Genomic DNA, 57,671 nt, shown 5'->3' with positions numbered 1-57,671 from the left:
AAATCGAGCTGACGCGCAACGTGGCCGACCGCGTGTGGGCGACGGTGTCCCGGCTCAAGGCGCTGTCGGAGCTGAAGCAGGCCAACGAGACGCTGGAGCAGCGCGTGGCGCAGCGCACGCGGGAGCGGGACCGCGTGTGGAACGTGTCCCAGGACCTGCTGGTGGTGGGGAGCCTGGACGAGGGGAAGCTCCTCAGCGTCAACCCGGCCTGGACGCGGATGCTGGGGTGGACGGAGGAGGAGCTGCTGGGCCGCACGTCGCAGTGGCTGGAGCGCCCGGAGGACTACGCGCGGACGCGCGACGAGGTGTCCCGCCTGGCGGGAGGAAATCCCACGCTGAACTTCGAGAGCGCCTACCGGTGCAAGCACGGCGGTTACCGGCGCATCTCCTGGACGGCGGTGCCGGTGCCCGAGGACGGCGTGCTGTACGCCAGCGGGCGCGACGTCACCGAGCAGCGGCAGGCGGAGGACCAGCTCCGGCAGGCGCAGAAGATGGAGGCGGTGGGGAAGCTCACGGGCGGCGTGGCGCACGACTTCAACAACCTGCTCCAGGTGGTGGGCGGAAATCTCCAGCTGCTCCAGCGCGACGTGGCGGGCAACGAGCGGGGCCTGCAGCGGGTGCGCTCGGCGCTGGGCGCGGTGGAGCGTGGGGCGCGGCTGTCGGGGCAGTTGCTGGCGTTCTCGCGGCGGCAGCCGCTGGAGCCGCGCTCGCTGAGCCTGGGCCGGCTGATGCAGGGCATGGACGACCTCCTGCGCCGCGCGCTGGGCGAGGACGTGGAGGTGGAGACGGTCATCAGCGGCGGGCTGTGGAACACGCTGGCGGATCCGCATCAGCTGGAGAACGTCATCCTCAACCTGGCCATCAACGCGCGCGACGCGATGCGGGGCAGCGGGAAGCTGACGCTGGAGCTGAGCAACGCGTCGCTGGACGACCACTACGCGCAGGCGCACCCGGACGTGCTGGCGGGGCCGTACGTGCTGCTGGCGGTGTCGGACACGGGCGGCGGCATGACGCCGGAGGTGCTGGAGCGCGCGTTCGAGCCCTTCTTCACGACGAAGCAGGAGGGCCGGGGCACGGGGCTGGGGCTGAGCATGGTGTACGGCTTCGTGAAGCAGTCCGGCGGGCACGTGAAGCTCTACAGCGAGCTGGGGCACGGCACGACGGTGAAGGTGTACCTGCCGCGCGCCTTCCAGCCGGAGGCGCCGGTGACGGAGGTGGTGACGGGGCCGGTGGAGGGCGGGCGGGAGACCCTCCTCGCGGTGGAGGACGACGCGGACGTGCGCGCGACGGTGGTGGAGCTCCTGACGGAGCTGGGCTACCGGGTGCTGCGCGCGGTGGACGGGCAGAGCGCGCTGTCCATCCTCCAGAGCGGCGTGGCCGTGGACCTGCTCTTCACGGACGTGGTGATGCCGGGGCCGGTGCGCAGCCCGGAGCTGGCGCGGCAGGCGAAGGCGCTGCAGCCGGACATCGAGGTGCTCTTCACGTCCGGCTACACGGAGAACGCCATCGTGCACGGCGGCCGGTTGGACCCCGGCGTGAACCTCCTGTCCAAGCCGTACCGGCGCGAGGACCTGGCGCGCAAGGTGCGGGCGCTGCTGGACCAACGGCAGCAGCGGCTGCTGACGCCGAAGCTCCAGTGGCCGGAGCGCGCGGTGGAGGCTCCGGCGGCGACGCAGGAGGCCGCGCGGCGGATGCACGTGCTGCTGGTGGAGGACGACGAGGACATCCGCGCGTCCGCCAGCGAGCTGCTGGGCCTGCTGGGGCACGCGGTGATGCCGGTGGCGAGCGCGGAGGAGGCGCGGGTGGCGCTGGCGGCGGAGCCGTTCGACGTGCTCTTCACGGACGTGACGCTGCCGGGCATGTCGGGCGTGGAGCTGGCGCGCGAGGTGGCGCTGCGCAAGCCCGCCATGCGCATCATCATCGCGTCCGGCCACGGCCGCGCGGCGCTGGACGGAGACCCTCGGCAGTGGCTGGGCGTGGTGGTGCTGCCCAAGCCCTACGCGCTGCCGCAGATTCAACAGGCCCTGGCCCAGGTGGCCGCGACGGCCCGCTGAGAGGTCAGCGGCGCTGGCGCTCCAGGAAGGCCAGCAGGCCTTCCGTGTGGCGGCGCTCGTGGTCGTCAAGGGACGGCAGGTACTCGCGGACCTCCGCGAGCATGGCCTCCGCCGCGGGCAGGTCCGCGGGGGAGACCTTGTAGGCCCACTGCCAGTACTCCGCGGCCGTGTACGAGTACATCCGTGTGTCCAGTGGATGCTTCAGATAGGCGCGCAGCGCGCCCCGGACGACCCGAGGGGTCTGCCCCCAATGCGCGGCGCGGAAGAACACCGATTCAGCGAGGTAGCGACGCAGCGAGGCTGCTGGGACCCGCCCCGCATGACGCCGCTCCACCTGCTTGATGCCCGCGCGAAACCGGGGCCAGTCCCTTGGCGCGAGGCCACTCACTTCCGATACCTCTTCACAGAAGGCACTCCAGGCCGGATCCCGATAAGACGGATCCGGGAACGCCTTTTTCATTTTCGTGGGCATGGCAGCGCTTTCCCGCTTTGGGAATGGAACTGTCGCGGGCTGCCTGCACAGCCCGCGAGTCCGCCACACAGCACCAGCACGAGGCCTAATCGCATACCTGTTCGTTGGCGTGCGTGCTGGCCCGGGGGCTCCAGCCCTCGTTGCCGTCCTTCTCGAAGTAGAACTTCGCGCGCGTGCGCTGCCGCGTGCCCACTTCGTTCAGCGTGTTCGCGTCGTACAGGCGCCCGTTCACCATCGTGTAGCGCACCGTGCGGCTGTTGGAGATGTCCTCCAGCGGGTTCCTGTCCAGCACCACCAGGTCCGCCAGCTTCCCCACCTCCAGCGAGCCCAGGTCCTTGTCCATGCCCAGGTGCCGCGCGCCGTTCAGCGTGCCCGCGCGCAAGGCCTGCATCGGCGACATGCCACCCTGCACGAACATCGCCAGCTCCCAGTGCGCCGCCAGGCCTTCACGCTGGCCGTGCGCGCCCAGCTGCACGCTCACGCCCAGGTCGTTCAGCTCCCTGGCCACCCGCGCGACGTTCTGGTGGTTGAACTCCTCGTCCGGGATCATCACGCGGCGCCGGGAACGCCCGTCCACCACGCGCCGGGGCACGAACGACAACAGGCGCGTGTCCTCCCAGACGTTCGTCTTCTGGTACCAGTAGTTCTCCCCCATGAGCCCGCCGTAGGCCACGCCCAGCGTCGGCGTGTAGTCCACCTTCGTGCCCTTCCAGAGCTGGCGCACGTCGTCGTAGATGCGCGCCACCGGCAGCGAGTGCTCCAGCCCCGTGTGCCCGTCCACCACCATGGTCAGGTTGTGCTGGAGCAGCGAGCCGCCCTCGGGCACCACCAGCATGTCCAGCTCGCGCGCCGCCTGGAGCACCTTCTGCCGCTGGTCGCGCCGGGGCTGGTTGTAGCTCTTCACGCTGAACGCCCCCAGCGCCTTCATCCGCCGCAGGTGCCGGCGCGCGTCGTCCAGCGTGTCGATCTCGACGTGCGCGTCCGCGCTCGCCGCGCCGTACAGGATGGTGCCCGTGGAGAAGATGCGCGGCGACGTCAGCATCCCCGCCTTGCCCAGCTCGCTCGCGGCGAAGATGGTCTCCGAGTGGTTCGACGGGTCGTGCAGCGTCGTCACCCCGAACGCCAGCGACGCCGCCTGCACCCAGCTCTGCTCCGGCATCAGCCCGTCCACGCCCATGGCCCCGTGCCAGTGCACGTCCACCAGGCCCGGCATCAGCGTCTTGCCCTTCACGTCGACAATCTTCGCGGACGCGGGCACGTCCACCTTCCCCACCGGGCCCAGCGCCACGATGCGGTTGCCCTTCACCACCACCACGCCCTCCTCCACCACCTGCTCGCCCTTCATCGTGACGAGCCGCCCGCCCACCAACGCCAGCGTCCCCTCCGGCACGTCCGACTTCGCGGAGAACGCCACGTCCACCCCGTCCGCCTCCGGCGGCGGCAGCGTCTTCGGCGCCCCCTCCACGAACGTGAACGCGTCCTTCAGCGCCCGCGTGTAGAGCTTGGGCCCCAGCGCCCAGTGCAGGGACAGCCGCCCGCCCGGACTGGACCAGTGTAGGTATTCGCCCGCGTCACGGCTCAGCTGCGTCACCGGCATCGCCTTCGAGCCCGGCCCCACCCGGGCCTCCTTCGCGCCGCGCACGAACGGCGTCACGTACGCGTTGAAGTCCTCGCGGAAGGCCACCCACCGGTCGTCCGGCGACACGCGCATCTCCAGCGCGCCCCCGCTGGTCAGGTGCGTGCGCGGCTCACCGCCGTCCAGCCCGATGCTCTTGAGCGTGCGCACGTCCTCCACGTCCTTGGACTCCACGTGCAGGAAGTACACGCGGTCCGACTTCGCGCCGAAGTGCGGCTGCTCCCCGTCCCGCGTCAGCTTGCGCGCCGCGACTCCACCCGTGGACGGCACCACGAACAGCCCCGTCTCCCGGCTCCACGTGCCCGGCATCAGGTAGCCGTCGCCCGTCGTCCGGTACACCACCCACTTGCCGTCGGGGCTGAGCGCGGGCTCCACGTAGAAGCCCGGCTGCGCCGTCACCACGCGGCCCTCGCCGCCCGTCGCGGACACCACGCGCACCGCGCCCAGCGCGTCGTCGTCCCACGTCGTGTAGACGATGGAGCGCCCGTCCCGGGAGAACGACGGGTAGAACTCCAGGTGCTCGTTCTGCCGCGTCAGCCGGCGCGGCGTCCCCGACGGCAGGTCCTTCACGTAGAGCTTGCCCAGCGCCTGGTACACCAGCCTCTTGCCATCCGGTGACACCTGCACCCAGCGCAGCATCTTCACGTCGAAGCGGTCCGGCGCCACCGGCCGGGTGCCCTTCACCGCCGCGAACACCGTGCGCGTGCCCTTCACGTGGAAGGGAATGGGCGTCACCTGCTTCGTCGCCACGGCGATGCGGTGCAGCGTCCCGCCCGCCCAGAACACCAGGGACTTGTTGTCCGGCGTCCACGCCATCACCGGCGACACGCCGTGGATGGCCCACGTCTCCTGCATGTCCCGGTCGAGCCCGTCATACAGCGGCCGCTCCGCCCCGGACTTCACGTCCGCCACGTACAGCACGCTCTTGCCGCGCACGCGCCGCACGAACGCCAGCTGCTTGCCGTCCGGTGACGGCGTGGGCCGGATGGAACCCCCGGGGCCGGTGACGAAGGGCTCCACCTCCTTCGTCTCCAGGTCCAGCCGCTGGATGGCGTAGAGCTCCTTGTTGGGGTCCTTGTCGTACTCGAAGGACTTCCCGGGCGTGACGTCCTGGCTGAAGTAGACGTAGCGGCCGTCGGGGGAGAACGCGGGCTCGCCCAGGTCCTTCTGGTCGTTGGCGCGCTCGGTGAGCTTCACGCCCTCGCCGCCCGCGCGGTGGAACATCCACACCTCGCCCGCGCCCAGCGAGCGCCGGCCGGTGAAGTGCTTGCGCGCCACCAGGAACTGGCCGTCCGGGCTCCACGCGGGGCTGTTGAGCAGCCGGAACTTCTCCTGCGTCACCGCGCGGGGATTGCCGCCGTCGCGGTCCATCACCCAGACGTTGTCCCCGCCGCCCCGGTCGCTGGTGAACGCGATGGACTTCCCGTCCGGGCTGTAGCGCGGCTGCATGTCCCACGCCGCGCCGGACGTCAGCGCGCGCGCCTCGCCGCCCGCGATGGGCAGCGCGTAGATGTCCCCCAGCAGGTCGAAGAGGAGCTCGTCCCCGCGCGGGCTCACGTCCACGTTCATCCACGTGCCCTCGCGCACGTCGATGGGCACCTGCGTGCTGGCCACGCCCGGGGGCGCGTCCACCTTCCAGTCATCCTTCTTCGCGTCCGGCTGGTCCGCCGCGGCGACGGGGGCCAGGGTGCCGCCGTCACCCTCGCTCGCCCGGGCGGCCTCGCGCGCGGTCTCCCTGGGCGCGGGCGGCGGGGGCGGTTCCTTCGGGGGCGCTTCGCCCTGCCCCTGGGGGGCGGGAGCGGGCGCGCTCGCGGGCTTGGGCAGGGGCTGCGCCGCCAGGAGCAGGCCTGGGACGAGCAGCGCGAAGCAGAGGGAGGAGAAGAGTCGGTTCACCGGAAGTGTCCTCGGGGAAGACGCGGGGCGCGGCATCCTGCCAGGATGCGCGGGTCCGCAGGTCGCCCGTGAACTCGCGGACAGGCAGGCGTGTTCCTGGGCGCGGCGTGCCGCACCGCGTTCCCCCGGCGCGGCCCGAATCTGCTACTGCATCCGCCCTATGTCGGACTTCAGTCTTCCCGCGGACCCAGCGGGGCGGCGTGAAAAGCTCGCCGTGCTGTTCACCGAAGCGGTGCCCCACAACCACGCGCTCGCGCTGCGGCTGGAGGAGGTGGGCGCCACGGACGCGACGGTGGTGATGCCCTACGCGGACGTGCTCGTCGGCAACCCGGAGACGGGGGTGGTGGCGGGCGGCGCGGTGACGACGCTCATCGACGCGGCGAGCGGCACGGCGGTGATGGCGGCGCTGGACGCGTTCGCGGCCATCGTCACGCTGGACCTGCGAATCGACTACCTGCGCCCCGCGCGTCCGGGCCTGCCGCTGACCGCTCGCGCCGAGTGCTACAAGGTCACCCGCCTGGTCGCCTTCGTGCGCGCGCTGGTGCACCAGGGCGACCCGGCGATGCCGGTGGCGTCGTCGCAGGGCACCTTCATGCGGGTGGAGGACTGATGAGCACGCCTTCCCTTCCCCTCGCGGACCTGGTGCGCCAGGTGCGCCAGTCGCGCGAGTACCCGCGCCTCACCGACGCCATCCCCTACACGCGCTTCATGGGCATTGGCGTGGAGAACCTGGCCGGCGAGATGCTCTGCCGCATGCGCTACGCGCCGCACCTCATCGGCAACAGCCTCCTGCCCGCGCTGCACGGCGGCACGCTGGGGGCGCTGCTGGAGTCGAGCGCCATCTTCGAATTGCTGCTCAAGACAGACACCGAGCGCGTGCCCAAGGTCATCTCCACCACCGTGGACTTCCTGCGCTCGGGCAAGGCGCAGGACACGTTCGCGCGCGCGTTCATCACGCGGCAGGGGCGGCGCGTGGCCAACGTGCGCGTGGAGGCCTGGCAGGACGACCGGACCCGGCCCATCGCCAGCTCGCACGCGCTGTTCCTGCTGTCGGAGCCGTGAGGAGTTCGGGGGGACGCTAGCCGTCCACCACGATGCGGTACGTGCGGCGCTTGCCGCCGTTGCCCCAGACGACGAGGGTGGTCTTCCCCGCCGCCAGCGCGGAGATCTCCACCCCGTCCTTCCCGGTCGTCTTCACGTCCGCGACGGACGGGTCGCCCAGCGCCACGCGGCTCAGGCCGGGGACGGTCAGCACCTGCTTCGCGCCCTTCTTCAGGGTGAGCGTCTCGTCCGCGGCCGGCGCCTCTTCCGCGTCCGCGGTCCGGGCAGCGGGCTCCTTCGCCCATACAGGCCCGGCGCCCAGCAGCAGGGTTCCCAACGTCAGGGCCACGAAGCGTGAAGTCATGGGTGCGACCTCCAGGTGTCTCCGGGGGAATCCGGAACCGCCCCAGTGTCCCATGCGTGCGCATCCGACGTCTCCGGAGAGTTCAGGGATTGCCGCACTGTCTTTGTTACAGCGTGGTTCCCATTTCTACAGGGTTCCTGCCGTGTCCTGCGGTGGACAGCGTGCACGGGTGCACGGTGAGCTGCCTTTGAATCCGCCGGGTGGAAGACAGGGATTGCGGTCCGGGGTCGCGGTGGGGGCGCGGCAGTGAACGCGAGCGCGCGTCACGGGAGCGCGGCACGTCGCCTGCTAGCTCTGGGGAGCGACAACCGACGCGGAGACCCCCATGAGCGAGCGCGAGTCGATGAAGCTGCGGGAGTTGAAGGAAGCCGCACATGCGCTGTACCAGCGGGGGAGGTATGCGCAGTGCGTGGAAACGTACGCGCAGCTCGCGAGACGGCTGCCACGAGACGCGAATGTGCGCATCCGGCTGGCGGAGGCCTGCCGCCGAGCGGGGCAGCGGGAGCAGGCCATCGCCGCGTACCGTGAAGCCGCGCAGGTGCTGTTGTCACTGGGTTGCGAATCCCGAGCGAGGGGTGCGCTGAAGGCCGCGCTGGAGCTGGATCCTCGGGACCCGACGCTGCAGCTGGAGGTGGTGCGGCTGGGCCAGGGCGCGGTGACGCCGACGGAGCTGGAGGACGAGCAGCTCTACCGCTTCGACCGGCTGCCGCCGCCGACGCCGCCGCCCGGGCGGATGCGCAGCGTGCCGCCGCCTCCGCCGCCGCCCTTCGTGCTCAACGCCGCGCAGGAGCCGACCTCTCCCGTGGGCCTGCCGGTGGCGCCGTCCATCGCGCCGCTGAACGCCCCGGGCGTGCGGAGCCCGGTGCCGGGGAGGATGCCAGGGTCCCACTCGGGTCCGGGGCGCGAGGCGGTGCTGCCCCATCCGCGTCCTGTCGCGCCGGCCGTGACGCCCGCGAGGGACGCGTCGACGGAGACGATGTCGCGGTCGATGGCGAAGGCGGCGGGTGCGTCGCGTCCGCCGGAGGGGACGCCGCTTCCGAAGGTCATCGTGTCGATGGCCGCCTTCGAGGATCCGCCGGCCGCCAGCACCGCGAAGGCGCCGGGCGCGAACACGCCTCCGGGCATCCCGCCCGTCGCGGTGGTCAGGTCCATGCCCCAGAAGGCCCTGCCGGCCGCGCCGCTGGCCCTGCCCGCGCTGCCGCGGAGTCCTCCGAACACGCCGCCGGTCACGCTGACGCCGGAGCGCCCCACGGTGAAGGTCATCGCGCTGCTGAACCGCGCGCCCGGGACGCAGTCGGCGCCGCACGCACCCGCGCCGGTGCCGCATGCGCCCGCTGGCCATCCGCACGCGTCAGCGCTGACGGCCCCGCCGCTGGCGGTGCTGCCCTACAAGCCGGAGATGCGCCGCCTGGCGCCGAACGTGGTGGCGCTGCGTGTTTCGCCCCAGGCGCGCTGGGTCATCATCCGCTCGGAGAGCGATCTCGAGGTGAGCCGTTCGGAGGAACTTCCCGGCGAGCCGACCGCCGCGCACTGAGGTGGGATAGCGCGCCGGGACCGTCGGTCCGGCGGACGTATGGAATGGCGCCTTCCGGCCTCATTCCTTCTGCTTGTCTGGCATTGCATGCTCAAATGCCTCTCACGGAGCGCCCCTGGCTCCGGGAGGACTCCGCATGCGGCCCTGGTGGTTGATTCCGCTCCTGCTCGTGCTGCTGACCGGATGTGGCGGCGTCACGCGGTCGGTGCGTCTGGAAACAGGCAGGAATGCCCCCATCGTGGTGACACCGCGTCCGGGTGCTACGCCGGTGGAAGTGGACTCGGATGACTTCGAGGAAGCCGTCGCGGTGCTGGCCCGGGCCGTGCGTCCGTCCACGCGCCCCCAGGACGCGGCACGGCGCTTGTGGCAGGTGGAGCCGCGCAGTGGTTCGTACCTGTTCGACCCGCGCAGCCGCCGCATCACCCCGCTGGGGCCGGACGAGCACCTGGAAGGAGCCGCCTCCAGCGCGGACGTGGAGCTGACGCGTGCCTACCTGCGCTGGTGCGAACGCACGGACAGGCCTGGCGACTGTTTGCGCCTGCTGGTGGAGGGACCCACCGTCACCGGGGATGGGCGCTATGCCCTGGCCATGGCGCTCGCCCAGGGTGCCGTGCTGGAGGAGCTGCTGGAAGCCTTCCAGGACATGGCCGATCCCCAGGCCATGCTGACGACGGTCCTGTGGACGTGGACGACGTACCTCGTCCTGCTCGCGGTGCCGGAGCCCTTCTCCAAGGGACTCGCCGCCGTGATGACCGTCACGCTCATCGCCTACGTGGGCGTCGACACCTTCTGGAGCCTCATCATGGGTTTCAAGCAGCTGGTGGAAGCCGCGGACCGGGCCACCACGTTCGGCGAACTGCGCGAGGCGGGCGAGCGCTACGGCAAGGTCATGGGCCGCAACGCGGCACGGGCCTTCGCCCTGCTGGCCACGGCGGCGATTGGCACCACGGCCCCCGGCCTGGCGGCGAAGGTGCCCCGACTCCCCGGAGCCGCCCTGGCGACGGTGCAGGCCGAGTCCCAGCTGGGCCTGCGGTTCGCGGCGGTCGGGGAGGTGGAGACGGTGGCGGTGAGCGCCGGGAGCGTGACGATCGCGCTCGCACCGGGCGCGGTGGCCATGGCCGCCAACGGCGGTGGGGCCACTGCTCCTGCGGGTGCGCCCAGGAGCTGGGGCTCGTTCAGTGGTTTCAAGAAGGCCCTGGGTCCGGCGGGTCCAGGAAAGGAGTGGCACCACATCGTTGAACAGACCCCGGGCAACGTGCAGCGGTTCGGTCCCCAGGCCCTTCACAACACCGAGAACGTTGTCCCGCTGGACAAGGCGTTGCATTCCCGCGTCAGTGAGCTCTATTCCTCGATCCGACGTAACCTCACGGGCACGAGCAGCCTGACCGTACGGAAATGGTTGAGCACGCAGTCGTACGAGGCTCAGCGCGATTTCGGGCTGCGAGCCATCGAGAACGTGTCGAAGGGGCTTTGGTGATGACGCTAGAGGAACTCGTCGAGCAGGTCGCCAAGCATGTCGCTGCCCAGACCGATGCCATCTGGAAAGGCGATTCCAGGACCGGGAACAAGCACGCCAGGAAGTACGGCGCCGCGATTGATCAACTCCTGGCCCACGGCGATGCCGGACGGGATGCGCTCCTGGTGCTGTTCAAGCATGAGCGCATGGACGTGCGGGTGACGGCCGCCGCGACCCTGCTCCGCTACCGGACGGCGGAAGCCAGGGCCGTCCTGGAGGAAGCCGCCCGAGGCCAGGGACTCGTGCCCTTCGAAGCCTCGGAAGCCTTGAAGCGATGGGACGAAGGCACCTGGACCCTGGACCCGGGATAGCCCCCACAACGAACCGTGGCGCCCTCCCCCACCCTGGGAAGGACGCCCGGAATTCCCGCCACGCTCAGGAACAGCGCCGCCCTACATGGACACGGACTTGGCCGGGTCGATGAGGCTCTGGAGCGGATTCGTCGCCTCCGCGGTCTCCTGCTCCACGTCCGGCTGGTAGGCACGGACCTGCGCCTCGCAGTGGTTGCTCTTGCGATTCTGGTGGCAGTGCCGGATGCCGTACACGTGATGGCACCCGCATGGATCCACGCGCTTCTTGGCGCACAGCGACGGATTGAACACCGGAGCCGCCGTCATCTCCACCGGCCCCGCCTGCAACGACATCGCCAGCACCATCCCCGTCAAAAACCCCATCGCCCACCCCCTTGATGCACGCTGGAGAAATGGGAATGCCGATCGGATGCCGCAACCCCCAGGCTTGTCTGAATGCCGCTCCGTGCACTCCCGGCCGTTCCCTCCGTCCACCGCATGGGATTTCCCCCTGGCGCGCGGCAGGCAGGCAGCCAATCGTGTGTCCGGAACCCGGCACCGTCAGGGATGAGGGAGGGCTTCGTCCCTGCCGCGGGTTCACCCACCTGGGGGATTCACCATGAGCTGGAAGCAACACCTGGAAAAGGTCTCCGAGGGCCACTACGTCCTGCCCCGCACCAAGACGATGCGCGTGCACGCGGACCTGTTCCTCTCCGACAAGCTCCTCTGGGGGGAGGAGGGCAACCCGGAAGCCCCCGCGCTGGAAGACGCCGTCTTCGACCAGGTCGTCAACGCCGCCACCTTCCCCGGCGTCACCCGCGTCGCCGTCACGCCCGACTGTCACGTGGGCTACGGCGTCCCCATCGGCACCATCGTGGAGACGGACGGCACCCTGCTGCCCACCGCCGCCGGCTACGACATCGGCTGCGGCATGGTGCAGCTCCAGACCTCCCTCACCGTGGAGGACGTGGCCGACCCCGCGAAGCGCCGCCAGTGGATCAACGAGGTGACCGAGCGCATCGCCGTGGGCGTGGGCGCCACCCGGGCTCGCAAGCAGCGCAAGCTCAACGAGTCCACCGTCAAGGAAGTCCTGCGCCACGGCGCCAAGGCCCTGGGCCGCAACCGCTCCGTCACCGAGCGCGACTTCATCCCCGTGGAGGACACCGGGGTGGACATCCCCGTGCGCGCCTACGACAAGCGCGGGCAGCTGGGCAGCCTGGGCGGCGGCAACCACTTCACCGAGATGCAGGTGGATGAGCAGGGCCGCGTCTGGGTGATGCTCCACACCGGCAGCCGGGGCTTCGGCTGGAACATCGCCAAGCACTTCTTCGTGGAGGGCGCCGCGCAGCTGGGCCTCAAGAGCCGCAGCGAGGACTTCGTCTGGCTGGACGCGGACAGCGCCCTGGGCCGCCACTACTGGAACCTGCACAACATGGCGGCCAACTTCGCCGTGGCCAACCGGCTGCTCATCGGCGAGGCCGTGTGCGGGGCGCTCGAGGACGTGTTCGGCGGGACCGCGAGCATCTACTACGAGATCAGCCACAACCTCATCCAGAAGGAGGGCGGCAAGTTCGTCGCGCGCAAGGGCGCCACGCGGGCCTTCCCCGCCGGCCACCCGGCCCTCAAGGGGACGACGTGGGAGGCCACCGGGCACCCCATCCTCATCCCCGGCTCCATGGAGACGGGCAGCGCCATCCTCTTCGCGCAAGCGGGGGCGGAGAAGTCCATCTACTCGGTGAACCACGGCTCCGGCCGGCGGCTGTCACGGGCCGCCGCGCGCCGGCAGCTCCAGCAGGAGGAGACGGACCGGCGCATGGCGGAGGCCGGCATCCTGCTCAACACCCGCACCACGCCGCTGGACGAGTCCGGGCCCTGCTACAAGAACCTGGACGACGTGCTGGCGACGGTGGAGCAGGCCGGACTCGCCCGGGTGGCCCACCGCCTCAAGCCGGTGGCCTGCATCAAGGGCGCGGACTGAGGGTGGACCCCCCGGAGGGGACTCGTGGGGGAGGCCGGGCGGCGCTAGAGTGGGCGTCCGCCTGGAGCCCCACGCATGCCCCCGTCCCCCACCCCCTCCCGGGAAGCCGAGCTGGCGCGCGCCGAAGCCGACATGGCCCGGCTGGAAGCGCAGCTCGCTGAACAGGTGGCCCGCGCCACCGCCGACGCCGCCGCGTTGGCCGAACGGCTCGTCCGCGTCCGTCAGGCCCTGGCCCGGCCGGAGCATGCCGGGGACTCGCGCCTGTCCCAGTGGGCCATGCGCCTGGAGGACACCGAGTCCCCCGAGCCGTCCCCGGAGCTCGCGCGCCTGCGTGAGAAGGCCCTGGACGCGCGCGAGGCCGCGCTGGACACGCGCCGGCAGGCCGGGCTGGACCTCCAGTCCGCGCTGCGCGTGCAGCAGGAGGACGCCGCCCGGGTGGACAAGGCGCTGTCGTCCGCCGAGTCCGACCTGAAGCGCGTGGAGGCCGCCGCGAAGGCCCGCGCGGAGGCCGAGGAGAAGGCCCGCCGCGCCGCGGAAGCCGAGACCCAGAAGGTCGTCCCGCCCCCCGGGCTGAAGCCGTCCGGAGCGAAGGCGGTGTCCACGGAGACGCCGACGCGCGCGGAGCGGCTGCCGCCCGTGGCCGCCACCCCGGCGAAGAGCGACGGGCGCAAGGCGGGCCGGGTGCGGATGCACACGACCATCGACACGCGCAGCGACTCCAACTTCTTCACCGGCTTCTCCATGGACATCAGCGAGGGCGGCATCTTCATCGCCACGGTGGAGGCGGTGCCGCGCGGCACGCCGGTGGAGCTGGACTTCACGCTGCCGGGGGGCCGGCCGCTGACGGTGAACGGCGTGGTGCGCTGGGCGCGCGACGGCAACGACCGCACGCCGGACCTGATGCCGGGCGTGGGCGTGCAGTTCACCACGCTGCCGCCGGAGGTGGCGCACGCCATCTCGTCGTTCGTGGCCACGCGCGACCCGATGTTCTACCCGGACTGAGCGCCGCGCGGGTCTGTTAGGAAGCCGGGCATGATCGACCACCTGAGCTTCTACGCGACCGACTTCGCCGCCTCGAAGGCCTTCTACGAAGCGGTCCTGCCCGCGCTGGGCGCGGGTCTCGTGATGGAGATGACCGCCACCTGGGACGCGGAGTTCCCCACGCGCCGCATGGCGGCCTTCGGTCCGCCCCAGCGTCCGGTGCTGTGGCTCATCGAGACGCAGACGCCCGCGTCGCCCCGGCACGTGGCCTTCACGGCGAGCGGGCCGGAGGCGGTGGACGGCTTCCACCAGGCCGCGCTGAAGGCGGGCGGCAAGGACAACGGCGCGCCGGGAAAGCGGGCGCACTACCACGCGGGCTACTACGGCGCGTTCGTGTTGGATCCGGACGGCAACAACGTGGAGGCGGTCCACCACGGCGCGCCGTGAGCGGCTTCAGGTGCCCCAGGGGCGCAGGGGCCGGAGCAGCCCCGCGTCCTGGAGGCGCGCCTGGACGTCCGCGGCCAGGGCGACGTGGGCCGGATTGGAAACGGTGAACTTCTCCGGCGTGAGGGTGATGAGCGTGCCCCGGTCCGGGAGGTGCTCCACCTGGACGGGCGCGGGGAGCGGCGGGACGGGGCCGCGGAAGTCGGCGAAGTACATGACCCAGCCGCCGTAGGTGCCGGGCTTGGGGAACTGCTCGGTCACGATGCTGTCCACATGTTGACTGGACGTAGCGAGGGCGAACTCGGGTTCCCATGCGAGCGCCATGGCGCGCACCACGCCGGTCATGACAGGCGCGGTCACCACACGCTCCGCGACCTCACTCTGGCCAAGCGAATTGAGGATGCAATGGGAGTTTACGAAGGTCGAGGAGCCCCCACATCTGCCATTGATCCCCGAGGTTTCATCCGGCGACTCCCCCGCCCAGAGCCAGAACCTGGAGCTATCAACAATCCGGTTGCTCTTCTGACCCAGGAGCTTCGCGAGCGTCTTGGCATCCAGTTGGACCTGTCGCTTGCGTGCCTTTTCGAAGGTCGCCGCGGATTGATGCCAGCGGCTCCAGGTTGGCTCGATTGGAGCCATCATCCCGAGGAAAGACTCCAGGCGACGGGCGCAAGACTCCACCGGCTCAGGCCGGGCCAGCCAGTAGCAAGCCGCGTAATGCGTCTCGAGCATGGCTCCAGCATGCCTCATCGAATCGGCGAGATGGACACCACTTCAATCGGATAGCCGCGCTCCCTGAAGGCTTTCCGGAGGAGGCCGGCGAATCTTCCCTCCGCCACAATCCAGCGGATGCGCTTCCCCTGTGCGAACGTGAATTGCCGCTCCGCCTGGGCGAGCACCTTGTCGAAGCCCCGATAGAACTCCTTCAGCGTCATGTTGTCCTTGATGAACTTCGCGTAGCCCGGGCCCTTGGCCTCCAGCAGGAGGTCCTCCACCAGGTCATAGCCGTCGAAGTCGACCTCGTCGTCTCCCAGACGGACCCGGTACGCGGAGCCCTCCGGCGCTCCCGTCACCTGCGCCTGGTACTCGCGGGCACGCTCGGACATCGACTCCTTCACCTGCACCCACTTGCCCGGGCCTCCTGGACTGCTCGGAGGCGGTGGGCCCACCGTGACCATGGCCACCGCAGTGGACGCGAGCGTCACCTCCACCACTCCGTCCACCACCGCCACCGCGCTCACATCCAGCACGCGCGCCACGCTGAAGCCCGCCTGCGCCGTGCCCAGCCGCACCGCATCCGGGAAGCCCGGCATCAACGTGAGCGCGGATGACAGCCCCACCGTCACGCCGTGACTCACCAACACCGTCACCGCGAGCACGAAGACGCGCGCCACTTCTGGCCCCAAGGCGCCCGCGAAGACTTCCGCCGCCTCCTCCAGTTCCTGGAACGTCTGTGCCCGGTCCGTCGCCGCCTTCAGCGCGCCACAGGCCCGCACCACCGTAAGGAACGACTGCACCCCCACGTACGCCAGGAACACGGCGGCAATCACCGCCGCGGCCTTGGTGAACACGGGCTCCGGAGCCGCCGCCAGCACTACCCAGGACGCTATCGCTCCCGAGACCACGGACACGAAGAACGCTGGGTTCAGCGTGTCCTCCAGCGCATCCCCAATGCTCGCGCGCAGCGGGTCCAGCGACATGCCCACCGCGAGCGTCAGCCGGTCCAGCTCGCCGAAGCCCGCGCCGTCCTCCAGCAACGACAGACAATCCCCCGGAGCCTCATGCGCGCGGCACCACCGTCCGTACCGGTCCCGCAGCATGAACCCGAGCCCCCGGTCCAGCTCCGCGCCCTTCCTCGCCACCGCGCGCACCACCCTCGGTGAGCGCACCGTCAGCGGCACCTCCAACACCAAGCGCGCCAGCGCGTCCTCGAACTCCCGCGCGCTGACCGGCACCCTCCGGTCCCATGTCGCCGGGACATGCGTCCGCGTCCCCTGCTCCGTGCGCAGCCGCACCGTGGGACCACCGGCGCAGCCAGTGATCAGCACGACCAGCAACCCCCACACCCCGGCCTTGCGCACGTTCATCCGTGACACTCATGACACTCCGCGACAGGTGCCTTCACCGACCTCCCCACCAATGCTATGCGCCTCCCGGCAATCCATTTTTAACATGAACACCTAGACTTCACCGGGAGAGTCACCTTGAAGCGCTTTTCCCTCATCGCGTCCCTGGCCCTGACGGGCGTGCTGTCCGCCTGTGGCCCTGGCGAGACGCTTGAACCCCAGCGGACGCCCGCGCAGGACATGGGCAGCACCACGGCGGCGCTGGACTGCGCCGCGCTCAGCAAGCCCGTGTATCACCGCGTGCGGCCGTCCACGGGCGACAGCCTCCTCACCCTCAACGCGACGGAGGCCGCCAACGCGGCCACGACCTACGCGTATACCGACGACCTCGGCACGCCCTTCAAGGCCGCGAGTTCCTCCGGCACCGGGCTGTCCCCCGTGTACCGGCTCTACAGCCCGGGCCGGGGTGAACACATCGTCACCATCGACGCCACCGAGCGCTCGAACCTCATCGCCTCCGGCTTCACCACAGACGAGGGCGTGGGCTTCTATGCCTCCAAGACGGCGGACGCGTGCCTCGTGCCCGTCTACCGCTTCGACAACCCCGGACTGAAGAAGCACCGCCACGCCGTCACCCAGGCGGAGCGCGACGCGCTCACCGCCGCGGGCTGGACCAACGAGGGCATCAAGTTCTACGCCGCGCCTGGCGCCGTGGACTCGAAGTTCACCTTCGTCGTCATCCCCGACACGCAGCAGGAGACCGTCTACGCCCCCACCCGGCTCACCCAGCGCATGCAGTGGATTGCCGACAACAAGACTGCCCAGGACATCCGCTTCGTGCTGCACACCGGCGACCTGCTGGACTGGGACACGCCCGACCACCTCTACTACCAGCGCGCCAGTGACTCGTACCAGGTGCTCGACAACGCCCAGATTCCCTACGCCATCGCCCTGGGCAACCACGACACGGCGGCCGTGTGCCAGGGCGGCAGCGCGTGCCCCGGCAACGTCAACGCCAACCTGCGCAACACCACCACCTTCAACACCTACTTCCCGCTGTCACGCTTCAAGGCCCTGGGCGGCGTGTTCGAGTCCGGCAAGTGCGACAACGCCTACCACACGTTCAGCGCGGGCGGCCTGAACTGGCTGGTGCTGAACCTGGAGCTGTGGGCCCGCACGGACGCCGTGAACTGGGCCAAGACCGTGCTGGCGCAGTTCCCCAGGCATAACGTCATCATCATCACCCACTCACATCTGAACGGCAGCGGCGGCATCGAGCAGTCCAACGGCGGCTACGGCAACAACAGCCCCCAGTACGTGTTCGACAACCTCATCAAGCAGTACGCCAACGTGCGCTTCGTCTTCTCCGGCCACGTGGGCAACGCCGCCTACCGCACCGACACCGGCGTGAACGGCAACACCGTCTACCAGATGCTCAACACGTTCCATGACGGCACCACCAACCCGACGCGGCTCGTGGAGGTGGACACCGCCGCCAACACCATCAACACCCGCGTCTACGCGCCGCTCACGAACACCGAGCGCGCGGACGGCGTGAAGGCGTACAGCAACGTGAACTGGGTGCGCTGAACACATTCCCCGGGTCGAGACTTGCGAGCCCGCTTCCTCCGCGAGGGAGCGGGCTTTGTCATTCGTGGCAATCCCAGCGGTCGCTTGGTATTGAGGCCCGGCCTTGCGTGACAGCCCGACACCTCCTTCCGGCTCCCCCCTTCCGTTCCTCGCCGGTGGCGGCGAGATGGGGGACCGGATGCGCCGGCATGACTGGTCCGCCACGCCCCTGCCCCCTCCGGAGGCCTGGCCCCACTCGCTGCGCGCGCTGGTCCGCATGATGCTGGACGCGGACACGCCCATGTTCATCGTCTGGGGCCCGGAGCTCTGCTACCTCTACAACGACGCGTACCGCCCCTTCATCGGTGCGCGGCACCCGGTGCTCGGCGAGCCCTGCGCGCGGGTGTTGCCGGAGGTCTGGCCGGACCTGAAGCCGCTCCTGGAGCGCACGCTCGCGGGAGAGACGGTCGCCTTCGAGGACCTGCCGCTCACCGTCACGCACGAGGGCATCCCGGAGGAGCGCTGGTTCACGTTCGCGTACGTGCCGGTGCGCGACGACGCGGGCACCGTGCAGGGCGTGTACTGCGCGCCGCTGGAGACGACGGGGCGCGTGCGGGCGGAGCGGGAGAAGGAGGCCGCGCTGGCCACGCTGCACCTGGCGCAGCGCGCGGGCGGCGTGGGCGTCTTCGAGTTGGACCAGGAGACGCGCACCGTCTACACGTCGGAGGAGTTCTGTCACATCTGGGGCCTGCCGGTGCGCCCCGCGTATCCGCTCGCGGAGCTCATCGCGCGGCTGCACCCGGACGACCAGCCCCGCATCCGCACCGTGGACAACATCCTGTCCCGCAACGCGCTGGAGTACATCGAGTACCGCGTCCGGCGCGACGACACCGGCGAGGAGCGGTGGATCGCCCGCCGCGGCGAGGCCCCTCGGGAGGGCGTGCGGCGGTTGCCCGGCGTCGTCTACGACGTGACCGACCAGAAGCGCGCGGAGGCCGCGCTCCAGGTGCTCACCGCCCAACTGGAGCAGCAGCTCAGCGCGCGCACCGCGGACCACGACCGGCTGTGGAGGCTGTCGCAGGAGCTGATGATGGTGTGCGGGCTCGACGGCGCCATCTTCACGGTGAATCCGTCCGCCACGCGCATCCTCGGCTGGACCGAGGCGGAGATGGTGGGCCGCACGGTGCGGGACTTCCTCCACCCGGACGACGTCGCGCCCAACAGCGCGGAGATGCGGCGGCTGGCCGCGGGCATCACCACGCTGGCCTTCGAGAGCCGCTTCCGACACCGGGACGGCTCCTACCGGCTGCTGGCCTGGACGGCCGTGCCGGACGAGGACCGCGTCCACGCCGTGGCGCGCGACGTCACCCGGGAGCGCGAGGCGGCCCTGGCGCTGCGACAGGCCGAGGACGCCCTGCGCCAGGCCCAGAAGATGGAAGCGGTGGGCCAGCTCACCGGCGGCATCGCGCATGACTTCAACAACCTGCTCCAGGGCATCATCGGGTCGCTGGACCTGGTGCAGCGGCGGGTGAGCCAGGGACGCACGGACGAGCTGGGCCGCTTCGTCACCGGCGCGAAGGCCTCCGCGCACCGGGCCGCGGCGCTCACGCACCGGCTGCTCGCCTTCTCCCGGCGGCAGCCGCTGGACCCTCGCCCCACGGACGTGAGCCAGCTCGTCGCCTCCATGGAGGACCTGCTGCGCCGCACGCTGGGGGAGACCATCCAGTTGGAGCTGGCGCTCCTCCCCACGCCGTGGACCACGCTGTGCGACCCGAACCAGCTGGAGAACGCGGTCCTCAACCTGGTCATCAACGCGCGCGACGCGATGCCCTCGGGGGGACGCCTGCGCATCGAGACCGGGAACGCACAGGTCGAGGTGCCCGCGGGCGGCGACCTGCTGCCCGGCGCCTACGTGTGCGTGAGCGTCACCGACACGGGCACGGGGATGCCTCCGGAGGTCATCGCGCGCGCCTTCGAGCCCTTCTTCACCACCAAGCCGCTGGGCCAGGGCACCGGCCTGGGCCTGTCGATGATCTACGGCTTCGCGCGCCAGTCGGAGGGCTCCGCGCGCATCGAGAGCGAGCCCGGCCGGGGCACCACCGTGTCGCTGTACCTGCCGCGCTTCCAGGGCACACCCGGCACGGAGTCCCCGCCCGCGCAGGCCCTGGGCGAGGAGCACCGCGCGCGCGGCGGCGAGGTGGTGGTGCTGGTGGAGGACGAACCGGTGGTGCGCGCGCTCATCGTCGAGGTGCTCAACGAGTGGGGCTACCAGGTGCGCGAGGCCGAGGACGGTCCCTCCGGCCTGCGCCTGCTGGAGTCCCTGCCGCAGGTGGACCTGCTGCTGACGGACCTGGGGCTGCCCGGGGGCCTCACCGGGCGGCAGCTGGCGGACCTGGCCCGGCAGCGGCGCCCGGCGCTCAAGGTGCTGTTCATGACCGGCTACGCCCAGGCGGCGGCCCAGGCGTCCGGGTTCCTCCAGGCGGGCATGGAGATGGTCACCAAGCCCGTGGCCATGGACCTGCTGGTGTCGCGCGTGCAGCGGATGCTGCGGGACGCGTAGCCAGCGCTCACGGCTGGTCGGGATTGCCGATGTTCTGGAAGGGATTGAACGTGTACGTCCTGGAGAACTGCGACGACGGGCTGAAGTAGTACGCGGCCAGCTTCGCGGGGTCCTTGGCGATTTCGCCGCGCAGGATGGGGCCGTCGTCCTGGTCGTCCCAGCCCCAGGGCGCGTTCGCGGAGTTGGTGCCGCAGTTGCCCGCCACCAGCCCGCAGCCGCCGCTGGTGTCGCCCCGGAACGTGCCGTCGGAGGCGAACAGCGTGGTGAGGTCGCGGCGCGGCCAGAGCCCGTCCGTGGGGCTGTAGAGGTCCAGCAGCTTGTAGCGCACGTCCGCGTCCGTGGCGGACGACGGCTGCTCCGCCAGCGTGAGCGACGGGTAGTACTTCACGCCGTCCCCGTTGATGTCGAAGTACGGCCACGCCTTGAGGCCGTGGCCCTTGGCCTCCTGCGCGGTGATGGGGTGCGGCAGTCCTTCGAAGGAGGCCATGGACAGCGTGCCGTCGAGCGACTCCGAGCCCGACGCCAGCGGGCTGCCGGACGGCACGTAGGAGAAGAAGTCCTTGTGGGCCACCGTCACCGCGCCGACGAGCGCGCCGTACTCGCTGCCGTCGCGCTTCACGATGAGCAGCACGCCCTCGCCGTCGTTCTCGTGCTCGGTGTCGAAGAGGGAGTCGGACCAGTCGCGCGGGTGGAAGAACGTGTAGAGCAGGTACCAGTGCGTGGAGGTCTCCACCACGGACTGGTACGCGTGCGCGGTGAGCGCCCGCGAGCCGGTGTTGTCCCAGTTGTTCGTCCCGCTCCAGTCCCCGTCGAAGTCCACGCGGGTGAGGAAGTCCGACTTGCCGCTGAGCGAGTGCGACCCCGTCACGTCCACGTCCTGGTAGTGGATGGGCGCCCAGCGCTTCGTGAGCGCCGCCCGCGCCGAGGACGAACCCACGCCGTTCAACAGCGCCTGACGGCCCTGCGCGAACACCGCCTCCTCTTCATCCAGCACGCCCTCACCGCAGGCGGACAGCCACGTCAGGGCCGTGGTGACGGCCGCGAACTTCAGGACAGGGGGAAGACGGCGCAGCGGTGAACGCATGGGGAACCGGCCTTTCCTTGGGGGAAGGCGGTCATCAGACATCACCGTGAAATCATTGTGAATAAAGGTTTGCTTGAATTTCTTGTCAAAGCCGCATGGCCTTCACGTGACTGCTTCGCCCGTGGGCCGGTCATTTCCAGGAAGGTCCTCCGTGATGAACACCCGAGGGCCCACCGTCTCACCGTGGAAACGCACGGTCCCGGTCCGTACGCCGCGCGCGTGTGCGAGGCGGCGTTTCGGAGGGAAGAACAACGGAACATGGCGGGCCCGGATGATGCAGAGCCGGCCCGGTAGAGATCTGGAGCGCGGGGCGATATCCCAAAGGCATCACGCCTGAATCGCTTACACGTCCGCACCTCTCGGTGCAGCGCAATCCCATCATCGCGGAGGTCTTCTATCGCGCAGGGCTCATCGAGAAATGGGGCCGGGGCACGAACCGTGTCGCCGAGATGTGCCGTGCTGCCGGGCTCTCCGCCCCCGAGTTCGCCGAGGTCACCGGCGCCGTGGTCGTCACGCTGCGGGTGAACGTGGGACAGACCCTGGCTGCGGATCGGGGGGAGCTGCCATCCAAATTTGTCAAGGCCATGGTCGAAGAGGGTCTCCTCGAACGCACCCATCCCGATAACCCCAAGCATCCCGCCCAGTCCTACCGGGCCGTGCGACGGGACGGGTGAGCCGGCTCATGGCTGTGAGGCGACACCTTCCACCCGACACATCGCTGCGACCCGGGCGCCGTGTTTCCTCGCGGCGTCCGGGCCCACCCTCGCGCTCGACCCGGGACGGAGGCCCTCACGGTGTCCCGCGTGGCCATCCAGGCCCCGGGGCCGGGCCCGATCCTCATTCCCGCAGGGCCAGCGGCCCGGCGTGCACCGGCGTGGAAGGCATATCGACGGGGCAAACCCTATCTTACGGGCGCTTTTCCGTCGGATACCGGACCGGCCCTCGCGGCAGGGGGTGAAACACAGGCCCGGACCCTGGCAGAAAGCAAGACAACCCATGAGGGGGTGGGACCGCGTCCCCCCTGAAGGAGTCCCTGTCGCATGAGCACGATTCTCCGGACCCCACCCCTCGCTGGCGGCCGTCCCCCCCGTTGGGATTCGCGCCGCCGGCCTCCGGCCCATCCCGCGCCGGCCCCCGCGTCCCTTCCCGTCGTGGAGAAGGTGAACCTGGCCCACGCCTCCACCGACCTGCCGGCGCCTGGCATTGCCCGGCCCGTGGGTACCCTCCACGGTCAGCCCATGCACCTGGTGCGGCTGACGGGCACCAGCCCCTGGTGCCGGCACGCCACGGGGGATGTCCTGTTCCTCGTCACCCGGGGCGTCCTGCGCGTGGAGCTGCGCGAGCACACCGTGGACCTGGAGGAAGGCGAGCTGCTCATCGTCCCCCGGGGCGTGGAGCACCGCTGCGTCGCTCCGGGCGAAGCGCTGGTGCTGAGGTCGGCCCCACCGCTCGACGGTGAGGCAGCCGGGCAGCCTCCCCCTCCCTGAGAAGCCCTGCCGCAGCCCCCCAGGCGGGCGAGCCCCCGTCCTGTCGCGGGTGTGGTGATTCCTCCCAGGGGGACCACGGCGCACTTTTGCCCTGAACGAATGGATGGGCGGCTTCCCGCGGCGGGCTCACCCGCTGGCGTCGGACGGCTGCCCCCTTCACGAGGACCGGGAGCCACCATGCGCATCCACCACCTGAATTGCACCACGATGTGCCCGCCTGGCCGGCGGCTCATGGATGGGCGGCGCGGCTTCACCGGCCCGGCGGCGCTCACCTGCCACTGTCTGGTGTTGGAGACGCCGCGCGGCCTGGTGCTGGTGGACACCGGCTTCGGCCTCAATGACGTGTACGCGCCCCGTGTGCGGCTCAACGGCCTGTTCCGCGACGTGCTCTGCCGCCCCGCCCTGGCGGAGGAGGCCACCGCCATCCGCCAGCTGGAGCGGATGGGCTTCCATGCCAGCGACGTGCGCGACATCGTCCTCACGCACCTGGACTTCGACCACGCGGGCGGCCTGGACGACTTCCCCCACGCGCGCGTGCACGTGCTGGCGGACGAGTACCGCGTGGCCACCGCGCAGAAGAGCTGGCTGGACCGCGCGCGCTTCCGCCCCATGCAGTGGTCCAAGGAGACGCGCTGGGAGACCTACGTCCCCAACCGCGGCGAGGGCTGGTTCGGCTTCGACTGCGTGCGCGAGCTCAATGGACTGCCGCCCGAAATCCTCATGGTGCCGCTGGTGGGCCACACGCTGGGACACGCGGGCGTGGCCATCGACACCGGGGACGGGTGGCTCTTGCACGCGGGCGACGCGTACTTCTACCACGGGGAGATGGACCTGGACCGCTACCGCTGCACCGCCGGTCTGCGCGGCTACCAGAAGCTGATGCAGAAGGACGGGTGGATGCGCTGGTACAACCTGCGCCGGCTGCGGGAGCTGGTGCAGCGCCACGGCGACCAGGTGACGGTGTTCTGCGCGCACGACTCGCTGGAGTTCGAGCGGCTGGAGGAGCGCGAGAAGCTGCCCTCGGACTTCCCCATCCAGCCCGGACTCGTCGCCCCCGTGCCGTCGCTGCACCTGTAGCGGACCGACGGCGGCCTCACTGCTGGAGCGAGGAGGCCTCCGCCCTGGGCGCCTCTTCCACCGGCCGGGGGATGCGCGGCAGGTCCACCGTGAAGGTGGCGCCCCGCCCCGGCACGCTCTCCAGGTGGATGACGCCGCCGTGCGCCTCCACGAGCTGGCGGGCGATGTAGAGCCCCAGCCCGTAGCCGGCCTCCGCCTCCGCCTTCCGGGTGCGCTCGCGCTCGAAGCGCTCGAAGACGCGGCGCTGGGCCTCCGGCGCGATGCCCACGCCCTCGTCGCGCACGCGCAGCCGCGTGTGCTCCTCGTCCAGCGCGGACACCGACACCGTCACGGGGTGGCCCCGGCCGAACTTCAGCGCGTTGGACAAGAGGTTCGTCACCACCCGGTCCAGGCGGATGCGGTCCCACTGCCCCACCTGCCCGGGCTCCACCTCCAGCTTGAGGTCGCAGCCCGCCTGGGCGGCGGCCTCCGCGAAGCGCTCCACCACCTCGCGCGCCAGCTCCCCCAGGTCCACGGGCGCCGCGTCCAGCACCCGCTTGCCGGAGGACAGCCGCGACAGGTCCAGGAGGTTGTGCAGCAGCTGGCCCAGCCGCTGCGCCTGCCCGCGCGCCGCCACCAGGCCCTGCCGCACGTCCTCGTCGCGGCTGGCCTCCCGCGCGCGCTGCACCTTGCTGAGCAGCAATTGCAGCGCATGCAAGGGATTGCCCAGGTCGTGCGCGGTGACGGCGATGAGGTCCACCGCCTCGCGCGCCTCGCGCAGGAGCCGCGCGTTCACCAGGGCCAGCGCCGCGCGGCCGGCCAGCTCCTCCACCAGCACCTGGTCCGCCTGCGTGAAGCGGCGGTGGCCCCGGGCCGTCAGCAGCACGAAGGCGCCCAGCGTCTCGTTGCCCGCGCGCAGGGGCACCACCATCGACGACCCGATGGCGACGCGCTCGATGAGCAGCAGGTGCTCGTCGGTCTCCGCGGAGGCCTCCACGTCCCGCGGCTCCACCTGCACGTCCATCCGCGAGCGCCCGGTGCGCATCACCTCCCAGACGGCCGGGGGCATGCCCGCGCGCGGGGGAAAGCGCCGCAGGGCCTCCCACAGGCTCGCCTCGCGCTCGGGCTGCACGTGCGTCACCGCGCGGGGCCGCAGCTCACCCGCGGGGGTGAGCAGGTAGAGGATGCAGCCGTCCGCCACCTCCGGCACCAGCAGCCGCGCCACCTCCGCCGCCCTCAGGTCGGGGTCCAGGGACTGGTGGAAGACGCGACCCGCTTCCGCGAGCAGCTCCTGCACGCGCTCGTTGCGCCGCTGCTCGGTGATGTCGCGCGTCACCACGGAGAAGCCCTGGGGTCTGCCGTCCTCGTCGCGCAGCGCGGTGAGGGACACCTCCGCCCAGAAGCGCGAGCCGTCCTTGCGCTGGCGCCACCCCTCCGTGCGCAGCCGCCCCTCCCGGAGGGCCCGGGCCAGCTCCCGCTCCGGCACGCCCGTCGCGGCCTCCTGGGACGCGTAGAAGACGGAGTGGGGGCGGCCCAATATCTCCGCCTCGCTCCAGCCCTTGATGCGCTCCGCGCCCGGGTTCCAGCTCGCGACCCGCCCGCGCGCGTCCAGCAGCACCAGGGCGTAGTCGCGCACGCCCTCCACCAGCGCCTGGAAGCGGTGCGCGCTGGCCGCCGCCTCGCGCCGGAGCGGGTTCAACCGGCGGTGGAGCACCCACGCCAGCGCCGACGCCAGCCCCAGCCCCAGCAGGGACGCCAGGAGCAGCAGCACCGTCTCCCACCGGTCCGCCAGCAACGCCGCATGGTTCTCCCGTGCCAGCCTCGCCAGCATCTTGCGCTCCAGTTCGGCCTGCGCCTCGCGCACCCGCCCATGGGCCCGGGAGAGCCGCGCGCGCGCCAGCTTCTGTTCCTGGGGCGTGGGGTGCTCCAGGAGGGCGCGCAGGGCGGCGTCGTGCACCTGCTCGGCGTCGCGCACCTCGCCCACCAGCGCCTGGTCCTCCGGGGAGTCCAGCCGCGCGCGCAGCCGCTCCTCGGTGTCCAGGAAGCGCCGCCGGGCCCGCGTGGTGTCCTCCACGAGCGACTGTCCGCCCGCCAGCAACGCGCTGTTGGCCAGGGACACCTTGTCACTGAAGGCCCGCCCCAGCTGCCCCACCTCCTGCAGGTCCATGGAGCGCTCCACCACCCGCGACTGCACGGCGGCGCGCGTCAGCAGGAGCGCCCCCACCGCCACCATCAGCAGGACGAACGCCACCACGAGGCTCGCGCCGAGCCCCCACCCGTCCTCCCGTGCCATGCGCCTGGGACCTGCCATGGGTGTCCCTTCCCCGCCGGACGGACGTGTCCCGTTCGCCCCCCGCGTCCGTTCACGGTGGGGGTCCCCCGCCACCGCGCCCACCCCCCTCCCTGGCCCGTCCCGTGTCCACCAGTGCGCGCCTTCCCGGCGGGCGGGGTGGGACAGTGACGCCTTTCCGACCGCTGGAGGCCCTCCGGGGCTTGCCACCGCTTCGCGGGCACCGGGCGGATCCCCACCCTCCGACCCGGGGCCGATGACGGGCCCTTCACGGGTGGCGGGAACGGAGCATGGGGCGGACGGGCTGGCTGGCGGGATGGGTGGTCCTCCTGGGCGTGTGGACGGCGTGCGGCCGGACGCTGCCTGACGACGCGACCTCCGAGCTGTTGAGCCTGAAGCCCCCGTCCTTCTGCACGCCCATGACGTGCGAGTCCCAGGGGCTGGACTGCGGCTACGCCATCGACGGGTGCGGCGGCACGCTGCACTGTGGGGAGTGCGCGGAGGGCCAGGCGTGCGGCGGGGGCGGCGTGCCCAACGTCTGCGGCCCCATGCCCTGCGTCCCCGCCACCTGCGCGGCGCGGGGCGCCACCTGCGGCGCGCTCCAGGACGGCTGCGGCGGCGTCCTGGACTGCGGCGCGTGCGCGACCCCGGAGGTCTGCGGCGGCGCGGGCGTGCCCAATGCCTGCGGGCCCCCGGCCTGTGTGCCCGCCACCTGCGAGGCGCTGGCCAAGACCTGCGGCCAGGTGGCGGACGGCTGCGGCGGCGTCCTGGAGTGCGGTGCGTGCGGACCGGACGAGACGTGCGGCGGGGGCGGCACCGCCAACGTGTGCGGCCGCGCCCCGTGCGTCCCCACCACCTGCGAGGCCCTGGGCAAGGACTGCGGTCCCGTGTCCGACGGCTGCGGCGGCGTCCTGGAGTGCGGCGCGTGCGGACCGGGCGAGACGTGCGGCGCGGGCGGCGTGGCCAACGTCTGCGCCACCCCCCTGTGCCAGGCGGCCACCTGCGAGGCCCTGGGCAGGAACTGCGGCGAGGTGCTGGACGGCTGCGGCGGCGTCCTGGAGTGCGGCGCCTGCGCGGCGGACGCGACGTGCGGCGGCGCGGGCCAGGCCAACGTCTGCGGCACCGGCACCTGCGTGCCCGTGACCTGCGCGGGCCTGGGCAAGGACTGCGGCCGGGTGTCCGACGGCTGCGGCGCGGTGCTGGAGTGCGGAGGCTGCCTCGCGGCCCAGACGTGCGGCGGCGCCGGGGTGCCCAACGTCTGCGGAAAGGCCGCGTGCACGCCCACCACCTGCCAGGCCCTGGGCAGGAACTGCGGGCAGGTCGCGGACGGCTGCGGCGGGATGCTCGACTGCGGCGCGTGCGCGGACGGCCAGACCTGCGGCGGGGGCGGCGTGGCCAACGTCTGCGCGGCGCCCGGCTGCCGGCCCGCCACCTGCGGCTTCCTGGGCGCGACGTGCGGCCAGGTGGCGGACGGCTGCGGCGGCACGCTGGAGTGTGGCACCTGCGCGGCGCCGGAGACCTGCGCCGGCACGGGCGTGCCCAACGTCTGCGCGCCCCCGGAGCCCCTCTGCGTGGACCGCGACCTGGGCAGCGCGCTGCCGGTGTCGCTGACGGGCTCCACCGTGGAGGCCCGGGACGACCACGCCGCTTCCTGCGGAGGCGCGGGCGCCCCGGACCGGGGCTACCTGTGGACGGCGCCGCGCGCGGGCACCTTCACCTTCGACACGGCCCGCTCGGCGGTGCGCTCCGTCATCGCCGTGTACGCGGACGGCTGCGGCGGCCAGGAGCTGGCGTGCGCGTCGGACGGCATCAGCTACGGCGGCGGAGCCCGCGTGGCGGTGACGCTGACGAAGGGCCAGCGGGTCCTGGTGACGGTGGACGCCGTGGCCGGCGGGTCCTTCACCCAGGGCTCCTTCGCGCTGCACATCGACGAGCTGCGCTCCAGCGAGGCCGGCGCCTGCTTCGACAACATGGACAACGACGGGGACCGCTGGGTGGACTGCGCGGACACCGAGTGCCGCGACGACCCCCGCTGCAAGGGCCAGGGCTGCGCCCACCACGACCTGGGCAGCGCCCTGCCCGTCACCTTCCAGGGGGAGACCGCCCTCTCCGGCGACGGCTTCCAGGGCACCTGCGGCGCGCTGCTCCAGCAGGACCGCGCCCACCTCTGGACGGCACCGAAGGCCGGCACCTTCGTCTTCGACACCTCGCCCGCCGGGGACCCGGACGCGGGCGGCCACGCCCTGTACCTCCTCACCGGCTGCCGGGGCACGGAGCTGGGCTGCGCCGCGAACCCACATCCCACGACACAGGGGGCCCCCGCGCTGAAGCTCACCCTGGCCCAGGGGCAGACGGTGCTGGTGGTGGTGGACGGCATGGCCCGGCCGGACCAGGACACCCCCATCCGCTACACCCTCCACGTCACCGAGTGGGTCTCCTCGGAGGCCGGCCACTGCCACGACGGCGCGGACAATGACGCGGATGGCCGGGCCGATGACGCGGACCCGGACTGCCGCGGACGCTGACGCGCCGTGCCACAACCGGGGACTTCCACCCACCTTCTCAGCGGATGTGAGGTGCTACGCAACTGATCGGGGGCCGGCGCGATAATCCCGGCAAGTCGTCCGCAGCCCTTCCCAATTTTCCTCGAACTCCGACGAGGGAGCCCCGAAATGAGCCTCATCGACCGCGCCCGCAGTGCCGTCAGCAACACCATCCGCCACGTGCAGCAGGACCCCATCAAGGCGGCGAAGGACATCGGGACGCAGGCGAAGAAGGGCTACGACACCTTCAACAAGGTGAAGACGGCCGTGAAGGACGGCTTCGACAACGTCAAGAGCCTGAAGACGGACGGCTTCAAGGCGACGCTGAAGGGCAACGTCGACAAGCTGGTCTCCAAGGCCACCGACCCGAAGACGAAGCTGGACCTCAAGGGCAAGCTGGGCATCGCGGGCGGCGCGGTGGGCACCATCACCAACGCCGTGAAGCTGGTGGGCCAGGCCGGCACGGCCATCGGTGACGTGCGCAACGCGGTGCGCTCCGGCTCCAGCGAGGACTGGAACAAGGCGCTGGGCTCCGTCGCCACCGCCGGCAAGACCGCGGTCGGCACCGTCAAGGGCGGCCTGGAGCTGGCCCGCGACGTGACCAAGTTCGGCAGCGCGTACAAGGCCGCCAGCGGCGCCTTCAAGGCCGCCGTCCCGGGCGCCGGCCCCAAGCTGGCCCGCGCCGCCGCCGGCGCCGCCGCCAAGGCCGCCTTCGAGGGGGGCGCCTCCTCCGCCATCAAGAGCGGCGTGCGCACCGCGCTGAAGACCGCCGTCGGTGAGTCCGGCGTGGCCCTGAAGGTCGCCACCGGCACCGCGACCCGCGCCGCCGCCCGCGCCGCGCTGTCCGAGGGTGGCAAGGCCGCCGCCAAGGCCGGCGCGACCGCCGCCGCCCGCGCCGCCGGGGGCACCCTGGCCAAGGCCGCTGGCCGCTTCGCCCCGGGCGCCAACATCGCCATCGCCGCCTTCGACACGGCGAACGCCATCTCCACCCTGCGCGACCCGAACGCCAGCACCACCAAGAAGGTCACGGGCGTCATCACCGCCGTGGGCTCCATCGCCGCCGCCACCAACATCCCGGTGGTCAGCCAGGTGGGCGCCGCCGTCTCCGCCGTCTCCAGCTTCGTCGGCGGCCTGTTCGGCTAGAGCGGACGCGGTGACGTGAGGGCCCCGGGCTACAAGGCCCGGGGATGTCCCCGGAGGGCTCTTTTCTGGTAGGCACCGTGGCCGAGTGAGACGCGCTCGTTTCAATCCCCTCTGGGACCACGGTCGCTACCTGCCAGGAGGCCCTCCGGTGGCCACGAAGAAGAACCCCCCTGAGAAGTCTCCGGCCGCCAAGGCGTCCGGCCCGTCTTCCGCCCCGGCGAAGCCGGCGAAGTCCGCCGCCGCCCCTTCCGGAAGCGTCAAGCCCCCCGCCAGCTCCAGGCCCGCGGAAGCGCCCGCCGCCCCGGTGGAGGCCCCCGTGCGGCAGCTGGTGCAGCGGCTGCCCGTCGCGCCCGGCCTGGGCCACCAGGCGGACCTGCCGGAGGTGAAGGCCCCCTCGCTGGAGAACCTGAACATCCGGGTGCCGCAGGGCGAGGACCTCACGGAGGAGGACCTCCTGGAGCGCTTCCACGAGCTGGCCCGCGCGAAGGCGGAGGCCCGGCCGCGCGCGGAGGGCGAGGCGCTGGCCATGGGCGACGACGTGCAGCTGGACATCCTGGGCTACGCCAACGGCCGCCTCATCCCGCTGAGCACCCGCGTGGGCTACTGGATGGAGCTGGCCCCCCAGGTGATGCTGCCCGGCTTCGCGGAGGTCATCGCCGAGGCCAGCGTGGGCGACAGCGTGGAGGTGGGGCTGGTGCTGCCGGACAACTACCCGGCGGAGCAGCTGCGCGGCATGCCGGCGCGCTTCCTGGTGGACGTGAAGGCCGCGCGCGAGGTGCGCATGCCCGACACGGAGTCGGACGCCTTCCTCCAGCAGCTGGGCCGCGGCTCCACGCACGAGGAGGTCATGAGCTCCATCGTGGAGGAGATGGAGGGCGAGATGGCCGACATGCTCTGGGTGGACGCGCGCAACCGGGTGCTGGACGAAATCGTCGCCCGCTCCAACGTCACCGTGCCCAAGGCGCTGGTGGACGAGGAGATCCGCCGCCGCTGGCAGCAGGCGGAGGGCGAGGTGCTGGCGCAGAAGTTCTTCAGCCTGGAGGAGCAGCAGGAGGCGCTGGACGGCTGGCTGCACCACCCGGGCATCCGCGACGACGTGGAGCGCCGGCTGAAGATTGCCCTGGTGCTCCGCGCCATCGCGCAGCGGGACAAGCTCCAGCTCACGCCGCAGGCCGCGCTGGAGCTGCTCAAGGAGTCCTCGGAGCCCTTCGGCATCACCGAGGCGCAGCTGCGCGAGTCCATGCTGGACCCGGCCGCGTCCGCGCAGATGACCGACGTCGCGTGGCACCTGCTCGCCGTGGAGCACGTGATGACGCAGGCCCGGGTGACCTTCGAGGGCGCCGAGGAAGGGCTCGCTTGAGGGCTGAGCGCTACCCCGCCGGGTTCTTGGGCGCGGCGGGCTGCCCGGGCGCGACGAAGGTGCCCGTGGCGGGGTCTATCTGCCAGGCCGAGTACTGGTGCGTGAGCACGTCGCGCACCTGCCCCTGCTCGTAGCAGACGGAGTACACGACGAAGACCTCGTTCACGAAGTTGGGCCGGCCGTAGCGGTAGCAGTCCTGGGCGCCCTGCTTCTGGAGCGTGAGCGGGTTGCCCAGCAGGCCCCCCACCTCCTGGGTGGTCATGCCCGCGCGCAGCACCTTGATGCCGTGCGGCGTGACGACGGAGAAGGACGTCCCGTTCGCGCGCCAGAGGCCGAGGAAGCCCAGCGCGAGCACCACCGGCACCGCGGCGGCCACGAACCAGGTGAAGGTGAAGCGGCCGGACTTCTTCTGGGCCCCCTCACGGAAGGCCGTGAACAGGGCGTCCGGGGACGTGTCCGCCGGGGCACCGTCTGGAACGGAGGGAAGCGGGGGATTGGGAGCGCTCACCCCTCTTGAATGCCGTCAGTCCGCGCCGGATTCAAGCGATGGACTGCCGGGGAGTCCACAGCCCGTACGCCCCGCTGTCCGCTGCCGGAGTCGTCCAGGGTGGGATACGCCCGGATGTCCGGTTCCAGGCCAGACGTGCAAGTTCACAATTCGCGCGGTGCCGGACTGCTAGAGGGCACACCCTGAGGCTTCATCTCGAGGAGTCACACGTCATGGCGAAGCGCGCCGCCGCGAAAAACACCGCCCAGAAGACCCTGGACCGGGACGTCGTCCCGCCGGGCACGGAGGTGCCGGACAGCGGCCTGTTCTTCAACCGGGAGCTGTCGTGGCTGGCCTTCAACGACCGGGTGCTCCAGCTGGCGGAGTCCCCGGAGGTGCCGCTGATGGAGCGGCTGAAGTTCATCTCCATCTACGCGCGCAACCTGGACGAGTTCTTCATGATCCGCGTGGCGCGGCTGCACGAGCAGATCGCCGCGCGCGTGGGCCGGCTGGTGCCGGACGGCGCGTCCCCCGGCGACACGCTGGACAAGCTGCACACGGGCATCCTGGAGCAGGGCCGGCGCCACGCGGACTGCTTCGAGAAGGTGTTGCGCCCCGCGCTGGCGGAGAAGGGCCTGCGCATCCTGTCCATGAAGGAGCTGGACGCGGACCAGCGCGCGCAGGTGGACCAGCGCTTCCGTGAGCAGATCTTCCCCGTGCTCACGCCGCTGGCCATCGGGCTGGGGCGGCACTTCCCGTACATCTCCAACCTGTCCCTGAGCCTCGCGGTGCTGCTGCGGGACCCGGTGGCGGAGGAGGAGAGCGTGGCGCGGGTGAAGGTGCCCAAGGAGATATTGCCCCGCTTCGTGCCGCTCAAGGGGGGCACGCTCTTCGTGCCGCTGGAGGAGATCATCGCGCAGCACCTGGGGGACCTGTTCCCCGGGATGGAGGTCCTCAACTGGAGCCTGTTCCGCGTGACGCGCGACGCGGACTTCACCGTGTCCGAGGACGCGGAGGACCTGCTCAAGGCGGTGGAGACGGAGCTGAGCCAGCGCCGCTTCGGGGACGTCATCCGCCTGGAGATCCAGGCGGGGATGAACGCGAAGCTGCTGGAGCCGCTGGTGGAGGCGCTGACGCTGGAGCCCCGGCAGGTGTACGAGGAGCACGGCCTGCTGGACCTGGCGGACGTGATGTCGCTGGCGATGACGCCGGGCTTCTCCGAGCAGCGCGACCCGCCGTGGACGCCGGTGACGCAGGCGCGGCTGCGCACGGACAACGAGTCCCCGGACGGCGGGGGCACGGTGATGTCCGCGATGCGCCGGGGCGACCTGCTGGTGCACCACCCCTACGAGTCCTTCACCACGTCGGTGGAGCGCTTCGTGAGCGAGGCGGTGGAGGACCCGGACGTGCTGGCGCTGAAGCAGACGGTGTACCGCACGTCGGACAGCTCACCGCTGGTGCCCGCGCTCATCCGCGCGACGGAGCACGGCAAGCAGGCGGTGTGCATGGTGGAGCTGAAGGCCCGCTTCGACGAGCGCACCAACATCCGCTGGGCGAACGCGCTGGAAGAGGCGGGCGTGCACGTCGTGTACGGGATTCCCAGCCTGAAGACGCACGCGAAGGCCATCCTCATCGTGCGGCGCGAGGGCGAGCGGGTGCGGCACTACGTGCACATCGGCACGGGCAACTACAACCCGAAGACGGCGCGGCTCTACACGGACCTGGGGTTGTTCACCACGGACCCGGACATCGGCGCGGACGTGGCGGACGTCTTCAACTTCCTCACCGGCTTTGGCCGGCCGCGCTCCTTCCGCAAGCTGCTGGTGGCGCCGCTGACCATGCGCGAAGGGCTGATGGAGGAGATCCGCAAGACGGTCGCGGCGCACACGCCGGAGGCCCCCGCGCGCATCCTGATGAAGATGAACGCGCTGGTGGACCCGGGCATCATCCGCGCGCTCTACGACGCGTCCCGCGCGGGCGTGCGCGTGGAGCTCAACGTGCGCGGCATCTGCTGCCTGCGGCCGGGCCTGCCGGGCGTGTCGGAGAACATCCGGGTGGTGTCCAACCTGGGCCGCTTCCTGGAGCACCCGCGCATCTACGCCTTCGACCGGGGCGCGACGTCGCGCTGCTACATCGGGTCCGCGGACCTGATGCCGCGCAACCTGGACCACCGCGTGGAGATACTGGCGCCCGTGGAGGACCCCACCCTGGCCGCGCAGGTGCGCGACGTGGTGGAGCGCTGCATGGTGGACACCAGCGGCGCGTGGGAGCTGGCCTCGGACGGCACGTGGCGGCGGCGCACCGCCGCCACGCCCAACGACAAGCGCTCCGCGCAGGGGGAACTCATGGAGCGCGCCATCCGCATGGTCCACATGCAGAGCGGCCGCCCCGTGGGGTGAGCCCCAGGGCTCGGACCCGGGGGTGAAACGGGGAGCCGCGCGGGGTGGGAAGGCTTCAGCCCCGTTCGCCCAGGGCGCTGCGCGCGGCGTCCTCGCGGCGGTGGGCCTCCACCTCCGGGACCTCCTCCCAGCGGATCCACCCGGCGCGCGCCGCGTGCCTCGCGGCGGCCACCGTGTCGTCCACCGCGACCAGCTCGCTGCCCGCGTCGCGGATGTCCTTCGCGATGGCCTCCATCTCCTCGCCGCGCTTGGAGCGCCCCGGCACGTTGCGGATGTAGACGCAGCGGATGCGGCCCGGGTACTCGCGCACGATGGTGCGGTAGTGCTCCGCGTCCTCCTGGCCGCTGTCGCCAATCAGCACGAAGGGCAGGTGCCCCAGCGTCTCCAGCACGCCGCGGATCTTATCCAGCTTGTGCCCGTGGCCCCCGCCCGGCGCGAAGCCGTCGCGCGACAGGCCCCAGTCGCGCAAGAGCAGCGGGCCAATGGGGATGCGGTGGATGGCGAGGAACTCGTCCAGGTGCTCGTAGAGGTTCCACGGGCTGCTGGACACGTAGAAGATGGGGTTGTCCGCCGTGCCGCTCGCGCCCGCCTGGAGCGCCGCGTAGAACGCGTCCACGCCCGGGAAGGGCAGCCGCCCCCGGTGCTCCGTGAGGAACAGCGCCCACGCGCGCTTGAGCGGATCCGTCACCCCCGTGGCGATGACCGTGTCGTCGATGTCGCTGATGACGCCCAGCTCCGCGCTCGTCCCCGCCACCCGCACCGGCGCCGTCACGCGGGGCACGCCTTCTGCCTCCGGGGACAAGAGCTCCAGCTCCACCATGTGCCAGCCGGAGCGCACGCCTTCGGGCGGCGGCACCCACAGCTCCAGGAAGCCCTCCTCGTCCGTGACGCCCTCCCAGTGCTTGTCCCCCCAGCGCACCGCCACGTGCGCGCTGGAGATCTCCCGGGTCATGTAGCGCTTGTAGGAGGCCACGGCGCTGCTCCACAGCGTGTGGCGCTGGCGCTGGGGCGTCACCTTGCGCTCCTCCAGCACGCGCGCCTTGATGACCACGCGCTCCGGGGTGCCGTAGCCGCGGTACGGCAGGATGCGCAGCGGCGGGGCGATGCCCAGCCCCTTGCGCACGCGGCGGCTCAGCACGTCGTAGTGGGCATCCGCCTTCACGGCGAAGCGGAACAGCAGCGGGTACAGGTCGGGCATGGCGGGTGGGCGCGAGTCTACCGTCCCCTGCGTCAATCGTGGCGGCCCAACGTCCGGTCCAGGTTGTACGCGGCGCTGATGAGCGACAGGTGCGTGAGCGCCTGCGGGAAGTTGCCCAACGCCTCGCCGGACATGCCCGTCTGCTCCGCGTACAGCCCCAGGTGGTTCGCGTAGCCCTGCATCCGCTCGAAGATGAGCCGCGCCTCGTCCAAGAGGTCCGGCCGCACCGCGCTCGCGCGCGTCATCGCTTCCACCAGCCAGAAGCTGCACAGGTTGAAGGTGCCTTCGCTGCCTTGAATCCCATCCAGCTTCTCGTCCGCCTCGTAGCGGAACACCAGGCCGTCCGACGTGAGGCCTCCCTCCCGGGGCGGCTTGCGGATGACGTCCAGCGTGGAGAGCATCCGCGGATCCACCGGCGACAGGAAGAAGACCAGCGGCATGAGGAGGTTGGCCGCGTCCAGCGCCTCGTGCCCGTAGGCCTGGATGAAGGCGCCCTTCTCCTTGCACCAGCCCTTGTCCATGATCTCCTCGAAGATGGCGTCGCGCGTCTTCAGCCACTTCATGCGGTCCGCCGGCAGGCTGCGCTTGTCCGCCAGCCGGATGGCCCGGTCCACCGCCACCCAGCACATCAGCTTCGAATAGACGAAGTGCCGGCGGGAGCCGCGGATCTCCCAGATGCCCTCGTCCTCGATGCGCCAGTGGTCGCACACCCAGTCCACCAGCCGCCGCAGGTGCCGCCAGAAGTCATACGAGATGGGCGCCGCGTACTTGTTGGACAGGTACACGGAGTCCATCAGCTCGCCGTAGATGTCCAGCTGGAGCTGCTTCGCCGCCATGTTGCCAATGCGCACCGGCCGCGCGCCGCCGTAGCCGCGCAGGTGCTTGAGCTCCTCCTCCCTGGGCACCGGCGTGCCGTCCAGGCTGAACATCAGGGGCAGCGGGCCGTCCCCGTTCTCCGCGCAGCGCTTCTCCACCCAGCGCATGAACGCGGCGGCCTCCTCGTTGAAGCCGATGCGCAGGAACGCGTAGACGGTGAAGGCCGCGTCGCGCAGCCAGCAGAAGCGGTAGTCCCAGTTGCGCGTGCCGCCGGGGGACTCCGGCAGGCTGCACGTGGGCGCGGCGATGATGGCCCCGGACGGCTCGAAGGTCATCAGCTTCAGGGCCAGCGCCGAGCGCTGCACCATCTCCCGCCAGCGCCCCGTGTACTTGCACTTGGACAGCCAGTGGCGCCAGTAGTCCACCGTGTCGCGGAAGAGCTTCTCCGCGGAGTCGTGCGTGTGCAGGTGGTGGTGACAGCCCTCGATGCCCCCCTCGCGCAGGGTGAAGACCGCGGACTCGCTCTCCTTCAGCGTGAAGTGCGCGACGACGCCGTTGCCCTCCTGCTTCAGCGGGACGGGCGTCACCAGTTGCATGCTCAGGCTCTTGGAGACGAAGGCCGCGCCGCCCTTCACCACGTGCGTCTCATGTTCGTCCCGCGCGTAGTTGAACGCCGGGAAGCACTCCATGCGGAAGGACATCTCCCCGCGCACCACGCGGATGCGCCGGAGCACGACGCGCCCCTCCGCCTGCGCCCCCCTGCCCAGGGGCATCAGGTCGATGAGCTCCCCCACGCCGGCCGGCGTGTAGAAGCGCGTCACCAGCACGTTGGTGTCCGGCCAGTAGAACTGCCGCTTCATCACCCCGTCCGGCTCCGGGGACACGCGCCAGTACCCGCCCTTCTCCGGATCCAGCAGCGCCGCGAAGAGGCTGGGGCTGTCGAAGTGCGGATAGCACAGCCAGTCGATGGTGCCTTCGTTGCCTACCAGCGCCACCGTGCGGAGGTCCCCGATGACGCCGTGGTCTTCAATGGCCACGCCGCCCTTCAGGTCCTCGTGATGGGGATTCACCGGGCATGCTCCTGGAATGAGATGACGTGTTTGATGCCGCCCTTCGCCTCCACCACCTTCGCGAACTCCGACGGCGGGTGGCGCTGGGTGATGAGCGCCTCCACCTTCCCCGGCCACTTCGCGCGGAAGCGGGCCAGGTCCTCCAGCGCCTCACGGAAGTCGCTGTCCGCCGCGTTCACCGTGCCGAACATCACCCGGTTGCCCAGCACCAGCTGCCCCAGCACCTGGTCGCCCTGCAGCTCCAGCGGCTCCTCGCGTCCTGGCACGCCGGTGAAGATGAGCACGCCGTTCTCCTCCAGCACCTGGAGCGAGTCGAAGGCCACCTTCGACGCGCCCGTCGCCTCGTAGATGACGTCCACGCCGCCCAGCTGTTTCCTCAGGGCCTCCACCGTCACCTCCTTGGAGGAGATGTACGGCGCACCCACCGCTTCGGATGCGGCGGCCTTCTCATTGGGCTTGGGGCTGCGCGAGTACACCGTCACGTCGAAGCCCGCGCGCGTCAGCGCCATGACGCCCAGCTGCGCCACCGGCCCCGCGCCCAGCACCAGCGCCTTGCCGGGGCTCACCTTCCACGGCAGGCGGGACTGGATGTGCGAAAGCTCGCGCAGTCCCTTCTCCGCGATGGTCAGCGGCTCCGTGAGCACGGCCACGCCGCGCAGGGAATCATCCGCCTTGTGCAGGTAGGCCGCGTCCTCCACGAAGTGCTCCGAACAGAAGCCGTGCGCGCCCTTGATGCCGCGCTCCGTGTAGTCCCCCGTCACGCAGAAGTCCGGGTGGCCGTGGCGGCACGCGGGGCAGTGCGTGTGCGGACAGGGCCTGCGCACCCGGGGCACCACCAGGTCCCCCGGCTTCAGGCCCTGCACGTGCGCGCCCACCTCCATCACCTCGCCCAGGCACTCGTGGCCCAGGACCAGGTGGTCCTCGCCCTTCGGCGCCGTGCCGTGGTGGCCCTTCAGGATGTCCTGGTCCGTGCCGCACACGCCCACCTCCAGCGTGCGCACCTTGACCTGGGTGGGCGAATGCAGCCGCGGTTCGGGGACGTCGAGGACGCGCACCTCGCGCGAGGGGAACATGATGGCCACGGCCTTCATGGGCTGGAGGACTCCTTCCGGGCGAAGTGCTGAACGTCCCAGGACAAGGGGTGCGGACTTGGGCCCCATGCCGCAACAGGCCGGGCCGCCCGCCTGCCTGGAGGGCGACACTCGCGGGCGCGTGAAACCACTGCCCCCTTCGGGGCGCGCGGGTCTATAGACGCAAGCGTGCGTGCGCCCCCCGCCTACCGACGCAGCCGCGCCACCGCCATCGGTGCCACGGCCTTCCTGCTGCTCGCCCTGCCCTTCCTGGTGCTGGGGGTGTTCTTCCTCGGCCAGAAGGCGCGCATGGACTTCCGCTGCGAGCCCCAGGGCCCGTGCGTCCTCACCCGCTCCAGCTGGCTGGGCCAGGAGGAGGTGGGCCGCTACGCGCCCCAGGACCTCCGGGACGTGGAGGTGGCCCGCAGCCGCAGCGCTCGCAGCGGCGCCGCGCCCATCTTCCGGCCCCAGCTGCAGACGACCTCCGGCGTCCAGCCGCTCGCCTACCAGTGGACGGAGGACGAGGCGGAGGCCCGGGCCTACGCGGACACCGTGCGGCGCTACCTCACGGGTCCCCGCACGGACGCGCTCGCGGTGTTCGAGGACCACCGGCAGGCGTCGCTGCGCGTGGGCGGCGCCTTCACCGCCGTGGGCCTGGGCGTGCTCGCCCTGAGCCTGTGGCTGCTCTCCCGCACGCTGGCGCACCGCAAGGCGGAGCGGGCCGCCACGGCCTGAAAAGCAGCCGGCCGGGCACCGCGGACTTCACGTCCTGTCCTACAGTGAAAGGCGCCTGCCCGCTTCCAGGCCCCGCCTGTGCGACCTTGGGGCAGATGTATAGGTTCTCGCGAATGCTTCGACGCCTCATCGAGCGGATGCGGGGCCTGCGCCAGGCGGCGCCCCACCTGCTCCGGCCCGCGAACGTGAACGCGGACCGGGCGAAGATTTCCATCGCCCAGCTGGGCCACCACTACGCCAACAAGGTCGTGGCGCTGAAGGACGTGAACCTCAACGTCCGCTCGGGGGAGTTCGTCTGCCTGCTCGGCCCTTCCGGCTGCGGCAAGTCCACGCTGCTCTACGCGCTGGCGGGCCACGTGGCCCCCACGGGCGGCAGCGTGGCCATTGACGGCAAGCCCATCCAGGGGCCCGGGCCGGACCGGCTCCTGATGTTCCAGGAGGCCGCGCTGTTCCCGTGGCTCACCGTGCGCGGCAACATCACCTTCGCGCTGGGGGCCCGGGGCGTGCCCCGCTCCGAGCGCCGCAAGCGGGCGGACACCTTCATCCAGCGCGTGCGCCTGGAGGGCTTCGCGGACACGCTGCCCCATGAGCTCTCCGGCGGCATGAAGATGCGCGCGAGCCTCGCCCGGGCGCTCGCGGTGGACCCCAACGTGCTCCTGATGGACGAGCCGTTCGGCGCGCTGGACGCCCAGACGCGCGTGCACATGCAGGAGTTGTTGCAGTCCATCTGGCTGCACTCCGGCAAGACGGTGGTGTTCGTCACCCACGACGTGCAGGAGGCCCTGATGCTGGGCACCCGCGTGGTGCTGATGGCGCCCCGCCCGGGCCGCGTGGTGGAGGACCTGGAGATCCACCTGCCCATGCCGCGCTCGCTGGAGGACCCGTCCCTGGACGCGATGGCGCGCGACATCCGCCACCGCCTGCGCGCCGCGGAAGGGGCGCCCCTGGAGGCCCCGCCCACGGAGCCCCTGGGCCGCCGCTCGCGCACGCCGTCCAGCCTGCCCCGCACCCACGTCGTGACCAGTCGTTAGAGGGAACGAGGGACACCGCCATGCTGAAGTGGGCGCAGAAGCTGGGGATGATCGCGCTGCTCTTCGCGCTCTGGGAGGGGCTGTCGCGCTCCGGCGTGTGGAACAAGCACCTGTTCCCCGGGCCGCTGGAGGTGGTGCAGGCGCTCATCGCCATGGCCCGCGACGGACAGCTGGGCGCCGCCACGCTGCGCTCGCTGGGACGGCTGTCGCGCGCCTACCTCCTGTCGGTGGCCATCGGCGTCCCGCTGGGGCTCTGCATCGCGCGGCTGGCCTTCTTCCGCAACGCGGTGAAGCCGGTGGTGATGGGGCTGCAGGCCCTGCCCTCCATCTGCTGGCTGCCGCTGGCCCTCCTGTGGTTCGGCCTCAACGACAGCGCCATCCTCTTCGTGGTGGTGATGGGCAGCGTGCTGGGCATCTCCATCGCCACCGAGGACGCGGTCAACGGCCTGGACCCGCAGCTGGCCCGCGTGGCGCGGACCCTGGGCGTGAGGGGCCCGCGCTTCTACTTCGGCGTGCTCCTGCCCGGCGCGCTGCCCGGCATCGTCACCGGCCTCAAGCTGGGGTGGAGCTTCGCGTGGCGCGCGCTGCTGGCGGGGGAGCTGCTCTTCGTCTCCGGCGGCCTGGGCCAGCTGCTCACCATGGGCCGCGAGCTGATGGACGTGTCGCAGGTGATGGCGGTGATGCTGGCCATCATCCTCATCGGCATCACGGTGGACCGCGTCCTCTTCCAGACAGTGGAGACGCGCCTGCGGCGCCGGTGGGGCCTGACGGCGTCCGTGTGAGCCCCAAGACGCTTCCGCACTCACGGGCATTGAAAACAGGCGGGGAGTCTCCATTAGCGTGACGCACCATGTCTTCCGCGCGTCCGCTGTCGCTGCTCCTCGGTGTCTGCGTCCTCCTGACCGGCGTCGCCTCCTGCAAGAAGGACACGCCCTCCGGCGCCAACGCGCCCCTGCGCGTGGCCTTCTTCCCCAACATCACGCACGCGCAGGCGCTGGTGGCGAACTCGGAGGGGCTCTTCGCGTCCCAGCCCGGGATGGGCCACCTGGAGGTGCGGCAGTTCAACGCGGGCCCCGCCGCCATGGAGGCGCTGGTCGCGGGCTCCGTGGACGTGGCCTACGTGGGCCCGGGGCCCGCCATCAACACGTACCTCAAAGCCGGCAAGGAGCTGCGCATCATCGCGGGCGCGGTGAACGGCGGCGCGGTGCTGGTGGTGAAGAGCGCGAAGACGGCCCAGGAGCTCAAGGGCAAGAAGCTGGCGACGCCGCAGCTGGGCAACACGCAGGACATCGCCCTGCGCACCTGGCTGAAGGCCCAGAAGCTGAACATCACCGCGGACGCGGGCGGCGACGTGCAGGTGATTCCCATCAGCAACCCGGACATCCTGGCCCAGTACCTCCAGGGCGCCATCGAGGGCGCGTGGGTGCCCGAGCCCTGGGGCGCGCGCATGCTCGCGGAAGGGGGCGGTCACATCCTGGTGGACGAGCGCGACCTCTGGCCGGACAAGCGCTTCCCCACCACGGTGGTGGTGACGACGAAGAAGGTGCTGGAGACGCAGCGCTCGCGCATCGCGGCGCTCCTGCGCATCCACGTGCAGCTGACCGAGCGCTGGCGCGCGGACCCGGCGGCCTTCGCCACGTCCGTCAACTCCGCCTTCGGCCAGCTGACGCGAAAGCCCCTGCCCGGGCCCGTGCTCCAGGACGCGTTCTCCCGCCTGGAGCCGAGCCTGGACCCCGTGCCCTCCGCGCTCAAGACGTCCGCCGAGCACGCGAAGGCGCTGGGGTTCATCCCCAGCGACGACATCGCGGGGCTCGTGGACTTGAGCGTCCTGGACGAGGTGCGCGGCGCCACGAAGCCGAACTGAGGCGCGACCGCCCTCAGTCCTTCTTCTCACCCTGGAGGGACAAGGCCACGTTCTCCGTCTTGTTCTCCACCTGGTAGACGGCCAGGACCTCCTGCCCCTTCTGGGGCAGCTTGGTGATGCGCAGGGCGCTCATGTCCAGCGGCACCACCGGCCCGGACACGTCCTTCACGAACAACGTCAGCCCGTCCTGCTTCACCACCGGCCCGTTGACCTGCTGCATGCGGTCCGCATCCGGGGTGATTTGCCGCACGGACTCTCCCTGGGTCATGAAGGAGGGGGACGTGGTCCGGACGCTGCTCACCACGTTCGAGGGGCTGGTGCTCGCGGGCTCGGTGTACTTCGACGGCATGGACGCTCCCTGGTCCTCGTCCTTGCCGACCGTTGGCTCCCGCGCCAGGGCGGGGCCGGCGCACAACAAGAGGCCAAGCGTGGGCGCGGCCCACGCCATCGCTCGCAAACGTCGGGGGAATCCGTGCATCATGTTCACACCTCCGTGTTACGGGGGCGCTGCCCCCGGGCTCAGGCCCCAAACGTAGGGTGGGTAGCACTGAATGTTCAGGGCGGAACACGGACCGTGCGCGCTGTAGCGTCCCCACAGTAGGGTGGAGCGCACGCGAGCCAAGGACCGCTCGCACACGAATACGAGGCACCTTTGGCTGGACGTACCGACGAGCAGCACCGCATCGCACTCTTCATCGACTTCGAGAACCTGGTCACCAACACGGGCATCAGCGCCAGTCAGTTCGACCTGCAGCCCGCGCTGGACCAGCTCTTGGAGCAGGGCAAGGTCGTCTTCCGCCGCGCCTACTGCAACTGGTCGCGCTTCGAGGACGCGAAGCAGCGCCTGCACGACGTGGGCGTGGAGCTGGTGGACGTGCCCCCGTCCACCCGCGCCGGCAAGAACAGCGCGGACATGCGCCTGGTCATCGACGCGCTGGAGCTGTGCTACGCGCGCGAGCAGATTGACACCTTCGTCATCGCCTCCGGCGACAGCGACTTCTGCCCCCTGGCGTACAAGCTGCGTGAGAACGGCCGCACCGTCATTGGCCTGGCCGTGCGTGAGGCCAGCTCCCAGATGTTCGTGAGGGCGTGCGACCAGTTCATCTACATGAAGCCCAAGCACAAGGGCGACGGCTCCCACAAGGAGAAGGACCGCGACCACGGCGGCCGGGGCTCCAAGGGCGACGAGGGCAAGGGCGGCAAGCGGGGCGGGAAGGGCCACGACAAGGGCCACGAGGGCAAGGGCGCCAAGGAAGGCGCCGAGTCCAAGGGCGGCAAGCCCAAGGCGGAGGTGCCCGCCGTCGCGCGCGAGGTGGTGCAGAGCCTGCTGCGCCGCGCGACGGGCCCGCTCAACCCGTCGCTCATCAAGGAGACCATCGTCCGCAAGGAGCCCGACTTCGACGAGCGCGACCACGGCTTCTCCACCTTCGCGCGGCTCTTGGAGGCGCTGGAGCAGGAAGGGGTCCTGCGCCGCATCCAGCAGGGGCGCCAGGGCTACATCGTGGGCCCGGACTCGGACTTCGGCGCTCCGGCGCACGAGGGCAAGGCCGGCAAGGGGCGCCACGCCAAGGCGCCCACCCCGGTGGAGGAGGAGGAAGAGGAGCTGGAGTCCTATCCGGACCCGGACGACGAGGGGCTGTAGTCAGCCCCCGCCGTCGCTGAAGTCAGGCGAAGCGAGCCGCCACTACGCCGCGCGCGGCGTGGTGGACTCGCAGAGGTGCTCCAGGAACTCCGGCAGCAGTCGGGCGGACATCACCCACAGCTTGCCGTCGCCCAGGTCCGCCAGGGACACGCGCTCCGCGTACTCCACGCAGGCGGCCTCCACGTAGTGGACGAACACCTTGCGGTCGCGCGCCCGGTACCACTCCGCCGCCTGGGCCAGGAGCGCCACGTACGCGTCCTGCACCTCCGGCTTCGCGTCCTCCTCCAGGGGCACCAGGCGCACGCCGTCCAGCACGTTGAAGAGGTTCAGGCCCGGCTGCGCGGACTCGAACACCGCGAAGGCCACGGCGCGGCCCTCATGGCGGGCCACCACCAGCTCGCGCTCGCGGGACAGGCCGGCGTCACCCCAGCCGGTGCGCGTGGCCTCCAGGTCGAAGCGCTCCGGCACCAGGTCCAGCGCTTCCCGGTAGGCCTCCGGGCGGGTGCCGGCCACGCGGGCGAAGAAGCTGGCGCGCTCCTCCTGGGTGGGCGTGCCCACGGTGATGTTCGCGGGCTTCGTCCAGACGCTGTCCACCTCGCCCTCCATCAGGCGGAAGGGCACCAGGCACGTCTGGCCGGTGTCCGCGTACCAGGTGGCGAAGTCGAACTTCGTGTAGCGCACCCAGCGCACGTTCGCCTCGCAGTAGGCGAAGAACCACTTCACCTCCGGGTCCGCCTGGGTGGGCTCGTAGCCGCGCAGGTAGATGTCGCGCAGGGCCTCGCGCGCGGTGGAGCGGCTGCCCGGCGGCTGGTGCCGCGCCAGCTGGTGCGCCATCCAGCTGCCCGCGTAGGGCTTGAGCACGGACAGCGTGGCCTCCATGCCGTCCTCCGCGGGGCGCACCACGCGGTAGCCCAGCAGCGGCGCCTCCTGGAGCTTGTCCTGCGCGCGCGAGAACTGGTCGCGCAGGCTGGTGAACTTCTCCGGCTCCTTGCCCGGGAGGCGGAAGTAGCCGGAGCGCTCGAAGAGCTTCCAGGTGGCGTCGTTCCAGTCGCCCTCCACCTTGGTGGTGGGGTGGGCCTGGGCCTCCACCAGCGCGCGCCACGCGCGGGCCCCTTCGGCGTCCAGGGGCCGGACGCTCACGCCGCAGCGGCGGCCGTGGGGCGTGCTGGAGATGTTGCGCACCTCCGCGCGCAGGCGCACCGGCGCGTGGCCGTCCAGGGCCACCTCCATCACCGGCAGGCGCAGGCCCGGGTACATCAGGTCCTCGCCCGGCTGCGTGAGGAAGGACAGGCCTTCGTAGGAGACGTCCAGCAGGCCGCGGCGCACGTGCACCTGGGGCCAGAGCGGATGGTCGAACTCCAGCGTGCAGGACGCGCTGGCCTGCGTGCGGCGCAGCCACCGGTGGCGGAAGCGCACCAGCGACGGGGGCGTCGTCATCACCAGCAGGCCGCCCTCCATGCGCGCCGCGTCCACCTGGAAGTGCACCACGCTGGAGTAGCCGAAGGCCTCCAGGGTGAAGGCGCCCGGGGGCAGCGTGCCGTGCAGGTTCCAGGCGAACGCGTCCTGGAGCGGCTCGAAGAAGGCGCAGGTGACCTCCGCCACGGCCTGGCCGTCGCGCGAGCGCAGGACGCCGCGGGCCTGCCGGGACGCCAGCGCTTCGCAGATGCGCGTGACGCGCTCCGCCCGGTCGATCTGCTCGCGCCACACGGGCCGCGTCTCCGGCGTGAGCAAGAGGCCGTTGTCACGCAGCGACTCCAGCAGCCCCACGATGCGGCGGCCCGCGTCCAGCGGCGGCGCGACGAAGCGCAGGCTCACCTCCGGGCGCAGGGCGTTGACGCCAATCACCTCCGCGTCCAGCGCGGTGGCCCACCGCTCGCCCTCCCCCACCACCACGGACGCGGCCTGTCCCTTGCGAGGCACCGCGCGCGACTCCAGGTGGAGCGTGAGGTGCTCCAGTGACAGCTGCACCAGACGCCCGGAAGAGAAGTCCGCGCCAAACGAGGCCGCCGCGCTGAGCTCCGTCCCCACCCGGTATCCGAGGAGGGTTTCGCGGCCAGCCGGCGCGTCGTGAGTGTCCGTGTGCATGGGGGCTCCCTGATGTCCTACGGGGCATGATCCTACGACGTCCGAAGAAACCGTGGTGTCCCCAAGTTGCAGGTGACCCGGGGAACTCGGATTCCCACAGAGTGGAGATCATTCACCCCTTCTGCACTCAGACCTTCGGGCCGTGTCCCTGGCCACGGGCTGGACTGTCGCGCATTGGCTTCTCACGCCCGGAGAATTTCCACTACGGACAGGAGCATGGCCTTTTGAGACAGGTGCGGAGCTGTCCCTCCCCTCGGGTCGTGCACAACCCATGAAAACCCGGTGACTCCGACACATGGAACACGGGGGATTGTCGCATGTCGGCTGGTGAGACCTGGCCTGCCTTGGAGGACGGAGGTCTGGGCGCACACACACGTCGGGGATGACTCGCTCCCCCGCGGGGCGTTATCCCGCACGCGCCATGTCCTCCGCCCTGTCCACCCTCTGCCTCCACTGCGGCATGTGCTGTGACGGCACCCTCTTCACCCAGGTGCCGCTGAAGCCCGGCGAGGCGGAAGCCCTGCGCAAGCGGGGCCTGCCGCTGGGGACGCGGGAGGACGGCGCGGGGGTGCTGCCCCAGCGCTGCGCCGCGCTGGAGGGGCTGTGCTGCACCGTCTATGAGGAGCGCCCGGAGGCCTGCCGCCGCTACCGCTGCCAGCTGTTCACCGCGCTGGCGGAGGGCGAGGTGTCCCTGGAGGAGGCGAAGGGCGTGGTGGACGCCGCGCACGCCCGGGTGGACGCGGTGGCGGCCGCCCTGGGTTCCGCTGGGGACGGAAGGGGCTCCGCGATGCGTCAGGCGCGGGTGGCCGCGGCCGGGCTGGAGCTGTCTGGAGAGACGCGCGAGGCCCTGGCGCACGCGGAGGTGTACCTGGACCGGCACTTCCGGGGGCGCTTCCGCCGCTCGGGGTGAAAGCGTGTGTCCGGGGGCCTGGCGGGCGGCTAGCGTGACGCGGCCCCTGTTCCCGACCGAGGTCCCGCTTCCGTGAAGACATCCCTGCTGGCCGTGCTGTCCTCCGCCGTGCTGTTCGCCGGTGCGCCTGCGTCCGCGCAGAAGAACGACGAGCCCGTGACGTCCGCGCAGGTGGACCTGGACGGGGACGGCAAGCCGGACGCGGTGTCACTCAGCGCGGGCAAGGACGGGAAGTTCACGCTGAAGGTGGGAGGCGCCACGTCGCAGGGCAGTGCCTCCGGCAACGAGGTGCGTGGCTTCACGGTGGTGGACCTGGACACGGGCGACAAGTGGAAGGAGCTGCTGGTCCACACGCTGGGCGACGTGGACGACGACCACCGCTTCTTCCTCTACGGCTACGACGGCAGGACGGTGAAGCCGCTGGGGGACGTGCGCGCGCTGACGGAGGCGAAGGGCAACGGCATCGTCCTGGTCGATACGTGGATGGGCTTCTGGCAGAAGCGGGACAAGTACACGCTGGACCGCAAGGCGTGGAAGCTGGTGCACGTGCCGCAGGAGCTGTACGCGGTGGGCCTGGACGCCGCGGCGGCGGGTGTGGAGGCCACGGTGAAGAAGTCCTTCCCGCTGGCGCAGGCCCGCACGGGCTCCGCGGTGGTGGCCACGACGGCGCAGGGCTCCAAGGTGCGGGTGCTGGCCGCGAGCGTCCCCGCGAAGCTGGGGAACCGGGAGGACGTCTGGTACCTGGTGAAGTCGTCCACCGGCTTGCTGGGCTGGGTGCGCGGCAACGTCCTGGTGGAGTCCACGGACGGCCTGCCGCTGGCGGGGTGAGTCAGTCTGTCTCAGGCGAAGCACGCATGAGCATCACGTTGCGTGCTCCGCACGCGTCGCAGACCAGATACCGCTCGAACCGTGCCGGGTCCTTGGAGAAGGCCTCATCGTGAACGATGAGGAGGCCATCTCCCTTCTCCGGGCAGCGGACCTGCGCCTCTGGATTCTCCGCGGTGTGAACTGCACCCGCGTGGGGAACGGTTACGCTACCGCTCCCCACGCTGCACTGGGACCAGACAACCCCTGGGGACGCGCCTTGATGTTTATCTCAAATGAGGGGACGACTCAGGGTCGCGCTACGACAGTGCCTCACCCAACCGAACACGGCCCACTCGCCTCACGCCCTCTACCAAGTCAAAGCCTTGGCCAGACATGAGGGCTGAATAATCGAGGCGAGTGGGGTACCGAAGCTCAACGACCGCTTCGAACTCGGTGTTGAATGCCGCAGATGAGGGGACGTCATGGAGAATGATAGGCAGGTTTTCCTGTCCCCCTGGCGTGCACGCGTGAGGTGAATAACCGGACCCCAGTGGCATCGCCGGTCGACCACCCCGATCGTGCGAGAAGATGGTCAGTTTGGCCTTATAGCGACTCATTGGACGTTCACCCCGTTGAACCATTTGTAGAACTCGGGTGTCTCGTAGACATCGATCCCGATGCTTTTGCCCACGCCTCCGGGATCCGGATGTTCATACATGAACTTGAGCTTGTCGGTTGGCAGGTCAATGTACGTTTTCGTGTACGAGCGACCAGGGTTCGCCTTCGCAAAGGCATCAAGCGACTGTTCGTCGAAGGCGAACCGCTTGAACGTTGAGTTCGGATGGATGTTGTAGTCACCAAACCTCCTCACATCGGCGAGTTCCTCGGGTTCAACCGCACGCCACAGACGTATTTTCTTTACGCCCTCTTCGGCGTTACGCGTCAATGTCGTGGCACTCGCCTCCGCGGTTGATGAGCCTGTTGCCGCCATGGAGGGGGCTTCTGTTGCAACAGCCCTCACCGTACCTGTCGCGCGCAGGCCCGAGGCCATCCTCCCCCCCACTGAAAGCTCCGCGCTCAACATCTCGGCGGACAATCCGACCCGAGCGAGCACGAAGTTCACCAATGTCTCCACCGATCCGTTCAGCGCCTTTTCATAGTCCCCCTCGATGAAGCCAGAGGTCGCTTTGTAGGTCCCATTGCCTACATCAATGACCCCCTGCTCCACGTATGCCGACACCACGACCGCACCGTTCGCAAAGCTCAGAACCGCCGCCACGGTGGCCGTGCCGTAGTTGCCGTCCTTCCACGCCTGGGTCATCTCCTGCTCGACGGCCGCGCCCTGCGCCAGCGCGGGCCCCACGCAGTCAATGCCAGACTTCAGGCTCGCCGAGCACTTGCCGGTGGGGTCCGTGAAGCCCGTCGGATTGCCGCGTGCGTATGAGTACAGGTTGCACTCACTGGGGCTCCCCAGGCACAGGTCCGGCGACTCCAGGAACAGGCCGTCCGGCGTGAGGAATTGCCCCAGCGTGGCGTCATAGTCACGGACGCCCATGCGGATGAGCCCCAGGTCCGCGTCGTATCCCTTCTGCACGAACTCGATCGCCGGAGACATGTCCGGGTGCGACGCGCGATGACCGTACGGCGACGCCACGAACGGCGCGCCCGCCGTGTCCGTCAGCAACGTGCCCCGCATGTCCGCCCCCAGCGGGCGGAACACACCCTGCTGGAGGACACCCACCAGCTGTCCCGCGAAGTGCACTGGCAGCGTGAGGCCGGACGCATCCAGGTACTCGCCCGCCTCCAGGTATCCGGCCACCGGCACCGTGCCTTCGCGCTTGAGGATGCGCTGGCCCGTCTCGTCGTAGAGGAAGTGCCACTGCTGAGTGCCCCGCGTCGCCGTGGCCACGTGCCCGTTCGGTCCGTAGGTGAACGTCAGGTCGCCCTTCGTCACCGCGCGGCCCAGCGCATCGAACGTGTACGTCACGTTGCCCGCGGTGAGCGTGCTGCCCGTGCGCGTCACCGCGCGTGACGTGCCGTTCTCCTCGATGGACGTGGGCAACCCTTCCGGCGCATAGCCATACCCGTAGCTGTCGTGCGCGTCCTGCGCCTGCGTGAGGAAGCCCTGCGCGGAGTAGGCGTAGTCGCGCTGCCACACCTGCGAGCCCACCGTGAAGTCCTCGGACTCCACCAGACCGCGGGCGTTGAAACGCTGCGCCGTGGCGGCACTCCACGTGGGCGTGGCCTGCGTCCGCGTGGTTCGGGTTCGCGTGAGGGGGTCGTAGCCGAAGCCCACGTGCGTCCCCCCGGTGAAGTCCACCGAGGACACCCGCCCCTCACCGTCATACGCCAGCGACGCCAACTTCGCCGGGGCCGTGCTGCCCGTCCCCAGCCACGCCTCCTTGAGCCGCCCGTACGCGTCCAGCTTGTACGCCTGCGTGTCCGACGACAGCACCGTCCCATTCGCGGCCTTCAGCACCGTGGTGCTGGAGGAGACGTCCCCCACGTCGTTGTACGCCAGCTGCGTCTGGACCGTGCGCCAGCCCGTCAGCGCCAGAGTCCGCGACAGCAGCTTGCCGTCCTCGCGGTACTGGAGCGTCTTCACGTAGCCGTCGCCCGACACCGCCGTGAGGAAGCCCTTCTGGTCCCCCGTGGGCCCCTGCGTGGGCGAGGCTCCGTCGTGGTAGTAGCGGTACACCTGCGGATTGCCGCCGGCCGCCAGGCTGTGCGTCTCCGTGAAGGGCCGCCCCATCGTGTCGTACGCGAACGTCACCTGCCGCTGCAGCGCGCCCGCCGGAGAGACGAAGCGCTTCTGGGTGAGTTGCCCCTTCGTCGGGTCGTAGCTGTACTCCACCGTCGCGATGCCCTGGCGCACCAGCTGGCTCACGCGACCGTGGCCGTCGTAGTGCACGCGGTGGGTCGCGCCGTCCGGCATGACCACCTCGCGCAGACGTCCAGAGGCGTCGTAGTGGTAGCCGTAGCGCGTGTGGGCCTCGTCCTCCTGGAAGAGCACGCGCTTCGCCGCGTCCAGCGTGCGGCTCGCAGTGAACGTCCCGTTCTCCACGGCCGTCTGGGTCAGCGCTCCCGCCTCGAAGCCCAGGCTCGTGGCCACCTGCTTCTCCACGCCCTCGTGGAAGGTCGTGGTCGTGGCCGCGTCATGACCGAAAGCGGACGCGCTCTGGAAGGCCACCTGCCGGCCACCCGCCAGCAGCGCCACGTAGTCCATGGCCAGCATGTTCGTCGCCGGCCCCACCGCGGGCCGCAAGAGCGTACGCAGCTCCGCGCGCGCGCCGTCCTTGCGGCTCAGGCTGTCGAACGTCCAGCCCTCCGGAATCCGGTGCGCCGACGTGAGCCCATCCCCTGACGCCGTCACGTACTCGATGGACTCGCGCACCGCGCCCTGGGAGGCGTCCACCAGCGTGGAGAGCTGGAAGGAGCCGGGCATCGTGGCCGTGGCGTACTGATAGCCATACGTCTGTTTTGGATTGAGGTCGGACCCGCCCAGGCTGTCCCACTCCCGGGTCAGCCGCTCCTGGCCGTCGTAGCGGAAGAAGCGCCGGTAGGGCGTCCCGCCCCGGTCCACCTCCAGCGTCAGCACCGCGTCCGTCAGCGGGTTCCGGTCCACCACCCGCGTCACCACGCCGTCCGGCGCGTCCGTCTGGTACAGCAGCCGCCGTCCCGCTTCCTGGTGGAAGTACGCCGTGCCCTTGCCCGGCACGGTGATGGAGGCCAGCGAGGAGTCCGGGTTGTACGTCACCTCCTGCAACGTCACCGTCTGCGTGCCCGCCACGCTGCGCACCGCCGTGACGAGCCCCTTCGAGTCACGCTCCACCACGCCCTCGTGATGGAAATCCATCCACGCCTGCGCATGCTGCCCGGTGATCTCCGTGTGGCTCTCCAGGCAGTGCAGCGCGAGGCCCAGCCCGGGCACCGACGCGCGCGCCCGCTCCGTGGTCAGCGTGCCCTGCGCCGTCGTGGTCACCACCCGCGAGGGGCAGACGTCCGCTGTGTATGACTGGTACTCCGTGTGCTCCGACACCTGCTGGCTGCCCGTCGTGGACCGCCAGCCCTGGTCCTGCGCATGCAACCGCTTCCACGGGATGCCCGCCAGCGACACGTCCTCGTACTGGCTGGAGGAGAACTGCTCCACCTGGGGCGCCTTCGCGTCGCGCACGCGCGAGGACAGCAGCAGGCCCGCGCTGTCGTCGTCGTTGAAGAAGGACATCTCCTCCCGGACGTGCACGCCCTCACGCGTCACCTGGCCGTAGCCCAGCAGGAACTTCCCCACCGAGTGCATCGCGGGCTGGTCGTAGGTGTAGTGATAGGCCTTCGTCTCCTGCCCGCTGGACTCCACCGTCAGCGTGTCCAGCACCGGCTGCCGAGCGCCCTGCTGGGCGGCCACGGGGCTGCGCGCGTAGCGGAAGGACAGCCGCGTCCCCTTGCCGTCGTCCGCGGCCTTCAAGAGGCCCGTGCCCGGCGTGTCCAGCGCGACGGAGTGGGCCAGGCCGTTCTCCACGTAGAACAGCTCCGTGTTGCCCGTGCCCTCCAGGTCCTGCACCACCGGGAAGCTGGAGTTCCACGCCAGCAGCTCCAGCGCGGGCACCGGCACCTGCACCAGGCGCGTCCCGTCGTTCACCATCAGCAGCGCCCCGTAGTAGCTGCCAGCGATGACGTCCTGCAGGCCGTCGTTGTTGATGTCCGTGAAGCTCAGCTCGAAGCCCGCCAGCGACACCGGCGAGCCGTCCGGGAAGCGCGCCTCGTAGATGTGCGGCTCCTCCTCGAACTGGAACTGGCCCTTGCCCTCGTAGACGAAGAGGTCGCTGGAGTAGCGCACCACCAGGTCCGGCACGCTGTCGCCGTTGAAGTCCTGCACCCAGGTGGCCTGGGGCGAAACCTGGAGGTTCAGCGTCCCCATCACCGGCACGGACGCGAAGGCATACGCGGTGGCCGTGCTCTGGTTGGGCAGCACGCTGTAGCCGCCCGGATAGACAGACAGCAGGTCCGGCCGCCGGTCCCGGTTCAGGTCCACCAGCCGGGTGTTGGGCCCGAGGTTCCAATAGTCATACAGCCAGCCCTGGTGCACGGCGTGGCCGTTCCGCTCGCACACCAGCAGCTCCGTCTTGTTCAGGAACGCGTTCCAGGAGAGCGACACCACCTGGTAGTCATTCTGCTCGGGCCGCATCTTCGCCAGCAGGCGGGGCGTGTTGAACGCGGACGCATCCGGCCGGCACTCGGGGCGCGCGTCGATGGCGGCCGGAGGCAGCGGTTCGAACGTGTAGCCGCCCGGCTGTTGCCGGATGAGGCTGAAGTCCGTGCGGTTCTCCAGGTCCACCAACCCGTCGTCGCCGTCATCCAGCGGGGTGGACTCGGAAGGCAGGGCCACTCCTTCGGAGTAGGCCAGCATCACGTTGTCGAACTTGGGGATGAAGCGCGGCGCCGCCGCCGGGAGCAGGTCCTCCGCGTGCTCATACGTGTACGTCACCGCCGGGGTGGACTGGCCCGACGCATACGTGCGCTGCACGGACTCCAGCTGGAAGCCGGGGCCCAGCGCATCCGGCCGGTAGCTCAGCGCATGGCTCCAGCGCAGCCCGAACTGGCCCGTGACGGCGTCCTTGCTGCGTGCCTCCACGTGCGACACGCGCCGGTCCAACCGCAGCGCCTGCCCGGAGCGCCAGTCCACGAAGGGCGTCGCCACGGACTCGTAGATGAAGTCCACGCGCTGCTGGAAGTCGTCCCCCATGCCTCCGTAGAGAGCGGCCGTCAGGAACAGGCGCCCGGAGGGATTGGCGGTCCACTCCAGCTTCGTCTTGTGGCCGGTGGCGTCCACCACCTGCGTGAGGTGCCACGCATAGGTGCCTCGCGCGGTCTGCACGCGCGCGGTGCCGCCGAACGTCCAGCGGCTGCCGTCCGGCAGCAGGGCCACCAGCGTGGTCCCCTGCTCCTCCATTCGCACGTTGCCCTTGAGGCCCACGGGGTACCAGCGCCCGTCCGTCCCCTTCACCATGCGGCCCCAGGGCCCGGTGAGCTCGTCAGTGGCGTAGTCCAGCTCTCCCATGACACGCGTGCGCGTCATGGAAAGCGACACACCCCAGCCCTGGCCCCACTCGCCAATGCCTCCCTCGGGCGAATAGGTGGGGAACACCCCGGCCTGGAGGACGCCGCGCTCCGTGGGCGCGGCGAACGTGGACGCCAGGCTGAAGCCACCCCGGCTCACGTCCGCGGGCCCCAGCTCCGTGGCCGCGTACTGCCCCACCAGGCTTCCGCGCTTGGGTGCCTCCAGCTGCGGCGCCTGCACCAACGCATCATTGAAGGGCTGGGCGAGCACCTGCCCGCACCACAGCCCGGCCAGCAAACCCCATACATTCCGCATGCGATGTCTCACTCAAGAAAAGGAAAGACAGACGTTGGAAAAAAAGGCCCCGCCCGGGCTGCACCCACCGGACGAGGCCATGACCCACTTCGCTGTCCTACGAGCAGCTGACTACTGGCAGCTCATCACCCCGTTGGGGACCGCGCCGGAAGCCTTCGGCTTCACTTCCACCCTGAAGACCATCAGCAGCTCGCTGGACTTCGCCACCGGGTTGGTAGGGCTGATGAGGTTCGGCGCCGCGGGCGGATAGGTGACCGCGAGCCCCTCCAGGTTCACGTGGTAGCTGGTGAAGGGGGACAGGCCCGTGGCGATGGACGAGTTGGTCAGGTAGAAGTCCAGCGGGCTCGCCGGCGGCAGCAACGCCAGGTCCTGCGTCGTGCCGAAATTCACCTTCACCGGGGGCCCCAGGTAGGTGTCGTCAGCAAAGTCATACCGGAACAGATCGGACGTCGTCGGGAAGCCCATCGTCCGCGTCAGGCTCGTGGTCGTGTTGGCGGCCGGAGCGGAGTTGTTGGGCGGCAGCACGCCGTACAACGTCATCGACCGGATGATGGGCGTCATCATGTTGCAGGGCAGCTGATTCACACCGCCCCCCTTGCGGTAGAAGTGCTCCGGCGTGAGGGTCACCGTGGGATTGCGGTTCGCCAGGATGTCGTCCCAGATCTGCTTCGCCGCCCCGGCCTCCAGCTTGCGGTAGACCGTGACAGGCGTCTTGTCCTGCCGGGGAACGCTGACGATGACGTCGAGCACCTGGGTGCCGGGACCCGCGACACGCAACGCCGAGAGATGCGTCTCCACCGCCTGGGCCGCGGCCTTCGCCGTCTGCGCCAGCGCACTGAGGTCCGTGCTGGTGGAGGTCGGGTCGATGGCCGTGAGCGCATTGATGCTGGCAAGCTCGGTATTGGAGAAGCTGACCAGGGTCTCCGGGTACAGGATTCGCACGGTGGGCGCGAGCCACTGGCTCATCACCACCTCCAGGGCCTCCAGCTGCACCCGCAGGGCCGTGCCCTCCAGGTTGCGCAGGGCCCAGGCCGGCATCAGCGCCAGCAAGCGGGACTGGGTCTGGGCGTTGGCGCGCTCGTCCTCCAGCGCCTGGATCTCCAGCGCCACCTGGCGCAGCTGCCGCTCCAGGTTGATGAGCTCCACCTCACGCTCCACGTCCACCAGCGCCTTCTCCACGAAGGTGCCGAAGAGGCTGCTCAGGCTCTCCGGGTAGGCGCTCAGGCTCGTGCAGCCGCACGACTGGTAGATGTCGCTGAAGGCCTTGGCGCGCAGGCTGCTCATCTGGCCTGGCAGCAGCCGGCCCTGCGCTGCGTAGAGCTTCGCGTCCTGCTTCAGCTTCTCCAGCCCGGTCACCAGCTTGGAGGTGAGGAGGACCGCCTCGTTGGACTGCGGGCTCAGCTGCGCGATGCGGACGTCCAGCTGGGAGTTGCCCACCCAGTTGATGCACGCCGCGGTGGGCGTGTTCGCCACGATGGGCGCGTCATTGACGACCACGTAGTAGTCCGACGCCGCGGTCACCAGCACCGAGGTGGACGGCGACTGGAGCACGCGCACGGAGCGGACGTTGGCGCGGTCCGTGGCCCCGTGAACCATCTCCACCAGCAGGAGGCTGCCCACCGGCTCGTCCGGGAACGGCGCCAGCAGGGACCGCACGCCGCGCGCCACGGAGAAGGTGGAGCGCGTCTCGTTTCCAGTGGAGGACGTCTGGTTCCACGTCCGGGTCCACGTGGTGCCCGTCTCGGAGGTCATGCAGCTGTTGACGCCGCCAATACCGCCGATGATGGGAATGGAGGGATTGAACCCGGCGCAGAACGAGTCCGTGTTCGTCGCGTTGGAGAAGTTGCCCTGCGAGTTCACCGTGTCGTTGGCGGACGCGGTGTAGTTGCCCGCGGACGCAGTGACGGTGAAGCCCTCGGGTCCCGTCATGATGGGCAGGGGCGTCTGCGAGGACGTCTGCACCCGCACGAGGTTGCCATTGGGACCGGCCGTCAGGCCCAGCGCGCAGGTCGGGGACCAGCGGCCTCCCACCTGGACGACGAGTTGGCTGCCCACGGTGGGCTGGAGCTGGAGGGTGGATCCGTTCGACCTCAGCGCCGCCATGGCGGACACGTCGTTGTCCATCGGGCCTCCGCGCCCGCGGTTGGGGACGGTGAGTCCCTCCTCGGTCTTCAGCATGGCCTGCCCCGTCTGGGCGATGGCCGGGTAGAGGGCCTCGAAGCCATCCATGAAGTCACCCAGCCGGGCCTCCTCCACCGCCTGGCTCACGCGCAGGCCGTTGATGTCCTTGTTGAGCGCCTTCAGCTGCGCATCCAGCTGGAGACTCCGCGTGTCCAGGTTCGTCAGGCTGCCCTGGTTCTGCAGCTGGGCCAGCAGGCCCTGCACCAGCGTCACGCGGTTGGAGTTGTAGGAGGAGATGTTGTTGTCCAGCTGCCCGATGATCTTGTTGAGCTCGGTGAGGACGGCCGACTGCTTCTGCAGGTCGAGCCCCACCTTCACGGTGCTCTCGTCCTCGGCGGTGAAGAGGCCGTTGACCGCGTAGCCGGTGGCGCGGGCCTGGGCCTCGCGCAGCATCGCCGTCAGGGACATGGCGGGACCGGACACCGGCCGGGTGAAGAGGTCGTTCTTGTCGTAGCTGCCGGCCGTCAGGCCCAGCGCGTCCTCCACCGCAGAGCGGAAGGCTCCGTGGCCGGAGTTCATCTGGCTGAAGACCGTATTCCACTCCGTGGACACGTTGACCGCGGCGGTGACGTAGGTGGAGAAGGTGGCCGGGTCGTTGAGGTGCGCCAGCACGTTCCACAGCTGGCTCGTCACCGTGGACCGGGTGGTGCAGGACACGAAGCGGCAGCCCATGTCATGCAGACGGCTGACGTCCAGCATGCGCTCGTTGAGGCCGCGCAGCGAGTCATCCAGCAGGAAGAGCAGCGGCGCGCCGGTGAGCGGCGGCGTGCCCCCTTCACCGAACGCCGCGAGCAGCACCTGGCGGTCCGCGATGAAGCCGTCGGAGAGGAGCTTCGCGCGGACCGTCTCCGCCTGCGCGTTGGTCGTGGCCGTCAGCCCCAGCTCGTCCTTCAGCCAGGCGCCCGTCCAGAAGGCCTTCATCACCGTGCTGGTCCGCGCCATCAGCTCCGGCGACGGCCTGGTGGTCGTGGACAGGTGGGCGCGGGCCGCCCCGTACCAGCGCTGGATGGAGAGGAGCTTCTGGCGCAGCTCCCCCACGCGGCCGCTGCTGCCCAGCGTCGTCGTCATGCCCGGCAGGCCCTTGAGGAGCAGCTGCGACATGATGCTGTCGTAGGCGGTCCAGTACGCCTGGGTGTCCAGGCCCGCGGTCGTGAGCTGTTCAATGCCCGTGGCGGCGGCGGTGCACGTGTCCAGGAGGCTGCTGGCGGCGGTGGCGGAGGTGTGGCTGTCCAGCAGGCGCTGGCACAGGGCCAGCGTGCCCACGACGTTCTGGGACGTGGGGTGGCTGGCGGACGGCGCGGGCAGGCCCGTGGAGCAGGTGTCGGAGGTGAAGTCCTCGTTGTCGAAGTACTCGCCCAGGAGGCCGTTCTGGGTCTGGTCCGGCGTGAAGAGCCGGCTGGTGGGGATGGGCACGGCGGCCGTGGCGCCCGGGGGCTGCCAGTACAGCTGCATGCCCGCGTCCCAGGCACCCTCCACGTTCTCCAGCTTCAGGGCATGGCGGCCCGCGGTGAGCGGGACGCTGACCTGGTGCCACACCTCACCCACGTAGACGGGCCGCTCCAGCACCAGCTGGCCATCCACCCACAGGCGGGCGCTGTCGTCCCACTTCGCGTGGAAGACATACGTGCCCGCCGTGGGCGCCTCC

Annotated in this window: 41 protein-coding genes (2 of these 41 running past the window's edge); 25 read left to right on the top strand and 16 right to left on the bottom strand. The window is 70.6% G+C overall.

All coding sequences use genetic code 11. The features are described from left to right. Nucleotides 1-2,054 carry the 3' portion of a hybrid sensor histidine kinase/response regulator gene (locus AABA78_RS34100; RefSeq protein WP_338269618.1) on the top strand. Its footprint begins 1,348 nt before the window's first position, so only the last 2,054 of its 3,402 coding nucleotides appear in the window; its start codon lies beyond the left edge, outside the window; the stop codon is at nt 2,052-2,054. A 4-nt stretch (nt 2,055-2,058) separates the two neighbouring features. Here the strand turns inward: AABA78_RS34100 and AABA78_RS34095 are convergent, their stop codons facing one another. Both AABA78_RS34095 and AABA78_RS34090 read right to left on the bottom strand, forming a co-directional pair. Next, nucleotides 2,059-2,442: a hypothetical protein gene (locus AABA78_RS34095; RefSeq protein WP_338269616.1), complete on the bottom strand. Its 384-nt coding sequence runs from the start codon at nt 2,440-2,442 to the stop codon at nt 2,059-2,061. 169 nt (nt 2,443-2,611) lie between these two features. Then, nucleotides 2,612-6,055, bottom strand: a complete 3,444-nt coding sequence (locus AABA78_RS34090; RefSeq protein ID WP_338269615.1) for an amidohydrolase family protein — start codon at nt 6,053-6,055, stop codon at nt 2,612-2,614. A gap of 214 nt (nt 6,056-6,269) precedes the next feature. Between AABA78_RS34090 and AABA78_RS34085 the strand changes: the two genes are divergently transcribed. Next, complete coding sequence (locus tag AABA78_RS34085; protein WP_338269613.1) at nt 6,270-6,665, top strand: PaaI family thioesterase; 396 nt, start codon at nt 6,270-6,272, stop codon at nt 6,663-6,665. Continuing rightward, the gene (locus tag AABA78_RS34080) at nt 6,665-7,117 is read left to right on the top strand and encodes a PaaI family thioesterase (protein WP_120529465.1); all 453 of its coding nucleotides are present in this window, start codon (nt 6,665-6,667) and stop codon (nt 7,115-7,117) included. The genes AABA78_RS34085 and AABA78_RS34080 overlap by 1 nt, the downstream gene beginning before the upstream one ends. A 16-nt stretch (nt 7,118-7,133) precedes the next feature. Here the strand turns inward: AABA78_RS34080 and AABA78_RS34075 are convergent, their stop codons facing one another. Continuing rightward, the gene (locus tag AABA78_RS34075; protein ID WP_338269610.1) at nt 7,134-7,460 is read right to left on the bottom strand and encodes a pilus assembly protein N-terminal domain-containing protein; all 327 of its coding nucleotides are present in this window, start codon (nt 7,458-7,460) and stop codon (nt 7,134-7,136) included. Nucleotides 7,461-7,785: 325 nt separating this feature from the next. Here AABA78_RS34075 and AABA78_RS34070 point away from each other — a divergent pair, with 325 nt between their 5' ends. The 3 genes from AABA78_RS34070 to AABA78_RS34060 all read left to right on the top strand — a co-directional run bounded on the left by AABA78_RS34070 (nt 7,786) and on the right by AABA78_RS34060 (nt 10,821). Next, nucleotides 7,786-8,994: a hypothetical protein gene (locus AABA78_RS34070; RefSeq protein WP_338269609.1), complete on the top strand. Its 1,209-nt coding sequence runs from the start codon at nt 7,786-7,788 to the stop codon at nt 8,992-8,994. A gap of 136 nt (nt 8,995-9,130) precedes the next feature. Beyond that, on the top strand, nt 9,131-10,471 hold the full coding sequence (gene sitA5 / locus AABA78_RS34065) for a SitA5 family polymorphic toxin (RefSeq protein ID WP_338269608.1): 1,341 nt from the start codon (nt 9,131-9,133) through the stop codon (nt 10,469-10,471). Beyond that, nucleotides 10,471-10,821: a DUF2019 domain-containing protein gene (locus AABA78_RS34060; protein WP_338269607.1), complete on the top strand. Its 351-nt coding sequence runs from the start codon at nt 10,471-10,473 to the stop codon at nt 10,819-10,821. Before sitA5 ends, AABA78_RS34060 begins: the two co-directional genes overlap by 1 nt. Nucleotides 10,822-10,902: 81 nt before the next feature. Here the strand turns inward: AABA78_RS34060 and AABA78_RS34055 are convergent, their stop codons facing one another. Further along, nucleotides 10,903-11,184, bottom strand: a complete 282-nt coding sequence (locus tag AABA78_RS34055) for a hypothetical protein (RefSeq protein WP_120529470.1) — start codon at nt 11,182-11,184, stop codon at nt 10,903-10,905. Between the two features lie 235 nt (nt 11,185-11,419). On the opposite strand from AABA78_RS34055, the gene AABA78_RS34050 reads away from it, so the two are divergent. From AABA78_RS34050 to AABA78_RS34040, 3 genes are all read left to right on the top strand, one after another. Further along, nucleotides 11,420-12,778 carry an RtcB family protein gene (locus tag AABA78_RS34050; RefSeq protein WP_338269604.1) on the top strand — a complete coding sequence of 453 codons (1,359 nt, stop codon included), beginning with the start codon at nt 11,420-11,422 and terminating at the stop codon, nt 12,776-12,778. 75 nt (nt 12,779-12,853) lie between these two features. Further along, a complete protein-coding gene (locus AABA78_RS34045; protein ID WP_338269602.1) occupies nt 12,854-13,780 on the top strand; it encodes a TIGR02266 family protein in 927 nt (308 codons plus the stop codon). Nucleotides 13,781-13,810: 30 nt separating this feature from the next. Continuing rightward, nucleotides 13,811-14,206: a VOC family protein gene (locus AABA78_RS34040; protein ID WP_338269600.1), complete on the top strand. Its 396-nt coding sequence runs from the start codon at nt 13,811-13,813 to the stop codon at nt 14,204-14,206. Nucleotides 14,207-14,212: 6 nt separating this feature from the next. Here the strand turns inward: AABA78_RS34040 and AABA78_RS34035 are convergent, their stop codons facing one another. After that, nucleotides 14,213-14,935: an immunity 52 family protein gene (locus AABA78_RS34035; protein ID WP_338269599.1), complete on the bottom strand. Its 723-nt coding sequence runs from the start codon at nt 14,933-14,935 to the stop codon at nt 14,213-14,215. Between the two features lie 14 nt (nt 14,936-14,949). Continuing rightward, nucleotides 14,950-16,290: a restriction endonuclease fold toxin 5 domain-containing protein gene (locus AABA78_RS34030; RefSeq protein ID WP_338269597.1), complete on the bottom strand. Its 1,341-nt coding sequence runs from the start codon at nt 16,288-16,290 to the stop codon at nt 14,950-14,952. 117 nt (nt 16,291-16,407) lie between these two features. Between AABA78_RS34030 and AABA78_RS34025 the strand changes: the two genes are divergently transcribed. Beyond that, the gene (locus AABA78_RS34025; protein WP_338269595.1) at nt 16,408-17,859 is read left to right on the top strand and encodes a metallophosphoesterase; all 1,452 of its coding nucleotides are present in this window, start codon (nt 16,408-16,410) and stop codon (nt 17,857-17,859) included. A gap of 103 nt (nt 17,860-17,962) precedes the next feature. Further along, complete coding sequence (locus AABA78_RS34020) at nt 17,963-20,398, top strand: PAS domain-containing hybrid sensor histidine kinase/response regulator family protein (protein ID WP_338269593.1); 2,436 nt, start codon at nt 17,963-17,965, stop codon at nt 20,396-20,398. Nucleotides 20,399-20,405: 7 nt separating this feature from the next. On the opposite strand, the gene AABA78_RS34015 is transcribed toward AABA78_RS34020, so the two are convergent. Beyond that, entirely contained in the window at nt 20,406-21,482 is a 1,077-nt protein-coding gene (locus AABA78_RS34015) for a hypothetical protein (protein ID WP_338269591.1), read from the bottom strand. Nucleotides 21,483-21,778: 296 nt separating this feature from the next. Here AABA78_RS34015 and AABA78_RS34010 point away from each other — a divergent pair, with 296 nt between their 5' ends. From AABA78_RS34010 to AABA78_RS34000, 3 genes are all read left to right on the top strand, one after another. Continuing rightward, nucleotides 21,779-22,156, top strand: a complete 378-nt coding sequence (locus tag AABA78_RS34010; protein ID WP_338269672.1) for an ATP-binding protein — start codon at nt 21,779-21,781, stop codon at nt 22,154-22,156. 366 nt (nt 22,157-22,522) lie between these two features. Next, the gene (locus tag AABA78_RS34005; protein WP_338269589.1) at nt 22,523-22,969 is read left to right on the top strand and encodes a cupin domain-containing protein; all 447 of its coding nucleotides are present in this window, start codon (nt 22,523-22,525) and stop codon (nt 22,967-22,969) included. Between the two features lie 177 nt (nt 22,970-23,146). Beyond that, nucleotides 23,147-24,046, top strand: coding sequence for an MBL fold metallo-hydrolase (locus AABA78_RS34000; RefSeq protein ID WP_338269587.1), 900 nt, complete (start codon nt 23,147-23,149; stop codon nt 24,044-24,046). A gap of 16 nt (nt 24,047-24,062) precedes the next feature. On the opposite strand, the gene AABA78_RS33995 is transcribed toward AABA78_RS34000, so the two are convergent. Continuing rightward, on the bottom strand, nt 24,063-26,336 hold the full coding sequence (locus AABA78_RS33995; RefSeq protein WP_338269585.1) for a sensor histidine kinase: 2,274 nt from the start codon (nt 26,334-26,336) through the stop codon (nt 24,063-24,065). Nucleotides 26,337-26,605: 269 nt separating this feature from the next. On the opposite strand from AABA78_RS33995, the gene AABA78_RS33990 reads away from it, so the two are divergent. The 3 genes from AABA78_RS33990 (at nt 26,606) to AABA78_RS33980 (ending at nt 31,361) form a co-directional block, all read left to right on the top strand. Further along, nucleotides 26,606-28,840: a tryptophan synthase alpha chain gene (locus AABA78_RS33990; RefSeq protein WP_338269584.1), complete on the top strand. Its 2,235-nt coding sequence runs from the start codon at nt 26,606-26,608 to the stop codon at nt 28,838-28,840. Nucleotides 28,841-28,987: 147 nt separating this feature from the next. Then, nucleotides 28,988-30,001: a hypothetical protein gene (locus tag AABA78_RS33985; protein WP_338269583.1), complete on the top strand. Its 1,014-nt coding sequence runs from the start codon at nt 28,988-28,990 to the stop codon at nt 29,999-30,001. A 148-nt stretch (nt 30,002-30,149) separates the two neighbouring features. Further along, complete coding sequence (locus AABA78_RS33980; protein WP_338269581.1) at nt 30,150-31,361, top strand: trigger factor; 1,212 nt, start codon at nt 30,150-30,152, stop codon at nt 31,359-31,361. Nucleotides 31,362-31,371: 10 nt separating this feature from the next. Here the strand turns inward: AABA78_RS33980 and AABA78_RS33975 are convergent, their stop codons facing one another. Then, the gene (locus AABA78_RS33975) at nt 31,372-31,869 is read right to left on the bottom strand and encodes a hypothetical protein (RefSeq protein WP_338269579.1); all 498 of its coding nucleotides are present in this window, start codon (nt 31,867-31,869) and stop codon (nt 31,372-31,374) included. Between the two features lie 212 nt (nt 31,870-32,081). Between AABA78_RS33975 and ppk1 the strand changes: the two genes are divergently transcribed. After that, nucleotides 32,082-34,247 (top strand): polyphosphate kinase 1, encoded by a 2,166-nt coding sequence (gene ppk1, locus AABA78_RS33970; RefSeq protein ID WP_338269578.1) that lies wholly within the window; start codon nt 32,082-32,084, stop codon nt 34,245-34,247. A 55-nt stretch (nt 34,248-34,302) separates the two neighbouring features. Here ppk1 and AABA78_RS33965 read toward each other — a convergent pair whose 3' ends face one another. From AABA78_RS33965 to AABA78_RS33955, 3 genes are read right to left on the bottom strand one after another with little or no spacing between them, the layout of a single operon-like run. After that, the gene (locus tag AABA78_RS33965) at nt 34,303-35,445 is read right to left on the bottom strand and encodes an App1 family protein phosphatidate phosphatase (protein ID WP_338269577.1); all 1,143 of its coding nucleotides are present in this window, start codon (nt 35,443-35,445) and stop codon (nt 34,303-34,305) included. Nucleotides 35,446-35,477: 32 nt separating this feature from the next. Then, the gene (locus AABA78_RS33960; RefSeq protein WP_338269576.1) at nt 35,478-37,331 is read right to left on the bottom strand and encodes a glycoside hydrolase family 15 protein; all 1,854 of its coding nucleotides are present in this window, start codon (nt 37,329-37,331) and stop codon (nt 35,478-35,480) included. Continuing rightward, nucleotides 37,328-38,422 (bottom strand): glucose 1-dehydrogenase, encoded by a 1,095-nt coding sequence (locus tag AABA78_RS33955; RefSeq protein WP_338269574.1) that lies wholly within the window; start codon nt 38,420-38,422, stop codon nt 37,328-37,330. Before AABA78_RS33955 ends, AABA78_RS33960 begins: the two co-directional genes overlap by 4 nt. Before the next feature lie 168 nt (nt 38,423-38,590). On the opposite strand from AABA78_RS33955, the gene AABA78_RS33950 reads away from it, so the two are divergent. The 4 genes from AABA78_RS33950 to AABA78_RS33935 all read left to right on the top strand — a co-directional run bounded on the left by AABA78_RS33950 (nt 38,591) and on the right by AABA78_RS33935 (nt 42,031). After that, entirely contained in the window at nt 38,591-39,136 is a 546-nt protein-coding gene (locus AABA78_RS33950; protein ID WP_338269572.1) for a hypothetical protein, read from the top strand. A gap of 113 nt (nt 39,137-39,249) precedes the next feature. Further along, complete coding sequence (locus AABA78_RS33945; protein ID WP_338269570.1) at nt 39,250-40,167, top strand: ABC transporter ATP-binding protein; 918 nt, start codon at nt 39,250-39,252, stop codon at nt 40,165-40,167. A gap of 20 nt (nt 40,168-40,187) precedes the next feature. Continuing rightward, nucleotides 40,188-40,949, top strand: coding sequence for an ABC transporter permease (locus AABA78_RS33940; protein WP_338269568.1), 762 nt, complete (start codon nt 40,188-40,190; stop codon nt 40,947-40,949). A gap of 68 nt (nt 40,950-41,017) precedes the next feature. Continuing rightward, the gene (locus tag AABA78_RS33935) at nt 41,018-42,031 is read left to right on the top strand and encodes an ABC transporter substrate-binding protein (RefSeq protein WP_338269566.1); all 1,014 of its coding nucleotides are present in this window, start codon (nt 41,018-41,020) and stop codon (nt 42,029-42,031) included. 13 nt (nt 42,032-42,044) lie between these two features. On the opposite strand, the gene AABA78_RS33930 is transcribed toward AABA78_RS33935, so the two are convergent. Continuing rightward, a complete protein-coding gene (locus tag AABA78_RS33930; protein WP_338269564.1) occupies nt 42,045-42,512 on the bottom strand; it encodes a hypothetical protein in 468 nt (155 codons plus the stop codon). A 171-nt stretch (nt 42,513-42,683) separates the two neighbouring features. Between AABA78_RS33930 and AABA78_RS33925 the strand changes: the two genes are divergently transcribed. Further along, on the top strand, nt 42,684-43,673 hold the full coding sequence (locus tag AABA78_RS33925; RefSeq protein ID WP_338269562.1) for an NYN domain-containing protein: 990 nt from the start codon (nt 42,684-42,686) through the stop codon (nt 43,671-43,673). Nucleotides 43,674-43,715: 42 nt separating this feature from the next. Here AABA78_RS33925 and AABA78_RS33920 read toward each other — a convergent pair whose 3' ends face one another. Further along, nucleotides 43,716-45,758, bottom strand: a complete 2,043-nt coding sequence (locus AABA78_RS33920; RefSeq protein WP_338269560.1) for a PilZ domain-containing protein — start codon at nt 45,756-45,758, stop codon at nt 43,716-43,718. Between the two features lie 421 nt (nt 45,759-46,179). Here AABA78_RS33920 and AABA78_RS33915 point away from each other — a divergent pair, with 421 nt between their 5' ends. Further along, on the top strand, nt 46,180-46,668 hold the full coding sequence (locus AABA78_RS33915) for a YkgJ family cysteine cluster protein (RefSeq protein ID WP_338269558.1): 489 nt from the start codon (nt 46,180-46,182) through the stop codon (nt 46,666-46,668). Between the two features lie 72 nt (nt 46,669-46,740). Continuing rightward, on the top strand, nt 46,741-47,496 hold the full coding sequence (locus tag AABA78_RS33910; protein WP_338269556.1) for a hypothetical protein: 756 nt from the start codon (nt 46,741-46,743) through the stop codon (nt 47,494-47,496). A gap of 592 nt (nt 47,497-48,088) precedes the next feature. Here AABA78_RS33910 and AABA78_RS33905 read toward each other — a convergent pair. Continuing rightward, a complete protein-coding gene (locus AABA78_RS33905) occupies nt 48,089-53,845 on the bottom strand; it encodes an RHS repeat-associated core domain-containing protein (RefSeq protein WP_338269555.1) in 5,757 nt (1,918 codons plus the stop codon). A 111-nt stretch (nt 53,846-53,956) separates the two neighbouring features. Continuing rightward, on the bottom strand, nt 53,957-57,671 hold the 3' portion of the coding sequence (locus AABA78_RS33900; protein WP_338269553.1) for a PA14 domain-containing protein. It continues 1,178 nt past the right edge of the window; 3,715 of the gene's 4,893 nt are visible here — the last part of the coding sequence; its start codon lies off the right edge, out of view; the stop codon is at nt 53,957-53,959.

It is taken from the genome of Corallococcus caeni (assembly GCF_036245865.1).
GTDB classification, from domain to species: Bacteria; Myxococcota; Myxococcia; order Myxococcales; family Myxococcaceae; genus Corallococcus; species Corallococcus caeni.
This window is presented reverse-complemented; position numbering and strand designations above follow the sequence as displayed.

Excerpts from the sequence above, each read along its gene's own strand:
- AABA78_RS34040 (WP_338269600.1), top strand. The coding sequence starts at position 13,811 with ATGATCGACCACCTGAGCTTCTACGCGACCGACTTCGCCGCCTCGAAG.
- AABA78_RS34070 (WP_338269609.1), top strand. The coding sequence starts at position 7,786 with ATGAGCGAGCGCGAGTCGATGAAGCTGCGGGAGTTGAAGGAAGCCGCA.
- AABA78_RS34035 (WP_338269599.1), bottom strand. The coding sequence starts at position 14,935 with ATGCTCGAGACGCATTACGCGGCTTGCTACTGGCTGGCCCGGCCTGAG.
- AABA78_RS33945 (WP_338269570.1), top strand. The coding sequence starts at position 39,250 with ATGCTTCGACGCCTCATCGAGCGGATGCGGGGCCTGCGCCAGGCGGCG.
- AABA78_RS34080 (WP_120529465.1), top strand. The coding sequence starts at position 6,665 with ATGAGCACGCCTTCCCTTCCCCTCGCGGACCTGGTGCGCCAGGTGCGC.
- AABA78_RS34000 (WP_338269587.1), top strand. The coding sequence starts at position 23,147 with ATGCGCATCCACCACCTGAATTGCACCACGATGTGCCCGCCTGGCCGG.
- AABA78_RS34015 (WP_338269591.1), bottom strand. The coding sequence starts at position 21,482 with ATGCGTTCACCGCTGCGCCGTCTTCCCCCTGTCCTGAAGTTCGCGGCC.
- AABA78_RS34005 (WP_338269589.1), top strand. The coding sequence starts at position 22,523 with ATGAGCACGATTCTCCGGACCCCACCCCTCGCTGGCGGCCGTCCCCCC.
- AABA78_RS34050 (WP_338269604.1), top strand. The coding sequence starts at position 11,420 with ATGAGCTGGAAGCAACACCTGGAAAAGGTCTCCGAGGGCCACTACGTC.
- AABA78_RS34075 (WP_338269610.1), bottom strand. The coding sequence starts at position 7,460 with ATGACTTCACGCTTCGTGGCCCTGACGTTGGGAACCCTGCTGCTGGGC.
- AABA78_RS33985 (WP_338269583.1), top strand. The coding sequence starts at position 28,988 with ATGAGCCTCATCGACCGCGCCCGCAGTGCCGTCAGCAACACCATCCGC.
- AABA78_RS33920 (WP_338269560.1), bottom strand. The coding sequence starts at position 45,758 with ATGCACACGGACACTCACGACGCGCCGGCTGGCCGCGAAACCCTCCTC.
- sitA5 (WP_338269608.1), top strand. The coding sequence starts at position 9,131 with ATGCGGCCCTGGTGGTTGATTCCGCTCCTGCTCGTGCTGCTGACCGGA.
- AABA78_RS33915 (WP_338269558.1), top strand. The coding sequence starts at position 46,180 with ATGTCCTCCGCCCTGTCCACCCTCTGCCTCCACTGCGGCATGTGCTGT.
- AABA78_RS33995 (WP_338269585.1), bottom strand. The coding sequence starts at position 26,336 with ATGGCAGGTCCCAGGCGCATGGCACGGGAGGACGGGTGGGGGCTCGGC.
- AABA78_RS33930 (WP_338269564.1), bottom strand. The coding sequence starts at position 42,512 with ATGATGCACGGATTCCCCCGACGTTTGCGAGCGATGGCGTGGGCCGCG.
- AABA78_RS34045 (WP_338269602.1), top strand. The coding sequence starts at position 12,854 with ATGCCCCCGTCCCCCACCCCCTCCCGGGAAGCCGAGCTGGCGCGCGCC.
- AABA78_RS33955 (WP_338269574.1), bottom strand. The coding sequence starts at position 38,422 with ATGAAGGCCGTGGCCATCATGTTCCCCTCGCGCGAGGTGCGCGTCCTC.
- AABA78_RS33965 (WP_338269577.1), bottom strand. The coding sequence starts at position 35,445 with ATGCCCGACCTGTACCCGCTGCTGTTCCGCTTCGCCGTGAAGGCGGAT.
- AABA78_RS34030 (WP_338269597.1), bottom strand. The coding sequence starts at position 16,290 with ATGAACGTGCGCAAGGCCGGGGTGTGGGGGTTGCTGGTCGTGCTGATC.
- AABA78_RS34055 (WP_120529470.1), bottom strand. The coding sequence starts at position 11,184 with ATGGGGTTTTTGACGGGGATGGTGCTGGCGATGTCGTTGCAGGCGGGG.
- AABA78_RS34060 (WP_338269607.1), top strand. The coding sequence starts at position 10,471 with ATGACGCTAGAGGAACTCGTCGAGCAGGTCGCCAAGCATGTCGCTGCC.
- AABA78_RS33935 (WP_338269566.1), top strand. The coding sequence starts at position 41,018 with ATGTCTTCCGCGCGTCCGCTGTCGCTGCTCCTCGGTGTCTGCGTCCTC.
- ppk1 (WP_338269578.1), top strand. The coding sequence starts at position 32,082 with ATGGCGAAGCGCGCCGCCGCGAAAAACACCGCCCAGAAGACCCTGGAC.
- AABA78_RS33905 (WP_338269555.1), bottom strand. The coding sequence starts at position 53,845 with ATGCGGAATGTATGGGGTTTGCTGGCCGGGCTGTGGTGCGGGCAGGTG.
- AABA78_RS33940 (WP_338269568.1), top strand. The coding sequence starts at position 40,188 with ATGCTGAAGTGGGCGCAGAAGCTGGGGATGATCGCGCTGCTCTTCGCG.
- AABA78_RS33990 (WP_338269584.1), top strand. The coding sequence starts at position 26,606 with ATGGGGCGGACGGGCTGGCTGGCGGGATGGGTGGTCCTCCTGGGCGTG.